The organism is Sphingorhabdus sp. (assembly GCF_044239665.1).
In the GTDB taxonomy this organism is placed as follows: domain Bacteria; phylum Pseudomonadota; class Alphaproteobacteria; order Sphingomonadales; family Sphingomonadaceae; genus Sphingorhabdus_B.
In genome coordinates this window covers 1-56,093 of sequence record NZ_JBIIBA010000010.1, presented here as the reverse complement: position 1 = coordinate 56,093, position 56,093 = coordinate 1, and the positions used below count along the sequence as shown (strand labels likewise).

General features: G+C 56.0%; 55 protein-coding genes and 2 tRNA genes (1 of these 57 running past the window's edge). 27 read left to right on the top strand and 30 right to left on the bottom strand.

Annotated elements, in window-relative coordinates; genetic code table 11:
- Window positions 1–1,007, bottom strand: partial view of a succinyl-diaminopimelate desuccinylase gene (dapE, locus tag ACILP3_RS04960; protein WP_395615556.1) — the 5' portion only. Its footprint begins 133 nt before the window's first position; the window shows 1,007 of its 1,140 coding nt (coding positions 1–1,007); it begins with the start codon at window positions 1,005–1,007; the stop codon falls past the left edge of the window.
- 279 nt (window positions 1,008–1,286) lie between these two features.
- Here dapE and ACILP3_RS04955 point away from each other — a divergent pair, with 279 nt between their 5' ends.
- The 3 genes from ACILP3_RS04955 to ACILP3_RS04945 all read left to right on the top strand — a co-directional run bounded on the left by ACILP3_RS04955 (window position 1,287) and on the right by ACILP3_RS04945 (window position 2,783).
- Complete coding sequence (locus ACILP3_RS04955) at window positions 1,287–1,793, top strand: 2'-5' RNA ligase family protein (protein WP_395615555.1); 507 nt, start codon at window positions 1,287–1,289, stop codon at window positions 1,791–1,793.
- 76 nt (window positions 1,794–1,869) lie between these two features.
- A tRNA-Met gene (locus ACILP3_RS04950) sits at window positions 1,870–1,946 on the top strand.
- A 135-nt stretch (window positions 1,947–2,081) separates the two neighbouring features.
- Window positions 2,082–2,783: a Crp/Fnr family transcriptional regulator gene (locus tag ACILP3_RS04945; protein WP_395615554.1), complete on the top strand. Its 702-nt coding sequence runs from the start codon at window positions 2,082–2,084 to the stop codon at window positions 2,781–2,783.
- A 30-nt stretch (window positions 2,784–2,813) separates the two neighbouring features.
- Here ACILP3_RS04945 and ACILP3_RS04940 read toward each other — a convergent pair whose 3' ends face one another.
- Window positions 2,814–3,008, bottom strand: coding sequence for a zinc-finger domain-containing protein (locus ACILP3_RS04940; RefSeq protein WP_395615553.1), 195 nt, complete (start codon window positions 3,006–3,008; stop codon window positions 2,814–2,816).
- Window positions 3,009–3,146: 138 nt separating this feature from the next.
- On the opposite strand from ACILP3_RS04940, the gene ACILP3_RS04935 reads away from it, so the two are divergent.
- The 3 genes from ACILP3_RS04935 to ACILP3_RS04925 all read left to right on the top strand — a co-directional run bounded on the left by ACILP3_RS04935 (window position 3,147) and on the right by ACILP3_RS04925 (window position 6,948).
- Window positions 3,147–4,064 (top strand): ABC transporter ATP-binding protein, encoded by a 918-nt coding sequence (locus tag ACILP3_RS04935; protein WP_395615552.1) that lies wholly within the window; start codon window positions 3,147–3,149, stop codon window positions 4,062–4,064.
- A complete protein-coding gene (gene nadB / locus ACILP3_RS04930; protein ID WP_395615551.1) occupies window positions 4,064–5,638 on the top strand; it encodes an L-aspartate oxidase in 1,575 nt (524 codons plus the stop codon). Before ACILP3_RS04935 ends, nadB begins: the two co-directional genes overlap by 1 nt.
- 68 nt (window positions 5,639–5,706) lie before the next feature.
- Window positions 5,707–6,948: a dipeptidase gene (locus ACILP3_RS04925; protein WP_395615550.1), complete on the top strand. Its 1,242-nt coding sequence runs from the start codon at window positions 5,707–5,709 to the stop codon at window positions 6,946–6,948.
- 1 nt (window position 6,949) lies between these two features.
- Here the strand turns inward: ACILP3_RS04925 and ACILP3_RS04920 are convergent, their stop codons facing one another.
- The 4 genes from ACILP3_RS04920 to hflK all read right to left on the bottom strand — a co-directional run bounded on the left by ACILP3_RS04920 (window position 6,950) and on the right by hflK (window position 11,761).
- Entirely contained in the window at window positions 6,950–8,155 is a 1,206-nt protein-coding gene (locus tag ACILP3_RS04920; RefSeq protein ID WP_395615549.1) for a M20 family metallopeptidase, read from the bottom strand.
- 39 nt (window positions 8,156–8,194) lie between these two features.
- A complete protein-coding gene (locus ACILP3_RS04915) occupies window positions 8,195–9,691 on the bottom strand; it encodes a trypsin-like peptidase domain-containing protein (RefSeq protein WP_395615548.1) in 1,497 nt (498 codons plus the stop codon).
- Window positions 9,692–9,809: 118 nt separating this feature from the next.
- Window positions 9,810–10,655, bottom strand: coding sequence for a protease modulator HflC (gene hflC, locus ACILP3_RS04910; RefSeq protein WP_395615547.1), 846 nt, complete (start codon window positions 10,653–10,655; stop codon window positions 9,810–9,812).
- The gene (gene hflK / locus ACILP3_RS04905; RefSeq protein ID WP_395615546.1) at window positions 10,652–11,761 is read right to left on the bottom strand and encodes a protease modulator HflK; all 1,110 of its coding nucleotides are present in this window, start codon (window positions 11,759–11,761) and stop codon (window positions 10,652–10,654) included. The genes hflC and hflK overlap by 4 nt, the downstream gene beginning before the upstream one ends.
- Before the next feature lie 71 nt (window positions 11,762–11,832).
- On the opposite strand from hflK, the gene ACILP3_RS04900 reads away from it, so the two are divergent.
- From ACILP3_RS04900 to ACILP3_RS04880, 5 genes are all read left to right on the top strand, one after another.
- Window positions 11,833–12,807 (top strand): Mrp/NBP35 family ATP-binding protein, encoded by a 975-nt coding sequence (locus ACILP3_RS04900; RefSeq protein ID WP_395615545.1) that lies wholly within the window; start codon window positions 11,833–11,835, stop codon window positions 12,805–12,807.
- Window positions 12,804–15,080 carry a molybdopterin cofactor-binding domain-containing protein gene (locus ACILP3_RS04895; RefSeq protein ID WP_395615544.1) on the top strand — a complete coding sequence of 759 codons (2,277 nt, stop codon included), beginning with the start codon at window positions 12,804–12,806 and terminating at the stop codon, window positions 15,078–15,080. The genes ACILP3_RS04900 and ACILP3_RS04895 overlap by 4 nt, the downstream gene beginning before the upstream one ends.
- Window positions 15,080–16,078 carry a ferrochelatase gene (gene hemH, locus ACILP3_RS04890; protein WP_395615581.1) on the top strand — a complete coding sequence of 333 codons (999 nt, stop codon included), beginning with the start codon at window positions 15,080–15,082 and terminating at the stop codon, window positions 16,076–16,078. The genes ACILP3_RS04895 and hemH overlap by 1 nt, the downstream gene beginning before the upstream one ends.
- A gap of 89 nt (window positions 16,079–16,167) precedes the next feature.
- The gene (phbB, locus tag ACILP3_RS04885) at window positions 16,168–16,890 is read left to right on the top strand and encodes an acetoacetyl-CoA reductase (RefSeq protein WP_395615543.1); all 723 of its coding nucleotides are present in this window, start codon (window positions 16,168–16,170) and stop codon (window positions 16,888–16,890) included.
- Entirely contained in the window at window positions 16,868–17,131 is a 264-nt protein-coding gene (locus ACILP3_RS04880) for a ribbon-helix-helix domain-containing protein (RefSeq protein ID WP_395615542.1), read from the top strand. The genes phbB and ACILP3_RS04880 overlap by 23 nt, the downstream gene beginning before the upstream one ends.
- Window positions 17,132–17,246: 115 nt before the next feature.
- On the opposite strand, the gene ACILP3_RS04875 is transcribed toward ACILP3_RS04880, so the two are convergent.
- The 9 genes from ACILP3_RS04875 to ACILP3_RS04835 all read right to left on the bottom strand — a co-directional run bounded on the left by ACILP3_RS04875 (window position 17,247) and on the right by ACILP3_RS04835 (window position 26,025).
- The gene (locus ACILP3_RS04875) at window positions 17,247–17,879 is read right to left on the bottom strand and encodes a LuxR C-terminal-related transcriptional regulator (protein WP_395615541.1); all 633 of its coding nucleotides are present in this window, start codon (window positions 17,877–17,879) and stop codon (window positions 17,247–17,249) included.
- A gap of 77 nt (window positions 17,880–17,956) precedes the next feature.
- On the bottom strand, window positions 17,957–19,237 hold the full coding sequence (gene murA / locus ACILP3_RS04870; protein ID WP_395615540.1) for a UDP-N-acetylglucosamine 1-carboxyvinyltransferase: 1,281 nt from the start codon (window positions 19,235–19,237) through the stop codon (window positions 17,957–17,959).
- A gap of 36 nt (window positions 19,238–19,273) precedes the next feature.
- Window positions 19,274–19,876, bottom strand: coding sequence for a 2-hydroxychromene-2-carboxylate isomerase (locus ACILP3_RS04865; protein WP_395615539.1), 603 nt, complete (start codon window positions 19,874–19,876; stop codon window positions 19,274–19,276).
- A complete protein-coding gene (locus tag ACILP3_RS04860; protein WP_395615538.1) occupies window positions 19,877–20,605 on the bottom strand; it encodes an SDR family NAD(P)-dependent oxidoreductase in 729 nt (242 codons plus the stop codon).
- Window positions 20,602–20,943, bottom strand: coding sequence for an ATP-dependent Clp protease adapter ClpS (clpS, locus tag ACILP3_RS04855; protein WP_395615537.1), 342 nt, complete (start codon window positions 20,941–20,943; stop codon window positions 20,602–20,604). The genes ACILP3_RS04860 and clpS overlap by 4 nt, the downstream gene beginning before the upstream one ends.
- A gap of 203 nt (window positions 20,944–21,146) precedes the next feature.
- A complete protein-coding gene (locus ACILP3_RS04850) occupies window positions 21,147–21,779 on the bottom strand; it encodes a phasin family protein (RefSeq protein ID WP_395615536.1) in 633 nt (210 codons plus the stop codon).
- A 98-nt stretch (window positions 21,780–21,877) separates the two neighbouring features.
- Complete coding sequence (locus ACILP3_RS04845) at window positions 21,878–23,017, bottom strand: acyl-CoA dehydrogenase family protein (RefSeq protein ID WP_395615535.1); 1,140 nt, start codon at window positions 23,015–23,017, stop codon at window positions 21,878–21,880.
- Window positions 23,018–23,128: 111 nt separating this feature from the next.
- Window positions 23,129–24,322 carry an acyl-CoA dehydrogenase family protein gene (locus ACILP3_RS04840; RefSeq protein ID WP_395615534.1) on the bottom strand — a complete coding sequence of 398 codons (1,194 nt, stop codon included), beginning with the start codon at window positions 24,320–24,322 and terminating at the stop codon, window positions 23,129–23,131.
- A 62-nt stretch (window positions 24,323–24,384) separates the two neighbouring features.
- On the bottom strand, window positions 24,385–26,025 hold the full coding sequence (locus ACILP3_RS04835; RefSeq protein ID WP_395615533.1) for a PHA/PHB synthase family protein: 1,641 nt from the start codon (window positions 26,023–26,025) through the stop codon (window positions 24,385–24,387).
- A gap of 99 nt (window positions 26,026–26,124) precedes the next feature.
- Here ACILP3_RS04835 and ACILP3_RS04830 point away from each other — a divergent pair, with 99 nt between their 5' ends.
- From ACILP3_RS04830 to ACILP3_RS04815, 4 genes are all read left to right on the top strand, one after another.
- On the top strand, window positions 26,125–27,951 hold the full coding sequence (locus ACILP3_RS04830; RefSeq protein WP_395615532.1) for a DEAD/DEAH box helicase: 1,827 nt from the start codon (window positions 26,125–26,127) through the stop codon (window positions 27,949–27,951).
- 86 nt (window positions 27,952–28,037) lie between these two features.
- A complete protein-coding gene (locus ACILP3_RS04825; RefSeq protein WP_295492891.1) occupies window positions 28,038–29,249 on the top strand; it encodes an LL-diaminopimelate aminotransferase in 1,212 nt (403 codons plus the stop codon).
- 1 nt (window position 29,250) lies between these two features.
- A complete protein-coding gene (locus ACILP3_RS04820) occupies window positions 29,251–29,715 on the top strand; it encodes an acyl-CoA thioesterase (RefSeq protein ID WP_395615531.1) in 465 nt (154 codons plus the stop codon).
- A gap of 27 nt (window positions 29,716–29,742) precedes the next feature.
- Entirely contained in the window at window positions 29,743–30,468 is a 726-nt protein-coding gene (locus ACILP3_RS04815) for a class I SAM-dependent methyltransferase (RefSeq protein WP_395615530.1), read from the top strand.
- 7 nt (window positions 30,469–30,475) lie between these two features.
- On the opposite strand, the gene ACILP3_RS04810 is transcribed toward ACILP3_RS04815, so the two are convergent.
- From ACILP3_RS04810 to ACILP3_RS04795, 4 genes are all read right to left on the bottom strand, one after another.
- Entirely contained in the window at window positions 30,476–31,012 is a 537-nt protein-coding gene (locus tag ACILP3_RS04810; protein WP_395615529.1) for an adenine phosphoribosyltransferase, read from the bottom strand.
- 268 nt (window positions 31,013–31,280) lie between these two features.
- A complete protein-coding gene (gene rplL, locus ACILP3_RS04805) occupies window positions 31,281–31,652 on the bottom strand; it encodes a 50S ribosomal protein L7/L12 (protein WP_395615528.1) in 372 nt (123 codons plus the stop codon).
- A gap of 74 nt (window positions 31,653–31,726) precedes the next feature.
- A complete protein-coding gene (gene rplJ / locus ACILP3_RS04800) occupies window positions 31,727–32,242 on the bottom strand; it encodes a 50S ribosomal protein L10 (RefSeq protein ID WP_395615527.1) in 516 nt (171 codons plus the stop codon).
- 363 nt (window positions 32,243–32,605) lie between these two features.
- On the bottom strand, window positions 32,606–33,526 hold the full coding sequence (locus ACILP3_RS04795) for a hypothetical protein (protein WP_395615526.1): 921 nt from the start codon (window positions 33,524–33,526) through the stop codon (window positions 32,606–32,608).
- A 218-nt stretch (window positions 33,527–33,744) separates the two neighbouring features.
- On the opposite strand from ACILP3_RS04795, the gene ACILP3_RS04790 reads away from it, so the two are divergent.
- The 3 genes from ACILP3_RS04790 to ACILP3_RS04780 are packed head-to-tail and all read left to right on the top strand — an operon-like array spanning window position 33,745 to window position 35,647.
- The gene (locus tag ACILP3_RS04790; RefSeq protein WP_395615525.1) at window positions 33,745–34,158 is read left to right on the top strand and encodes a ketosteroid isomerase-related protein; all 414 of its coding nucleotides are present in this window, start codon (window positions 33,745–33,747) and stop codon (window positions 34,156–34,158) included.
- Window positions 34,155–34,745 carry a GNAT family N-acetyltransferase gene (locus ACILP3_RS04785; protein ID WP_395615524.1) on the top strand — a complete coding sequence of 197 codons (591 nt, stop codon included), beginning with the start codon at window positions 34,155–34,157 and terminating at the stop codon, window positions 34,743–34,745. Before ACILP3_RS04790 ends, ACILP3_RS04785 begins: the two co-directional genes overlap by 4 nt.
- Window positions 34,742–35,647 carry a carbon-nitrogen hydrolase family protein gene (locus ACILP3_RS04780; protein ID WP_395615523.1) on the top strand — a complete coding sequence of 302 codons (906 nt, stop codon included), beginning with the start codon at window positions 34,742–34,744 and terminating at the stop codon, window positions 35,645–35,647. The genes ACILP3_RS04785 and ACILP3_RS04780 overlap by 4 nt, the downstream gene beginning before the upstream one ends.
- Window positions 35,648–35,676: 29 nt before the next feature.
- On the opposite strand, the gene ACILP3_RS04775 is transcribed toward ACILP3_RS04780, so the two are convergent.
- Complete coding sequence (locus ACILP3_RS04775) at window positions 35,677–36,141, bottom strand: DUF3237 domain-containing protein (protein ID WP_395615522.1); 465 nt, start codon at window positions 36,139–36,141, stop codon at window positions 35,677–35,679.
- 55 nt (window positions 36,142–36,196) lie between these two features.
- Between ACILP3_RS04775 and ACILP3_RS04770 the strand changes: the two genes are divergently transcribed.
- Complete coding sequence (locus ACILP3_RS04770; protein ID WP_395615521.1) at window positions 36,197–37,558, top strand: SRPBCC family protein; 1,362 nt, start codon at window positions 36,197–36,199, stop codon at window positions 37,556–37,558.
- Window positions 37,559–37,613: 55 nt separating this feature from the next.
- The gene (locus ACILP3_RS04765; protein ID WP_395615520.1) at window positions 37,614–39,176 is read left to right on the top strand and encodes a sodium:solute symporter; all 1,563 of its coding nucleotides are present in this window, start codon (window positions 37,614–37,616) and stop codon (window positions 39,174–39,176) included.
- On the opposite strand, the gene ACILP3_RS04760 is transcribed toward ACILP3_RS04765, so the two are convergent.
- From ACILP3_RS04760 to secE, 5 genes are all read right to left on the bottom strand, one after another.
- Complete coding sequence (locus ACILP3_RS04760) at window positions 39,139–40,407, bottom strand: exo-beta-N-acetylmuramidase NamZ domain-containing protein (protein ID WP_395615519.1); 1,269 nt, start codon at window positions 40,405–40,407, stop codon at window positions 39,139–39,141. The genes ACILP3_RS04765 and ACILP3_RS04760 overlap by 38 nt on opposite strands.
- A gap of 165 nt (window positions 40,408–40,572) precedes the next feature.
- The gene (gene rplA / locus ACILP3_RS04755) at window positions 40,573–41,268 is read right to left on the bottom strand and encodes a 50S ribosomal protein L1 (protein WP_395615518.1); all 696 of its coding nucleotides are present in this window, start codon (window positions 41,266–41,268) and stop codon (window positions 40,573–40,575) included.
- Between the two features lie 4 nt (window positions 41,269–41,272).
- Window positions 41,273–41,704, bottom strand: a complete 432-nt coding sequence (gene rplK, locus ACILP3_RS04750; protein ID WP_395615517.1) for a 50S ribosomal protein L11 — start codon at window positions 41,702–41,704, stop codon at window positions 41,273–41,275.
- A 483-nt stretch (window positions 41,705–42,187) separates the two neighbouring features.
- Entirely contained in the window at window positions 42,188–42,724 is a 537-nt protein-coding gene (gene nusG, locus ACILP3_RS04745) for a transcription termination/antitermination protein NusG (protein ID WP_395615516.1), read from the bottom strand.
- A gap of 40 nt (window positions 42,725–42,764) precedes the next feature.
- Complete coding sequence (gene secE / locus ACILP3_RS04740) at window positions 42,765–42,965, bottom strand: preprotein translocase subunit SecE (RefSeq protein WP_296199998.1); 201 nt, start codon at window positions 42,963–42,965, stop codon at window positions 42,765–42,767.
- Window positions 42,966–43,216: 251 nt separating this feature from the next.
- Between secE and ACILP3_RS04735 the strand changes: the two genes are divergently transcribed.
- Window positions 43,217–44,122 carry a DUF808 domain-containing protein gene (locus ACILP3_RS04735; RefSeq protein ID WP_395615515.1) on the top strand — a complete coding sequence of 302 codons (906 nt, stop codon included), beginning with the start codon at window positions 43,217–43,219 and terminating at the stop codon, window positions 44,120–44,122.
- Between the two features lie 539 nt (window positions 44,123–44,661).
- Here ACILP3_RS04735 and ACILP3_RS04730 read toward each other — a convergent pair.
- From ACILP3_RS04730 to ACILP3_RS04720, 3 genes are all read right to left on the bottom strand, one after another.
- Window positions 44,662–44,737: transfer RNA gene (locus tag ACILP3_RS04730), tRNA-Trp, on the bottom strand.
- 79 nt (window positions 44,738–44,816) lie between these two features.
- Window positions 44,817–46,190: a glutamate--cysteine ligase gene (locus tag ACILP3_RS04725; protein WP_395615514.1), complete on the bottom strand. Its 1,374-nt coding sequence runs from the start codon at window positions 46,188–46,190 to the stop codon at window positions 44,817–44,819.
- Between the two features lie 98 nt (window positions 46,191–46,288).
- Complete coding sequence (locus ACILP3_RS04720) at window positions 46,289–47,032, bottom strand: 16S rRNA (uracil(1498)-N(3))-methyltransferase (RefSeq protein ID WP_395615513.1); 744 nt, start codon at window positions 47,030–47,032, stop codon at window positions 46,289–46,291.
- Between the two features lie 101 nt (window positions 47,033–47,133).
- Between ACILP3_RS04720 and ubiA the strand changes: the two genes are divergently transcribed.
- Window positions 47,134–48,045, top strand: a complete 912-nt coding sequence (ubiA, locus tag ACILP3_RS04715; protein ID WP_395615512.1) for a 4-hydroxybenzoate octaprenyltransferase — start codon at window positions 47,134–47,136, stop codon at window positions 48,043–48,045.
- 10 nt (window positions 48,046–48,055) lie between these two features.
- Window positions 48,056–49,075 (top strand): aldo/keto reductase, encoded by a 1,020-nt coding sequence (locus tag ACILP3_RS04710; protein ID WP_395615511.1) that lies wholly within the window; start codon window positions 48,056–48,058, stop codon window positions 49,073–49,075.
- Between the two features lie 116 nt (window positions 49,076–49,191).
- Here ACILP3_RS04710 and ACILP3_RS04705 read toward each other — a convergent pair whose 3' ends face one another.
- Both ACILP3_RS04705 and ACILP3_RS04700 read right to left on the bottom strand, forming a co-directional pair.
- Window positions 49,192–50,646 carry a Ppx/GppA family phosphatase gene (locus tag ACILP3_RS04705; protein ID WP_395615510.1) on the bottom strand — a complete coding sequence of 485 codons (1,455 nt, stop codon included), beginning with the start codon at window positions 50,644–50,646 and terminating at the stop codon, window positions 49,192–49,194.
- Window positions 50,647–50,651: 5 nt separating this feature from the next.
- Window positions 50,652–52,775, bottom strand: coding sequence for an RNA degradosome polyphosphate kinase (locus tag ACILP3_RS04700; protein WP_395615509.1), 2,124 nt, complete (start codon window positions 52,773–52,775; stop codon window positions 50,652–50,654).
- Window positions 52,776–53,073: 298 nt separating this feature from the next.
- Here ACILP3_RS04700 and ACILP3_RS04695 point away from each other — a divergent pair, with 298 nt between their 5' ends.
- From ACILP3_RS04695 to ACILP3_RS04680, 4 genes are all read left to right on the top strand, one after another.
- On the top strand, window positions 53,074–53,508 hold the full coding sequence (locus ACILP3_RS04695; RefSeq protein ID WP_395615508.1) for a hotdog fold thioesterase: 435 nt from the start codon (window positions 53,074–53,076) through the stop codon (window positions 53,506–53,508).
- A 78-nt stretch (window positions 53,509–53,586) separates the two neighbouring features.
- On the top strand, window positions 53,587–54,822 hold the full coding sequence (locus ACILP3_RS04690) for an alpha/beta fold hydrolase (protein ID WP_395615507.1): 1,236 nt from the start codon (window positions 53,587–53,589) through the stop codon (window positions 54,820–54,822).
- A 79-nt stretch (window positions 54,823–54,901) separates the two neighbouring features.
- Complete coding sequence (hppD, locus tag ACILP3_RS04685) at window positions 54,902–55,987, top strand: 4-hydroxyphenylpyruvate dioxygenase (protein WP_395615506.1); 1,086 nt, start codon at window positions 54,902–54,904, stop codon at window positions 55,985–55,987.
- Window positions 55,984–56,093, top strand: a 110-nt coding sequence (locus ACILP3_RS04680) for a VOC family protein (protein ID WP_395615580.1), incomplete at its 3' end; no start/stop codon positions are given. The genes hppD and ACILP3_RS04680, both read left to right, overlap by 4 nt.

Here is a 56,093-nt window from a genome sequence, read left to right as displayed (position 1 = left end):
TTGGTCAGGAATCGGGCGTCCGAAGTACCCCCCGTCGTCGATGCTTCTGGGGCGATGCCGACGACTTCTTCCACCGCCGATGATATAGCCGCTGAGAACACGCCAGGAGGCGTCAGGAATGCCTCTCCGGAGATCATGGCTGTCAGTGTGCCGCCATGGCGCTCTACAAGCCCACGGAGCTTTAAAACAAGCGCATCGCCATTTTGCAGATCGTTGAACCGGATCGACAATCGCGCTTCGGCTGTGGCCGGAATGACATTGGTTGCCTTGTTGCCGACATGCAGGTCGGTGACCTCGATATTGCTCGCCTGGAACCAGTCAGTGCCTTCGTCGAGCGTGATCGCTTCAATCTCGGCCAGAATCGCGATGAGCCTTGGGATCGGGTTGTCTGCCAGATGTGGGTAAGCGACATGGCCTTGCGTGCCCGCGACCGAAATCCACATGTTCACCGAACCGCGACGGCCGATTTTCATCATGTCGCCCAAGCGGTTGACGCTGGTGGGTTCGCCGACGAGGCAATAATCAGGGATGCTGCCTTGTGCTTGCATATGCGTGATCAACGCCCGGGTGCCGTGGATAGCGGGTCCTTCTTCGTCGCCCGTGATGATCAGGCTGATTGTACCAGCATCCTTTGGGATGTCGTGCAGCGCAGCGACAAAGGCGGCGATGCTGCCCTTCATATCGACAGCGCCGCGTCCGTGCAGCAAATCGCCCTTAATCTCTGGCACAAATGGGTCGCTCGCCCAGCCATTTCCCGGCGGCACCACGTCCACATGACCGGCAAAGGCGAAATGCCTTCCGCTTGCCGCACGAATGGCAAAGAGATTTTCCACCGGCGCGCCATGGGCGGGGTTGTCGTCGTCTTCGCCCGACATAAAGCGTTCGACGGTAAAACCCAGCGGAACAAGCATATCTTCCAGCGCGTCAAACACCGCGCCACGGGCGGGCGTGACGCTTTCGCAAGCGATCAGTCGTTGGGCATAAGCCAGGGCGAGAGCATCATCCATTAATCCAAGTCGTTACGGATTAATGCGTGCCAAAACAAGTCAGACATCGGCGGGACAATAAGGTTAGGACCAACTAGGGTCAGAGCCACGTAAATGCACCTTCGCAATCAAAGCCATTTTGTCCATAAATGCTTTGTCAAAAGCTGATTTATAACGACTAAGCCCGCGTCTTGCTGTCTCTCGCTGAACAAAATGGCCTCAAATCGCGAAGGTGATTTTTAGGAGTTCTGGGCCTAATGTGCTGTTTCATTGCTGGGAACACGTGCTAGCACCCACCCCGTGACCGCACCCATCATCATCACCGCCGATTTGGGCAAATCGGATCAAGCATGGGCCAATGGCCTACGCCGCGCGCATTTTCCCCCGGAACGCAATTTTGTCGATGCGCATATTACGTTGTTCCACCATTTGCCGCCAAGCCATCTGCCAGAGATAAAATCGCGGCTGGCTGGGTTGGTTAAGGACTATCCTGCGCCAGTCGCTTATCTCAGTGATGTGATGCTGTTCGATAAAGCCGTGGCTTTCAGCGTCGATAGCTCTGAGTTGCTTGCCATGCGCGATCAACTGGCCAAAGCGTTTTATGGGCTATTGACCCCGCAAGATCAGGCAACGCCCAAATTGCATATAACGATCCAGAACAAGGTCGAGCCGCCAGTCGCCAAGGCGCTCCACGCGCATTTGTATGCGGCATTTCGACCCCGTCCGCTCGCCATTTCGGGTCTGTCTGCGCATTATTATCGCGGTGGGCCGTGGGAGCATATCGCAAGATGGTCATTTCGCGGCTGACAATGCTTGACCCTTATAACCCCCGCGCTTATAGGGCCGCGTGCTTCCCCGCAAATGCTGGGATTCACGCTTGGATGGCGAAGTAGCTCAGCTGGTTAGAGCGGTGGAATCATAATCCATAGGTCGGGGGTTCAAGTCCCTCCTTCGCTACCATCCTTCTTCTGTGCAATTAGGGCTAACGCTGGCGACGGCGCGATCCGCACATTCGATATCCGAGCAGCGGACCAACGTTATGCCGCCGCGCTTTGTGCGGTTGCCGCGATTTGCTGCATGGGCTATACCAATATCATGCAAGATTGCTCTCAATGCATTGTCCGCAACCGTGCAATTTGCGCCGGACTCGAAATGGACGAGCTTGAGCTGCTGAGTCGGCAAGGCCGAAAGCAAAAAGTTTCCAAGGGCCAGACCGTGTTTTGGGAGGGAGATGACGCTGTCGTTGTCGCCAATGTCATCGAAGGCGTGCTAAAGGTTTCGATGAGCTTGTCTGATGGCCGTGAGCAGATTGTCGGGATTGTTTTTGCGTCAGATTTTATTGGCCGGCCCTTTGGCCAGCAAAGCCCCTATAGCGTGACCGCGCTGACCGATGCTGAATTGTGCATATTTTCGCGATCCACCTTTGACAGCTTCGCGCGCCAGCATCCCGAGCTGGAACATAAGTTGCTGCGCCGGACATTGGATGAACTTGATCGTGCGCATGCATGGATGCTGCTGCTTGGCAAGAAAAGCGCGAGCGAGCGGATTGCGACTTTGTTGCTCGAAATGTCTGTTCGCCTCGGCGAAACGGGCTGTACGATTGGAAAAGGCGCACTGGACGCATTTGAATTGCCGCTTAATCGTCAACAAATTGGCGACGTTTTGGGGCTAACGATTGAAACCGTAAGCCGTCAGTTTTCTAAGTTAAAGGCCGATGGTGTCATCCATCTGCCAGACCGCCGGACCGTCGCCATACGCGACCGTGCGCGGCTTCAGGATCTTTCGGCTGCTGCCTGAACGGCGGTTTAGCAACGTCTTGGGTGGGGCTTAGCTTGGAATATTATCCGCCGAGCTGCCAATGAGCACAAAATGCCGGTCGCAATAGCCGCAGTCGACATAGCCCTTTTCATCAATTTGAAGCCAGACTCGGGGGTGACCCAATGCGGCAGGAATATCTCCACTGCCGTCGCAAGCGACACGCGGTTCGCGGACTCGGATTGTTTCGGGGGCGTTGTTGTTCATGACCGCCGCTTAGCAAAGCCGCAACGTGGCTGCAACGGCTGAGAAATAGTGACGTAACGATAATTGCGCGGCCACGAAAATCCGGCGGCAGGACTCCATGCGATTGCGCTGACACCATGCGTTCGCTATCGCAACAACATGTCCGAACAAGCTATCTCGATCCAAAACCTCTCCAAAAAATATGCAGGAGGGAAACAAGCGCTAAGCGATGTCAGTTTTGACGTCGCGCAAGGGTCAATTTTTGGCCTTCTTGGGCCCAATGGTGCGGGCAAATCCACGTTGATTAACATCCTGGCTGGGCTGGTGATGAAGACATCGGGCAGTGCGTCCATATGGGGATTCGATATCGACGCCCATCCGCGCAACGCGAAGGCATCCATCGGCATTGTGCCACAGGAAATCATGTTCGATCCCTTCTTTACGCCGAAAGAAGCGCTTGAGTTGCAAGCGGGCCTATATGGCGTGCCCAAGTCCAAACGCCGGACGATGGAATTGTTAAAGGCAGTTCGGCTGGAGGATAAGGCCGACGCTTATGCGCGGACCCTGTCGGGCGGGATGAAGCGTCGCTTGCTGGTGGCCAAAGCCATGGTGCACGCGCCGCCCGTCATCGTGCTCGATGAACCAACGGCTGGTGTCGATATCGAGCTGCGTCAGCAATTGTGGGATTATGTGCAGGAACTGAACCGCCAAGGCGTGACGGTCGTGCTCACCACGCATTATCTCGAAGAAGCCGAGCAGTTGTGCGACCGTATTGCGATCATCAACCATGGGCAGTTGATAGCAAACAAGCCTACGCGCGAATTGGTCGGTATGGCGCGCGAGAAGGCAGTCGTGTTAACGCTGGACCGCGATGTAACCAGTGCGCCAACGCATGAGGCCTTTGAAAAAACGGAGTTGGTTGGTGAGCGCACGGTTGAGATTACGTACAATAAAGACCGTATGAACGCAGGCGAGGTGCTTTTAGTGATCCAAGGGCTTGGGCTGGGCATCGTTGACGTAACCACCAAAGAGGCCGACCTTGAAGACGTCTTCCTCCGCCTGACAAGCGCCTCTTGATGAAAGCGGATGTTCTGATCATTGGGTCGGGCGCTGCGGGGTTGACGGCGGCGTTGCAATTGGCGGCGACGCGCAAGGTTGTGGTGCTGGCCAAGGGTTCCATTTCCGACGGCGCAACAGCATGGGCGCAGGGCGGGATTGCCGCCGTTCTTGAACCCGGCGACAATTTTGCGAACCATATCGAGGATACGATGGTCGCAGGCGCGGGGCTGAATAACTGCGCCACGGTTGAATTCGTCGTGGAGAACGCGCCGCTCGCGATTGAGCGGCTCGCAAAGCTTGGCGTGCCGTTCAATCTGGAGGGTAATGACTGGCATTTGACCCGCGAAGGCGGGCATAGCCACCGACGTATCGTCCATGTTGACGACGCCACGGGCTGGGCCGTGCAGCAAGCGTTGGAGGCAGCGGCCAGAGCGCATCCGAATATCAGCTTGGTTCCGGACATGGTCGCGGTCGACCTGATCCTGGGGCGGCATCAGGAACGCTTTTCGACATCAGGCCGCATCCATGGTGTCTACGCGCTCAACCGCAAAACAGGCCGGGTCGAGACCTTCACTGCGCGCGCGACTATTTTGGCCAGCGGCGGTGCTGGCCGGACCTATCTTTATTCAACGGCCCCGCGCGGTGCGACTGGTGATGGTATTGCCATGGCGTGGCGTGCTGGGTGCCGCGTGTCGAATATGGAATTCATGCAATTCCACCCGACCTGTCTTTACAATCTTGAGGTTAAAAATTTCCTGATAACTGAGGCAGTGCGTGGCGAGGGCGGAATCCTCAAAAACCCGAAAACTGGGCATCGTTATATGCCTGATTATGACGATCGTGCAGAGCTTGCGCCGCGTGACATTGTCGCCCGCGCCAATGACGCCGAAATCAAGCGCGATGGCCTAGATTATGTCCATCTCGATATCAGCCACAAGCCGCCGGAATTTGTGAAAGCGCATTTTCCGAACATTTATGAAAAGCTGCTTGGCCTTGGTATCGACATCACGCGCGAGCCCATTCCTGTGGTGCCAGCGCAGCATTATACCTGCGGCGGTGTGATTGTGGACTTGGACGGCCGAACCGACGCGCCGGGCCTATATGCCGCAGGCGAAGTGACGCAAAGCGGCCTGCATGGTGCCAACCGCCTAGCGTCGAATTCCTTGCTGGAATGCTTTGTTTTTGGCGATGCATGTGCGCGCCATATCGAGGCCAATTGGGATAGCCTGCCTCCACCGCCCAATATTCGACAATGGGATGAAAGCCGCGTCACTGACAGCGACGAGGAGGTTGTGATAGCCCAGTGCTGGCGTGAAATCCGGCAGTTCATGTGGAACTTTGTTGGCATTGTGCGCACCACGAAACGCCTTGAGCGCGCGCAGCACCGGATCGATTTGTTACGCAGCGAGGTTGCCGACTATTACAGCCATTTCCGCGTTACCCCTGACCTGATTGAACTGCGGAATTTAGTTGAGGTCGCTGCATTGATTATCCGGTCGGCACTGGCGCGGCATGAAAGTCGGGGGCTGCACTTTACGCTCGATTATCCCAATATGGCAGACGATGCGCGCGACACGATTTTGATGCCCTAATTACAAAACACTTTCTTACCGCTGGCAAACGCAGGCAGGGACCTGACCCTATTTATCTGGAGGCAATTATGGACGTTCGAAATCAAGTCGCGGCAGTTCACCTGCGTAAAGTTTTGCAACTGTCTGTCGTGGCACTGCTGGGGGCAATGGCTCTGCCCGCCGCCGCTGCGACGCCCGAAGAAACCGCGCGCGAAGTGCTTGCCAAAACGCCTATCATCGACGGCCATAATGACACGCCGCATCAAATTGCCGCATTGTTTGACCGCGACTTTTCTAAGTTCGACCTAGCGGCGTTGCCAGCAGAGTTGCTGGCCAAAACGCATACCGACATAAAAACTGCGCGCGCCGGATTTCTGGGCGGGCAATATTGGTCGGTTTATGTCGACGCCGCTTTGCCCAAGCATGAGGCGGTAACACGAACCATCCAGCAAATCGATGTCGTCCGGCAGATGATGACGCGCTATCCTGAAACATTCAGTTATGCAGAAACGGCGGCAGAGGTTGAGGCGGCGATGAAAAAGGGCCAAATCGCCTCACTTATTGGTATGGAGGGCGGGCATTCCATCGGCAGTTCGCTGGAAATACTGCGGCAGACTTATGCACTGGGCGCGCGTTACATGACCCTCACCCACAGCCTGACCACCGATTGGGCGGACAGCGCAACCGACGCGCCAAAGCATGACGGATTGTCGCCCTTTGGTTTTGAAGTGCTAGCCGAAATGAACCAATTGGGGATGATTGCGGACATCAGCCATGTGTCAGAGGCAACGATGCACGATGTTTTGGATAAGAGCACTGCGCCAGTTTTGTTCACGCACAGCAACGCCCGCACGATCACACCGCACCCGCGCAATGTGCCCGATTCGGTCCTCAAGCGCCTGCCGCAAAATGGCGGCGTGGTGATGGTCACCTTCGTGCCGGGCTTTACCTCAGCCACGCGGCGTCAGTGGGAATATGAACGCTCCGCCGTTGCAGGGAGGGCCAAGACCGAATTTTCCGGCAATCCCGCCGGCGAAAAGGCGACTGTTGACGCATGGATTGCCGCCAACCCTCAGCCAAAGGCCACGCTGGCGCAAGTTGCCGACCATATCGACCATATCCGCAAGGTTGCAGGGATCGACCATATCGGCATTGGCGGCGACTTTGGCGGCGTAGACGAACTGCCGGTTGGCTTGGAAAATGTCTCAACCTACCCCGCCTTATTCGCCGAACTCGTCCGTCGTGGCTATGCGAAGGCGGACCTCGCCAAAATCGCGCAAGGCAATGTCCTTCGCGTGATGCGCGGCGTGGAGAAGGCGGCGGGTAAGTAAATTAGGAAGCAAACCCCTCGGCCAGATAGCGTTCTGCGATGGCGGCGTGGAGGGCGGCGCCTTTGGCCATGACGCTGTCGTCTAAGACCATGCGGTTGGAGTGCAGGCCGCAGCAAGTACGCCAGTCGTCGCCTTCGTGTGACGCGCCCAAGAAGAACATCGCGCCGGGGACTTTTTCGAGTACATAGGCAAAATCCTCTGCGCCCATGATAGGCGTGTCGAGCGTGATCCAGCTTTCGGGGCCGAACATATCTTCTACAACCGATTTGCCAAATTGAACGGCGCGGTCGTCGCAGACGGTAACGGGGAAACCCTGTTCAATATGAACCTCGGCGCTGCAACCATGGGCAGCGGCGATGCCGGGGGCAAGGCGGTGCAGTTCCTCAGCCACGCGTGCGCGCGTTTGCGGAGACAAGGTGCGGATGGTGCCCAGCAAATGCGCAGTTTCGGGAATGATATTGTTGGTGGTGCCTGCGGAGATTTTCGCGATGGTGACAACGGCAGGATTGAATACCGAAATCTTGCGGGTCACCATTGTCTGGATGGCCGAAACGATTTCGCAAGCAACGGGGATGGGGTCTATGGCGTCATGCGGCATGGAGGCGTGGCCACCAGCGCCCTTGACGGCTATGGTCAGCACATCGGACGATGCCAGTAACGGACCACTTCGCCCGCTAAACACTGCGCGCGGCGCGTTGGGCATGATGTGCAAGGCAAAGGCGGCATCGGGTAGGGGGTCAATCAGGCCGTCGTCGAGCATGAAGCGTGCGCCATGATGGCCCTCTTCGCCGGGCTGGAACATGAACTGGACCGTGCCCGCCAATTGCTCGCGTTTGGCGCATAGCATTTTTGCTGCGCCAACGAGCATCGCGACATGGGTATCATGCCCGCACGCATGCATCGCACCGTCGGTTCGCGAACTATATTCAAGGCCTGTATCTTCATGGAGCGGCAAGGCATCCATATCGCCGCGCAGCAACACCGTGCGGCCATTGGCAGGTCCTTTGAGCGTCGCAATGAGGCCGGTGGTCGATGGCCCCTCTCGAAACTCAAGCGGAAGGCCAGCAAGCGCGGCCTTTATTTTTGCCAATGTCTTAGGATTTTGCAGACCTAATTCCGGCTCGGCGTGAATAGCCCGGCGCAGGTCAATAAGGTCGGGAAGGATATGTTCGGCGTCGGCGCGCCAGTCGGTGCTGATTAAGTCCATAGCTTAACTAGCACCAGCCTGACGCGACCGACAACAGTCTTAATCTTCCAAACGCACAGCTACATATTGCGTGGCCGCTCCACGCCGTTTTACGCCCAGCAGGATCGCGCTGCGACCGGCGGCCTTTGCATCCTTGACGGCGGCGGCGAGCCCGGCAGCGCTATTCAAGTCGCGATAATTTGCGGACACGATGACATCACCGCGCCGCAAACCAACTTGGGCACCGGTGCCGGTGCCGGGGACGTCGATGACCACGCCCTTGATATCGGCGGTCATACCCAAGGCCCGCGCAATTTCGGCATCCAACGGAATGACGCTGAGGCCAATCGCGTCACGAATGACCTTAGAATCGGGCGTATCGGTTTGCTTGTCGAAGTCTTTATTTTCTTCCGGGTTGAAGTTGCGTTGGGCCAGCTTCTCTTCGGGCGGACGTGCGCCAACCGTAGCGGTCAGCTTCATAGGCTTGCCTTCGCGCAAAATGTCGAGCGGAATACGCGTGCCTGGTTTGATGTTGGCGACAATGAAGGACAAGGTCACTTCGGGCGTGACTTCGCGGTCATTGACGCGAAGGACGATGTCACCTTCTTTCAGGCCGGCCTTGTCGGCTGCCTCACCGGCAACAATACGCGCAACAAACTCGCCACGGTTCTTTTCAAGACCAAGGGCGTCGGCAACTTCTTCGCTCACCGGTTGGATGCTGATGCCCAAATAGCCACGCTCTGGCCGAACGCCTTTTTTCAGCGATTCAATAACTGGAATGGCTTCTTCGGCTGGGATTGCAAAGCCAACGCCGATATTCGCGCCCACGGGCGAAATCAGGCGGTTGTTGATGCCGACAACTTCACCCTTCAGGTTGAATAATGGGCCACCCGAATTGCCTGGGTTAATTGCAGTGTCGGTTTGAATAAAGCGGTCATATGCTCCGCCTGCGCCGATGTTACGCTGAAGCGCCGAGATGATCCCTGCGGTTACCGTATTACCAAGGCCAAGCGGATTACCAATGGCGATTACCCAATCACCCACTCGGCTTTTCTGCGAATCTGCCATTTTGACAAAGGGCAAATTCGAGGCGCGGATCTTGAGCAAAGCAATGTCCGATGATGGGTCGCGGCCAACTATTTCGGCTTGATATTCTTTGCCATCGAAAAGGGTAACGGTCACGCGGTCCACCGCATCGCCAGCTGGGCCACCTGCAACGACATGGTTGTTGGTGACGATGTACCCGTCGCTTGAGATAAGAAAACCTGAGCCGCCACTCGCTTGTTCCTGTGTGACGGGTCGGCGTTCGCCGGTGAGCGGGTTGAAGCTGGTGGCTACCTGCACCTTTTGACGTGTGGCGATATTGACCACTGCTGGCTGCAATTGTGCGGCGAGATCCGCAAAGCTCGACGGCGCGCCGCCGGGGGCAAGATTGGCCTGTTCGGAGACAGCCAGTCCAGTTTGCGCGGTGACGGGGTTGTCGTTGACTAAAGCAACTGTGCCGCCAGCCATCAAAAGCGCGGTGGTAACTGCATAAGCGTAACGCACGAATTTCATTCCTCTCGTCTATTCAACTGGGCAAAGGGCCCAGAAAATCTGTTCATCTTTGGCGCGGTAAAGCTGAACGCCGATTGAATGGACGCCATTCAATCGGCCAGCATCATATGTTCGTCGATTAAATGCCTTTACGGAATTTTTCCAGATAGGCGTTTTGCGGCGACAGGATGATATTGCTTGCGCCTTCACCATTTTGGAACGTCTGACGATAGCTTTGCATCGCGCGGTAGAAATCATAGAAAGCCGGATCCTTACCATAGCTTATGGCGTAGATACGGGCGGCTTCGGCCTCAGCGTCAGCACGGATAATTTGCGCTTCCTTTTGGCCTTCGGCGTCAATGGCGATGGCTTCCTGATTTCGGGCACTGCGCATGCGGTTATACGCCGATTGCAAGGTTGCGGCTGGCAAGTCTGCACGCTTGATGCGTACGTCAATGACTTCGGCGCCATATTTGCGCGCCTCGCGGTTTAGTGCGGTCTGGATATTCTCCATGACTTCGCCGCGTTCCGCGCTCAGCAGTGCAGCAAAAGTCCGCTTGCCCAGCTCGTTACGCAGCGATGAACCCAAAATCGTCCGCAATTGGTCACGCAGACGATCTTCGGTGCGGATCGTTCGGTACATCACAGCGGGCTGAGTAATGCGGAAGCGAGCAAAGGCGTCCACCTGTAACCGCAACTGGTCGGTGGAAAGCACTTCTTGTTGTTCCATCTGCACGCTCAAAACGCGCTTGTCGATCATCTGAATTTGTTCGACAAAGGGTATGCGGAAGGTAAGTCCAGCACGTGTTTCGCCGAATTTTTCGCCCGATTTATAAGGGTTAACGATGCGATCAACCTTACCATAGCTGCTGATAATGGCCTGTTGCGTTTCGGGCACGACATTCACCGACATGCTCATCAATATGAGCGCACCGATCGCGCCAATCGCGAGATAAATCGGATTGCGAAGAAGGCTGCTGATCATTTCTTAGTCCCTGTAACGGTCACTGGTTCGGCCTTTGGAGCCGTTCTTTTCTGAAATTCGGGAATGGGAAGATAAGGCGTTACGCCGCCGGTTTCGACAATCGTCTTGTCAACCTTACCCAACACTTGCTCCATGGTTTCATAATAAAGCCGGCGCTTGGTCACCTCTGGCGCGGCACGATATTGCACATAGATTTTGTCAAACTCGGCGGTTTCACCCAATGCAAGCTCGGTCACGCGGCTGGCATAAGCGCGGGCATCGTTCAAATAACTTTCGCGCCGTTGTTGCGCCGCGTTCACTTCACGGAAGGCGTCATTCACCTCGGCTGGCGGGTCCGATTGGCGGATCGAGATGCTCTGGATCAGCACGCCAGCCCGATATTCATCGAGCACCTGCTGCATCCGGCGACGCACCTCAAGCTCGATAGCGCCACGGCCGGGGCCAATGGCTTGTGTCAGATCATAATTGGCGACCGCGGCGCGCATGGCGCTTTCGGCAACTTCTTTGACCGTTTCCTGCGGGCTGTCGAGTTGGAAAAGGTACAATTCTGGCTCTTTGATCGACCAGCGGACATCATAGGCCATGTCGATAATGCTTTGGTCCTTCGTCAGAACCAGATTCTCGCTGCTTGCCTTTGGCGAGCCTACCGATGTCGTCTGAATCTGTTGGGTGTCGATTTTCGTGATGCTTTGCAGTGGCGCAGGCAAAGTAAACTGTATGCCCGGCTGCACTGTGCGCGAATATTTGCCCAATTGCGTAACGACGCCTTCTTGTTCGGGGCCAATTCTGTGGATGCTCGTCCACACCAGCCACAGCGCTACCAAGGCGCCAATGATAAGTGGGAACCAGCTTTTACCATCGGGGCGTTGCGGCAAACCACCAAATCCACCGCCTTTTCTGCGCAGAAGATCCTCAAGCGATGGGCCGCGCGAACGGTTGCGTCCGGCGGGTTCGGGTGTTGGGTCCCACGGATTAACGGGATCGGGCTTCGAACCGCCTCCACGTCCGGTTGCGCTGCTTGGTTCCCCAGAATCGGGCGAATCCCAAGGTCCTTTGCCATCTGCTGCCAAAACTACGGGTCCTTGCTGGTCATTTTTTGTGCTCATAATCCCAGTATAGGGACGGTTTTTCAGAAAAACAGTGTCAATCCCGCAATTCTGAATCTATTCGGCATCTCATGTCCGATTTTTCGATAATTTCCGATGCTATCACCGCTGTCGTAGGAAGCCGCGCGAGCGGTTTAAAAGTCGCCGATGATAATGTCTCGCTGATGCTTGACGTGTCAGGCTTAAATGCAGAGCAGCGCGTGGAGATCGAAGCCGATGTACGCAATGCAGCCACGCAGGCCGGTGCGCAATCCGTGCGTGTCATGTTGACCGCCGAACGCATCACGCCGCGCTTGATTGCGGTGGCGAGTGGCAAAGGCGGCGTTGGAAAATCTACACTGTCGACAAATCTTGCCATTGCCATGGCACGCGCTGGCCGTTCGGTTGGTCTGGTGGACGCAGATATCTATGGCCCGTCGCAGCCAAGATTGATGGGTGTGGAGGGCGTGAAGCCCGAAGCGGAAGGCAAGATGATGATCCCCGTCATGGGTGCAGGCGGCGTACCGTTCCTGTCGATGGGGCAATTGGTCAATCCAGGGCAAGCCATTGCGTGGCGCGGGCCAATGGCTGGTAATGCGCTGTCGCAACTGGTTGATGGCAAATGGGGCAATGTCCGCGATATCGTCGTCGATATGCCGCCTGGCACTGGCGACATTCAATTGTCGATGATCCAGAAGCACAAGCCTATCGGCGCCGTGATCATCTCCACGCCGCAAGACCTTGCCCTGATTGACGCGATGCGCGCCATAAGCTTTTTCGACACGGCAAAAGTGCCGATCATTGGACTTGTTGAAAACATGGCCGGGTATTTGTGTCCACATTGCGGGGAAATGAGCGATCCGTTCGGCTCGGGTGGGGCAGAGGCGGCGGCGAAGGAATTGGGCATTCCGTTCTTGGGGCGGATACCGCTCGACATCAAAATTCGCGTCGAAAGCGACGCTGGCACGCCGCCTGCATTGGGTGAAGGCCCGATCAGCGACGCTTATGCCGCGATAGCGCGGCAGGTCGCTAGTTGGATCGACTCGCCGAAAGACACCGCCGCATGAATGAAGCGCCAGCGGCAAAGGACGGCATAACCCGACGGAAACTGCTGGTTGGCGGCGGCGCAGGCGTAGGACTTTTGGTGGCATGGGGCTTATGGCCGCGTCGCTATGCGCCAAATATGCGAGCCGCGGATGGTGAGCATCTTTTTGGCCCATGGCTGAAAATTGCGGAGGATGGCAAAGTCATCGTCGCCATCCCGCAGAGCGAGTCTGGCCAAGGCGTATATACCGCTTTGGCCCAGATCGTGGCTGGTGAATTGGGTGCGGATTGGCGTTCGGTTGCTGTGCAGCCGGTTTCTGCTAGCCCAATCTTTGCCAACACTTTGTTGGCGCGCGCATGGGCGACTGCATTCTTGCCAGAAAATATCGCGCTCGACGTGGATTTTGGTCCCGTTGCCAATAGCCTTAATGAAATCGCCCGCCGCGACATGTTTGTGGTGACGGGCGGGTCGTCCTCGATCCGGCAGTTTGAACGGCCCTGCCGCGAAGCTGGGGCTGCCGCGCGGACTTTATTATGTCAGGCAGCAGCAGCGCGATGGGGCATTGCGTGGGAGCAATGCCGGGCCGATCGTGGTTTCGTCATTGCCGGCCAGCGGCGCTTGTCCTTCGCAGAATTGGTGGTGGAAGCATCGGCACTTGATATGCCGTCGCCCATTCCGCTCAACCCGTCGGCGCGCAACCGCCTTTCTGGACGCGATGCACCGCGCCTTGACCTGTCGGCCAAGGTGGACGGCAGCGCAAGTTTTGCAGGCGATGTCCGTTTGCCCGACATGCTGTTTGCGTCGGTTCGCGCCGGGCCAGCAGGTAACACTCGCCTTTTGTCTTTGGATGAGAAGGCTGCGCTGAACATGCGGGGTGTCCTGCAGGTGGTGAAGACCGATAATTGGGTCGCGGCGGTGGCAAGCAATTGGTGGGCGGCAAACAATGCCCTTGATGCTATGGCGCCCGTGTTCCGCACTAAGGGCCGGATGGCAGACAGCACTGAAATTGTGCAGTCTTTGTCCAACGCAATTGCCAAAGGCCCCGGCTTTCGCGCCACCAAATTTGGAGATGTTGATGCCGCCATGGCGCAGGAAGCGGGCGCACGCATATTCAAGGCGGATTATACCGTCGGCGCTGCCGTCCACGCACCGATTGAGACACGATCGGCAACCGCAGATTTTCGGGATGGGCGATTACAATTATGGCTCGCGACCCAAGCGCCAGCAGTCGCGCGACTGGCGGCTGCTGAGGCCATTGGGATTAGTGTAGATGATGTTGTTCACCATCCCGTGATTGCCGGCGGCAGCTTTGATCGCAATTTCGACAACAGCATCGCCGCGCAAGTGGCGGTGATTGCCAAGGCAGTAGGTAGGCCCGTCCAATTGACTTGGTCCCGTCCAGAAGACTTCATCCGCGATCACGTCCGCAGTCCTGCTTTGGGCAGGCTTTCGGCGGCCATGAATGCGGAAGGGGCGGTGACGGGCCTAACGGTTCGTGTCGCCGCAGCGTCCACCATGCGGGAGCTCGCCTGCCGGATGGATGGACAGCAGGTGGACAAGGCGCGCAAGTCGGCATCCGGCCAATATGACGTGCTGGCGCTGGAAGGCGCGCAAATTCCTTACGCTATTCCAAATATCACCATCGACCATTTCCCTGTGTCCATGCCTATGCCGACGGGGCCATGGCGGGGCCTTGCCAACAGCTATAACTGCTTCTTCGTTGAAGGATTTATCGATGAACTGGCGCATAAGGCAGGGGTTGAACCATTGTCGTTCCGTATGCAGATGCTGATTGGCCAGACACGTTTGGCGCGATGCCTGACAGGTGTGGCGACTATGGCTGGCTGGGATGGCGGCATGTCGGGTAGCGGGCGCGGCATAGCTTGCCACAGTATGCGCGGCAGCCATATTGCCGTCATTGTGACTGCCCGCAATAGCGAGACTGGCGTGCGGGTTGACCGCGTGCACGCCATGGCCGATTGTGGCCGCTTGATTAACCCCGATCTCGCGCGCCAGCAGATTGAAGGCGGCATCGTGTTTGGATTGGCGCAAGCCTTGGGAGCTGCTACCGACTTTGAAAGCGGGTTTCCCACGGCACGGCGGTTGCGCGATATCGACTTGCCCAAATTGGCTGATGTGCCCGAAATCACGGTGGAACTTGCGCGCAGTGATGAAGCGCCGGGCGGTGTTTCCGAATTGGGCGTTCCCGCCGTGGCGCCCGCAATTGCCAATGCCCTTTTCTCCGCAGCCGGTATCAGGCTGCGAGAATTACCTTTATTGTCCAGAGGACTATGATGACATTACCGATTGATCACCCCTTTGTAGCAACGCCGAAAATTGGGGTGTTGCTTGTAAATTTGGGGACGCCGGACGCGCCAACAACGTCTGCTGTGAAACGCTACCTTAAGCAATTTTTATCCGACCGCCGCGTGGTCGAAATTCCGCCGATCATCTGGCAGCCGATCTTGCGCGGCATCATTTTGAATGCGCGTCCCCAGAAATCGGCCAAGGCTTATGCAAAAGTATGGACTGATAAGGGTTCTCCTTTGGCGTTTTTTACCGCTGGCCAGGCCGACGCGCTTCAGACGCGCATGGGGGATCGTGCCCATGTCCGCTATGCTATGCGCTATGGCAACCCGTCGGTCGCCGATCAGCTTGCCGCCATGAAGGCAGCCGGCTGCAACCGCATCTTGATCGCGCCAATGTATCCACAATATTCCGGCGCAACGACGGGAACAGTGTTGGATGAGGCTTATGCCGCATTGACGGCTATGCGCTGGCACCCGGCGATACGGACCTTGCCTGCTTATCATGATGACGCGGCCTATATTATGGCACTGAAAACGTCGATTGAGGCTTCGCTCGCGAGACTTGATTTTGAACCCGACGCTATCGTCATCAGCTTTCACGGCATGCCCGAACGCACATTGCAATTGGGGGATCCCTATCATTGTCATTGTCAGAAAACGGCGCGTTTGCTGTCTGAAGCTATGGGGCGCGCATTGGTCGTCAGCTTCCAGTCACGTTTCGGTCGTGCAAAATGGCTTGAACCGGCAACGGACGACACGCTGATGCGGTTGGCGCGCGAAGGCACCAAAAAGGTCGCAATTTTCGCGCCAGGTTTTTCCGTCGATTGCCTCGAAACGCTCGAAGAATTGGCTATGCAGGGCCATGAACAGTTCGAAGAAGCAGGCGGTACGCATTACGCTTACATGCCATGCCTGAATGACGGTGATGTCGGCATGGACATGGTAGAACACATCATCCGTCGTGAACTCGCTGGCTGGCTTTAGGCCGTGGACCCACGACTAACGTCAACGGCAACTTGCGCTTAGGGACGTGCGCGGTAATTATCGTCTAAATTGAACGAGGAGTCCGGCATATGACAAGAGTGGCAGTGGTTACCGGGGGGACCAGAGGCATTGGGGAGGCGATTAGCCTAAAGCTGCAAGAAAAGGGTCGTCTCGTCATCGCCAATTATGGCGGCAATGATGCTGCAGCCATGGCCTTTTCAGAGCGTACCGGCATTGCCGTTCGAAAATGGGACGTAGGCGACCATAAAAGTTGCATTGATGCCTGCGCCGCTATTGAGGCCGAATATGGCCAGATCGACATCATGGTCAACAATGCGGGCATTACGCGGGACGCGACAATGATTAAGATGACGTTTGAACAATGGGATGAGGTTATCCGCGTTGACCTTACGGGCTGCTTCAACATGGCCAAGGCTGTGTTTGCGGGCATGCGTGAACGCAAATGGGGGCGCATTGTCAACATCGGCTCGGTCAATGGCCAGGGCGGGCAAATCGGGCAGGTGAACTATGCCGCGGCCAAATCAGGCATTCATGGCTTTACAAAATCGCTTGCGGCGGAGGGCGCACGACATGGCGTGACTGCCAATGCCATCGCGCCGGGATATATTGGCACCGAAATGCTGTCGACGATTCCTGATAATGTGATGGAGAAGATTGTCGCGCAAATTCCTGTTGGCCGCCTTGGGCAGCCCGAAGAAATTGCACGTGGCGTCGAATTTCTCACCAGCGACAATGCAGGGTTCATCACCGGTTCGACCTTGTCGATCAATGGTGGTCAGCACATGTATTAATGGCCATTCGAGCTTGAGCGAGTTGTATCATCCACCTGTCAAACGCAGCATGACCGTAGCCGGGCATCAGACGTCAATCAGTCTTGAGCCATTGTTTTGGGATCGGCTTCGGGCGGCTGCGGAGGCGGATGGCCTGCCGATCAATGCGCTGGTGGCGCAGATTGATGTTGCGCGGCTTGAAGCGCGAACGCCTTGTGGTCTTGCCAGCGCGATCCGACTGTGGCTTTTGGCGCGGGTATAACGAACTGCCACACAAGTGATGTGACGGGATGAAAACACAACGTCTTCAAGGCTGCTCTTTGGGCCTGTATATATGAAAGGCCGAAAATGGACGTAGCTTGCGGCCATGAGGCCGTTCAAAGACCTGCTTCGACGGCAATTCTCACCGCATCTGCGGCGTTTGAAGTTGAAAGCTTTTTAAACATCAACATGCGGTGCATTTGAACCGTTTTTTCGCTCAGCGAAAGACGATAGGCTATTTGTTTTGTGCGGAAACCGCGTGCCATTTGCTGCAATATTTCGCGCTGGCGTGGCGACAGGCGATCGACAATCTGTGCCGCTTTTTGTTGCCGCACGAGGCCAATGCTTTCTTCTTCCGGCAGTACCTCAATTTGCGACCCGACGAAAAGCTCCAGCTTTCCTTCGTCATCAAATAATGGCGCAATCATCACCGCGTTGCGAAAGGGTGAGCCGTCTTTGCGATAATTGATAAGTTCAGCCAAGGCAGGGTGTTGTCCATAAACCGCTGAACGCAATTTCTCTGTCTGACCGTTTTCGGTATCGGGACCACGCAAAAACCGGCAATTTCGTCCAATCACTTCTGCCTCTGTATATCCGGTCATCGCACAGAAGGCGGCGTTCACAGCAATCAGGGGATTGTCCGTTTGAGTAGGGTCGCTGACGACCGTTGCAATCGGGCTAAAGCGGATCGAATCCAAAACTGGATGGCTGCTGGCTTTGCGTGCCTTCGAGAAAAGTTCGGATTTCACTTGGCGTCAGGATGCAATAAAAATCGACAACTGGCAACTATTCCTTCGTTACATGCGCCAAGATGTAAGGACCACTTTCACTCCGCGCCGACGCGTTCGACGTCCGCGCCGACCAACTGAAGCTTTTCTTCAAGCCGTTCATAACCACGGTCAAGATGATAGAGTCGGCTGACATGCGTTTCGCCCTCCGCCACCAATCCAGCGATTACAAGGCTCATTGACGCCCGCAGGTCGGTTGCCATTACCGGGGCCCCTGTGAGTTTCTTTACGCCATGGACAATTGCTGTGCGGCCCTTGGTCTCGATATGCGCGCCCATTCGATTAAGTTCGGGCACATGCATATAGCGGTTCTCAAATATAGTCTCGGTGAGCACGCTAGCGCCGTCTGCCATGCAGAGCATTGCCATGAACTGCGCCTGCATATCGGTGGCAAAGCCCGGATAGGGCGCGGTGGAAATGGTAAGCGGCTTAAGTTTGCCATCTGAAGATACACGAATACCAGTTCCCGTATCTTCGACCTTCACACCGGCTTGCCGCAAGGCATCCAACGTCGCGTCCATCTCGCTGGCCTTTGCACCAACAAGCTCGACATCCCCGCCAGTCATGGCGGCGGCGCAGGCATAGCTACCTGCCTCGATACGGTCGCTCATCACGCGGTAAGTTGCGCCATGTAGGCGGTCTCTGCCTTGAATGATCAAATCGGAAGTGCCGATGCCTTCAATTTGTGCGCCCATGGCAACGAGCAAATTGCACAGGTCGACAATTTCTGGCTCACGCGCAGCGTTGTGAAGCACACATGTGCCCTTGGCGAGACTGGCCGCCATCAGGGCGTTTTCGGTCGCGCCAACCGATACGACTGGAAAGGTGTAGGTTCCGCCGGGAATACCCTTTTTGGCAATGGCTTTGACGTAGCCGGCGGCCACTTCAATCTCGACGCCAAAGGCCTCCAGCGCCTTGAGGTGAAGGTCAATCGGTCGGTTCCCGATAGCGCATCCGCCCGGCAGCGAAACGGTCGCTTCCCCCGCGCGCGCCAGCATTGGGCCAAGCACTAGGATAGAGGCGCGCATTTTGCGGACAAGGTCGTAAGGCGCTATGTTGCTGGTAATACGCGTAGCTTCTAACGTCATAACGCGGCCGAAATCTTCGGGGCGTGACCCAGCAACCGTCGTCGAAATGCCAAACTGGTTCATCAAATGCTGAAACCCGTCAATGTCGGCCAAGCGCGGCAAGTTGCGCAAAGTCAGCGGTTCATCGGTCAGCAGCGCGCACGGGATCAGCGTCAATGCACTGTTCTTCGCACCTGAAATGGGAATCTTGCCTTTTAGGGCGTTGCCGCCACGTACGATTATTTTATCCATCGCACAGTATTTAGCGGGAATTGGATAAGGCGCAACTTAGGATTTGGTGAGCGCTGCCTCAACCTGCCCAAGCCGCTCCTTTCCCCAGAACATCTCTTCACCCACAAAGAAGGTCGGCACGCCAAATGCGCCGCGTTTTGCGGCGGATTCTGTGTTGGCAATCAGTTCTGCCTTCACCTCTGGGTCATCGGCCAGAGCCAGCAAGGCGGCGCTGTCGAGGCCAGCCTTGTCGAGAATATCGCGCACAACATCCAGATCGCCCAAGTTCGCCCCGTCATGCCACATCGCCGCCATGACCGCGTCCACATAAGGCGCAAAGCAGCCAATCCGTTGGGCCGCAACTGCACCGCGCATTGCGTGGAGCGTGTTGAGAGGAAAACGGGGATTCATTTTAAACGGGATTTCATGCGCTTTAACGAAGCGCTGAAATTCCAGCATCTCATATTTCTGTTTGGCAGGCGTTTCGGCATAGCGCATCATCGGCGCCTGATTGTTTGTAAGTTTGAACAAGCCACCGAGCAGGATAGGCACATACACAACTTCCGCGCCGGTTCGGGCGCACAGCTCTGGCAACATCTTATATGCCAAATAGCTATTTGGTCCGCCAATATCGAAGAGAAATTCTAAATTTTTGGCCATTTAAAAACTCTCCGTCCAGGGGCGCAAATCCATCTCATGCGTCCATGCGCTGCGGTGTTGCTTGTGCAAGGCAACATATTGCAGCGCAATCGCGTCGGGCGACAATATGCCGTCTGCTGCTTTTGCGGCCTCGAAATCCGGGCGGATACCGCGGATGAAGGCCGTATCAATGCCGCCATCGATGATCACATGCGCCACATGGATATTCTGCGGCCCAAGCTCCCGCGCCATGGACTGCGCCAGCATACGCAGCGCGCCCTTCGCGCCGGAGAAGGCTGAGAAGCCTTTGCCGCCGCGGATGCTAGCTGTTGCGCCTGTAAAGATGATGGTGCCCGACTGTCGTTCGACCATCCGCCGTGCAGCCTCACGCCCCATCAGGAAGCCAGCAAATGCCGCCATTTCCCATACCTTGCGGTACACTTGCGCGGTCATATCGAGTATGGAAAAATTGACGTTCGCGCCGATGTTAAAAACTGCGACCTCTATTGGTCCAACGTCGCGTTCAATGGCATCGACCATCGCAACGACTTCGTCTTCGATACGGGCGTCCCCAGGGTAAGCACGGGCTTCATATCCCTCATCGCGGATCGATTGCGCGAGCGCCTCCAACTGATGGGTATTGCGCGCGCGGCGGTTGACGCAGGCGACATAGCCTTCGCGCGCAAATGCCTTGGCGATTGCCCCGCCTGTAGCGTCACCGGCGCCGACGATCAGGGCTGCCTTAGTCAATCTTTCTCCAGCGTGCATTGCAACGGATGCTGGTTCTTCTGCGCGAAGTCCATCACCTGCGTGACCTTGGTTTCGGCCACTTCATAAGTGAAAATGCCGCAAACGCCGACGCCCTTTTGATGAACATGAATCATAACCCGCGTAGCCTGATCCGTATCCATCTGAAAAAACGCCTTGAGCACGTGTACGACAAATTCCATCGGCGTGTAATCGTCGTTCAGCAGCAGCACTTTATACAGGCTTGGCTTTTTGGTTTTCGGGCGCGTGCGCGTGGCAAGGCCGACCCCAGGTCTGCCGCCATTTTTATCGTCATCATCTTGCGCCATCAAAATCAGCATTCGTGCAAAATAGAGCAGAGGAGGGGGTCTCTGCAAGCCCCGTTCGCCATCTATTCTCTTACACCAAAAAGAAACCGCCCTTTCCTTACCGGAAAGGACGGTTGCTTTGTGGAATTGCACCGGTTGATCTCGACGTCCTGCCACCAAAAGGAGGAGAGAGGGTGGCAGGTGGATGACCCACCGGCGCAATATCTTGCAAGAGCTTATGCAGCTTTCTTGAAAAGTTCGGTTGTCGCCGCAATGCGGTTCGAGATTGGCTGGAACATTTCGCTGACCAACTTGACCATCGCTTCGGTGTTCTTCGAACCCTGCGCTACAGCAGTATCGAAACCCTTACGCGCTAATTCACCCTGGAGCTTGACGAAGTCAGTTGGTGACTTGACCGAAGTCAATTCCTTGACGGCAACTTGCGCTTCTTCGAAATTGTTCTTGGCGAATTCCATGTTGGTCTTGCCGATTTCCTGAGCGCCCTTGGCAACGATCTTACCGGCTTCAACGACGGCTTCGACATTTGCTTTGTTGAATGCAACGGCTTCCGCAGCAAACTTCTTGCCCTTTTCGGCAGCTTCAGTTGCCTTTCCACGGACGTCAGCGAAAAATTCTGTGGCCTTTTCGGCGGTTTTTTCTGCAGCGGCTTTAACAGTGTCAGTCATATTGGATACTCCTTGAGCAAAGGGTGTTGTTTCAACAGACACGGATTTGGGAGGCGAAGAAGCAGCAGGTGTTTCCACCTTAGTCTTCGCAACGGTGCTGGGAGCAGTTTTAACATTCACGTTCTTTGGCGCTGCAACTTTTGCAGTTTTTGCCGGAACGTTGGTTTGTGTTTTGCTGGCCATGTGAAAGCACCATTTCTGTTGTGTTGCACTGCACAATAAAGCAAATGCAAACTATGTCAACAAAAAATGGTGCAGTGCACAAAAAATGCTTAAGCGCGTTAATCCGCCAAAGTTAGCCGTTCAAAGCGTTCATAATGGTGATCCGCAGACCCAAATTGATTCTCAATCATCGTCGCGCGCTTGAAGAAGTGACCGATGGCCAATTCTTGCGTGATGCCAATGCCGCCATGCGTTTGGATAGCGCTCTGCCCGACAAACTTGGCTGAACGTGACACCTTCGCCTTGCATGCCGATACTGCGGCCATACGTTCCGCCGCCGGTAAATTGAGCTTGAGCGTCGCCATTGTGGTCATGGACTTTGATTGCTCAACTTCCATAAACATGTCGACCATGCGGTGCTGAAGCACTTGGAAGCGCGAGATCGGTTGACCAAATTGGTTACGCTGACGGGCATATTCCAATGTTCCCTGATGCAGCTTGGCAGTCACGCCGCAGGATTCAGCGCAAACCGCAACGGTCGCTTCATCAACGATGCGTTCAATCAGCGGCAGGCCCGCGCCTTCATCACCCAACAAAGCGTCGGCAGGAATGGAGGCGTTTTCGAAATAAATTTCGGATGCTTGAAACCCGTCAACAGTCGGGTAATCGCGGCGAACAATGCCCTTTGCGTTGGCGTCAATGAGGAACAAAGATACGCCGTTTACATCGGTGTTAGCGCCGCCTGTGCGCGCGGTGACGAGCAAATGCGTAGCCCATGGCGCGGCGTATACTACGCCTTTATGGCCGTTTAATACATAACCCGCGCCGTCCTTTTTCGCGGTCGTGCGGATATTGGCGAGGTTATAGCGGCCCTGTGGTTCAGCATATGCAAAGGCGATGATCACATTGCCATTGATGATTTCCGGGATCACCGCATCCGCCACTGCGCCGCCGACCGCCTTCAACGCGCCACCGCCCAGAACGACAGTCTGGAGATACGGTTCAATCGCGATAACTTTGCCCAATTCTTCCATGATCAAGGCGTTTTCGAGATGACCACCGCCAAGACCGCCATGGTCTTCGCTGAACGAGGCACCCAACATGCCGAGATCCTGCGCCAAAGCTTTCCAGATGCCAGAGTCACGTCCCGTGCTGCTGGCAATCATCTTGCCGCGGCTATCGAAGTCATAGGTGTCCGTCAAAAAACGGCTCAATGTTTCGCGGATCATGTCCTGCGTTTCGGTGTAGCTGAAATCCATTGTAATTATCCCGTCCAGTGGTCCGTCATGCTGAACTTGTTTCAGCCTCTTAATTTCAACGTTGCGAATTAAGACCCTGAAACGTGTTCAGGGTGACGGCAAAATGTTAGTTTAAATTCCCAGCACCATCTTGGCGATGATGTTGCGCTGGATCTCGTTTGATCCACCATAAATCGTCGTCTTGCGCGTGTTGAAATAGGTCGGTGCCGCACGATGCGCATAGTCCGGACCAATCGGGTGTTCATTGTCGCCTTCGCCAAAGCCACGGAAATATGGCGCGCCATAATGGCCGACCGCTTCGAGCGCGAGTTCGGTAATCCGTTGCTGGATTTCTGAACCCTTGATTTTCAACAGGCTCGATTCAGGGCCGGGACCCTTGCCTGCTGCCTCGCCTGCAAGGCTGCGCAATTCCGTGAATTCAAGAGCCGTGAGGTCAATTTCAAGCTCCGAAATCTTGCGCTTAAAGAATGGATTAGCGATCAATGGGCGGTCGCCGTCTTGTTCGGTGCGGGCAATCGCCTTGATCTTCTCCACGCCACGCTTTGAACGGGCAACGGCAGCAATGCCGGTGCGTTCATGCGCCAACAGGAACTTGGCACAGGTCCAACCTTTATTCTCTTCATATACGCGGTTTGCGACGGGTACGCGGACGTCTTCTAACCATACTTCGTTGACTTCATGCTCTCCGCCCAAGGTGATGATTGGACGGACGGTGACGCCCGGCGACTTCATGTCGATCAATAAGAAGCTGATGCCCTCTTGCGCCTTGGCATCGGCATCGGTGCGAACAAGGAAAAAGCCCCAGTCTGCATGTTGAGCCATGGTGGTCCAGGTTTTTTGACCATTTACGATGTAATCGTCGCCGTCACGAACAGCCTTGGTGCGTAGCGATGCAAGGTCCGAACCTGCGCCAGGCTCCGAATAACCCTGACACCACCAATCATCGCCCGACAAGATACCGGGTAGGAATTTGGCTTTCTGCTCAGGCGTGCCGAATGTGTAGATCACTGGACCAACCATCGACAGGCCAAATGGCATCGTTCCCACGCAATCTGCTGCGGCGAGTTCTTCGGACCAGATGAAACGCTCGGTCGCTGTCCAGCCGGTGCCGCCATATTCCACGGGCCATGCAGGTGCGATCCAGCCCTTCTTGGCGAGAATGCGATGCCATGACAGAAAATCTTCCTTCGAAAGATCATGCCCTTCGTCTTGAACAGAGCGGAGATTCTCGGGGTAATTTTCGGCGATGAAATTGCGCACTTCCTTCTGGAAGGCGATTTCTGCGGGGCTGAATTCCAGTTGCATCACGATTCTCCTAAAAAGCTGAGATGGAACTAGTCGACGTTTACGTAAACGTCAATTGAATCTCACCGCGCCTTCACATAACTTCCTGGAGCCGATTCTAGCGTCTTCAGAATGCCTTGCCCCGGTTGCCGCGGCCCAGTTGCTGATACGCGTGCGTCACCTTTGTCTGTTAACCAGACGAGCCAATCGGGCCACCAGCTGCCCTTGGTTTCCGTTGCGCCTTCAATGAATGCCGCGAGCGAAGGTGGCGCGGCGTCATTGGTCCAATATTGATATTTCATCTGCGTAGGCGGATTGACCACACCTGCAATATGGCCGCTGCCCGCCAGCACGAATTTGGTCGGTCCAGCAAAATGCTCCTGCAATTTCCAGACGCTTTCGGCGGGCGCAATATGGTCCTCACGCCCGGCCTGAATATAGGTCGGCGTTTTCACCCGGCGTAGGTCAATTGGGGTGCCGAGTGCCGACATGTCATTTGGCTTTACCAGCCGGTTGTCGCGATAGAGGTCGACGACATAGTTGCGGTGCCATTTAGCGGGCAGGTTGGTGACGTCGCCATTCCAGTGCAGCAAATCAAACGCGGGATAGTCCTCCCCCAGCAAATAGTTTTTGACCACGGTGGACCAGATCAGGTCCTTGCCGCGAAGCATGTTAAAGGTCAGCGCCAGGAAACGCCCATCCATATATCCTTGCGGCGCGCTCAAGGCCTCCATCATCGCGATTTGCTGATCATCGATGAAGTGCAGTAGCTCGCCGCCTGAACTGAAATCGACTTGTGCGGTAAAAAATGTCGCGCTGCGCACCTTGTCGGCTGCGTCAGTAGCATCAAGGATTGAGAGCGTTGCCGCCAAGGTTGTGCCGGCGACACAATAACCGATTGCATGGACATCAGGCACATCAAGGCCTGAGCGCACCGTATCAATCGCGTCGATCTGCGCCGCGATATAATCGTCCCAAATAATGTCCTTCATCGAAGCGTCTGCCGATTTCCACGATACAACAAAAACCGTAATGCCTTGGTCGACGCAATATTTGATAAAGCTTTTTTCCGCTGTGAGATCGAGAATATAAAAGCGGTTGATCCATGGCGGAAAAATGATGAGCGGTGTTTCCAGCACATTTTCCGTTGTCGGGTCATATTGGATGAGCTGGTATAAAGGCGTTTGATGCACGACTTTGCCCGGCGTTGCGGCGATGTTTTCGCCAAGGATAAACGCGCTTGAATCGGTATGGGTCAACTGCCCGCGCTGCATATCCTGCATCAAATGCTGCATCCCCGACATCAGGCTCGCGCCCTTCGTGTCCAAGGCGCGTTCCAGTGCAACCGGATTGGTAAAGGGTGAATTTGCCGGGCTCATCGCCTCGATAATGCTGCGCAGAGCAAAGCCCATTTTGGCTTTATCATTTTCGGACAAGCCATCCAATTGGTCAGCGGCGGCCAACATATGTTCGGACATGACCTGATAGCTTTGCCGGACCAAGTCGAATATGGGATGCTCCCATTGCGGCGCGGCAAAACGCCGGTCTGTCGTATCGACCTTGTCCCGACCAGCTTTGGCCAGCGGCTCCAACACTGTTCCCCAGGCATCCAACGCAGCGCGATAGGCCTTTGCTGGGTCGGTCGTGGCCACGGCGGTTTGTTCAAAAAACTTCATGAACTGCTTAGGGTCCATAAAAGGCGGGATTTCGGATGAGTCGGCCATATTGACAGGCATATCAAAGCAAATGAAATTGTCGAAGATTGTTTTGTTGTGCGGCGCAGCATGGACATTGTGTAAAAAAGAGCGCAAAGGCGCCGAATAATGACATTTGAAAATATTCCTCCGCTTCTCGATGAAGCGCTCACCGTGCGTGGTTATACTACGCTGACCCCCGTTCAAAACGCTGTTATCGCGCAGGAGGCTGTCGGACGCGACCTCGTCGTATCGGCACAAACTGGCTCTGGCAAAACCGTGGCCTTTGGCCTCGCTATGGCACCCCAAATCCTTGACGGCGGGCTAGTTAGCCTTGCACGTGAGCCTGCTGCACTCATCATCGCCCCGACCCGCGAGCTTGCCTTGCAGGTGAGCCGCGAATTGATGTGGCTTTATGGTAAAGCAGGCGTGCGCATTGCGACATGTGTTGGTGGGATGGACGCTTCGAAAGAACGCCGCACCTTAAACCAAGGCGCGCAGATTGTTGTCGGCACCCCAGGACGGTTGCGTGACCATTTGGAGCGTGGCGCGCTTGACCTGTCGGCTTTGAAAGTTGCGATCCTAGACGAAGCGGACGAAATGCTCGACATGGGCTTTCGTGAAGAGCTTGAGGAAATATTGAACGCGACGCCGGAAGGTCGGCGGACATTGCTGTTCTCGGCCACCATGCCGAAACCGATTGTTTCGCTGGCAAAACGGTATCAGCGCGATGCTTTGCGAATCTCTACCGTTGGCGAAGACCGCGGTCATGGCGACATCAGCTATCAAGTGGTTACGGTCGCTCCACCGGACATTGAAAACGCAGTGGTCAATTTGCTGCGTTTGCACGAAGCCGAAACCGCAATCTTGTTTTGCGCGACACGTGAAAATGTCCGCCGCTTGCACGCCAGTCTGACCGAGCGCGGCTTTAACGTCGTTGCCTTGTCGGGCGAGCATTCGCAGTCCGAGCGGAACCAAGCGCTTCAGGCTTTGCGTGACCAGCGGGCGCGCGTTTGCGTTGCAACCGATGTTGCCGCACGCGGGATCGATTTGCCGAACCTATCGTTGGTTGTGCATGTCGAACTGCCGCGTGATGCAGAAGGGCTTCAGCATAGGTCTGGACGGACTGGCCGTGCAGGCCGCAAGGGTACCGCTGTGTTGATCGTGCCCTATCAGCGCCGCAAGCGTGTTGAATCCATGCTGCGCGGCGCAAAGATCGAGGCGGATTGGATTAAGGTACCAACCGCTGCAGATATCCGCGCTAAGGACCATGATCGTCTGCTTGAAACGCTTTTGACCCCAGTTGAGGTTGAGGAAGAAGACCGCGCTCTGGGTGCAAAATTACTTGAGACGATGTCTGCTGAAGATATTGCTGCGGCGTTGGTGCGCGTGCATCGTGCCAAGATGCCGCAAGCCGAAGACCTGCTGGATGACGGCAGCCGTGAACGCCCACGCGACGACCATCGTGCAGGATTCGACGATTCCGTTTGGTTCAAACTGAATGTTGGTCGCCGTAACAATGCTGACCCCAAATGGATATTGCCATTATTGTGCCGTCGTGGCGGCGTGACCAAGAACGACATTGGCGCCATCCGCATTGCCGCGAATGAAACGCATGTCGGCATTGCGGCGGCAGCTGTGGCCAAGTTCACCAAAGCCATTGCCCAACCAGGGCATGATGAAGACAATGACGTCGAAATCGTTCAAGCCAATGGCCCACCGCGTGAAGCAGCGCGCGAAAACAAGCGTATGGGCCGCGATGGCGACCGTCCACAGCGTTCGCAACTGGGCGTAAATCCACGCGGCGATGGGCCACCACGCGGCGGTAACTTCCGCGGGGACGGACCTCGTGGTGGTGGTGGAAACCGCGATGGCGCGCGTCCTTTCCGTAAGGATGGACCACCCCCATCAAAGCATGGCGTCAAACACAAGGCCAAAGGCAACCGCCCGCGTTAACGGATGCGAATATAGTTTTTCTGGAAATGCGGTAAAACTTCGCGCATGAGGGCGGTCTTGAATTAACCAAGCCGAAACGGGAACTTATGTCCGAAGAATTCTATCGCATGAAACGCTTGCCGCCTTATGTCATCGCTGAAGTCAATGCGATGCGTGCGGCGGCGCGCGGCGCGGGTGAGGACATTATCGATCTCGGCATGGGCAATCCCGATTTGCCGCCGCCGCCGCATGTGATCGAAAAACTGTGCGAAGTGGCTCAGAAGCCAGATGCCCACGGCTATTCGGCTTCCAAGGGTATTCCAGGGCTTCGCAAAGCACAGGCAAATTATTACGGGCGGCGTTTCGGGGTTGATGTTGATCCCGAACATGAAGTTGTCGTGACGATGGGTTCTAAAGAAGGCTTGGCAAGCCTTGCCACCGCCATCACTGCGCCGGGCGACGTTGTTCTGGCACCGAACCCAAGCTACCCCATTCACACCTTTGGGTTCATCATTGCCGGCGCGACAATCCGTTCGGTGCCAACCACGCCCGACGAAAATTACTTCCGCTCGCTTGAGCGTGCCATGGCCTTCACTGTTCCACGTCCGTCGATATTGGTGGTCAATTATCCATCCAACCCGACGGCCGAGACCGTTGATTTGGCGTTTTACGAACGGCTGGTCGCATGGGCGAAGGAGAATAAGGTCTGGATATTGTCCGACCTTGCATATTCCGAACTTTATTTTGACGGCAACCCAACACCGTCGATTTTGCAGGTGAAGGGTGGCAAGGATGTTGCCGTCGAATTCACCTCCTTGTCCAAAACTTATTCCATGGCCGGATGGCGCGTTGGTTTTGCCGTTGGTAACCGCGACCTGATTGCGGCGATGACGCGGGTGAAAAGCTATCTCGATTATGGGGCCTTTACCCCCATTCAGGCAGCAGCCTGCGCCGCGCTCAACGGGCCGCAGGACATTGTTGAACAAAACCGCCAGCTTTACCACAAACGTCGGGACATCCTTGTCGAGGCGTTCGGGCGGGCCGGTTGGGATATTCCGCCGCCAAAGGCATCGATGTTTGCATGGGCCCCCTTGCCACCCGCGCTCGCGCATTTGGGCAGCCTTGAATTTTCCAAGCAGTTGCTGACCGAGGCGAAGGTCGCGGTCGCGCCTGGCGTTGGCTATGGCGAAGATGGCGAAGGCTATGTCCGCATCGCCATGGTCGAGAATGAGCACCGGCTTCGGCAGGCTGCGCGCAATGTGAAACGCTATTTGCAATCCATGGGCGTAAACACCCCTGCGCAGTCCAAGGCGATCTGACATGGCACGTGGCGACTTTGCTTTTCATCATAGCTTTCGCGTGCGCTGGTCGGAAACCGACGCGCAAGGCGTAGTTTTTAACGCCCGTTATCTCGATTATGCGGATGTCGCGGTTACCGAATATTGGCGCGCGGTGCAGTTTCGCAAATATGCCGATGGCGCACCGATGGAATTTCATGTGAAGAAAGCCACCGTCACCTGGTTTGCCCCCATCAAGCCCGATGAGATGATTGAAGTCATGGCGCGGACCATCGCAACGGGGCGCACAAGCATGACTCAGATCGTTGAAATTCATGGTCTCACCGAAGATGGCTCGGACGATTTGCGTGCGACGGTGGATTTGGTGAGCGTGCATGTGGATCTCGACACGCATCGTCCCATTCCATTGCCCGATTGGGTGAAGGACGTTTTTACAGCGTTTGATAGCCAAGCAGCCAATCCGCCGTCTGCGTTGGCCGAAGCCTGAGGCGCGGCGGCGATGCTAGCGCGCGTCATGCCCCCTAAATTAGCAGCCCTAATGCTTGGGCTTTTGCTGTTGGGCGCTTGTACCGAAAGCCCCAGTGGCGAGCAAAGCGCAACTGCATTAGATTTCCCCCGCGCCGACAGGACAGTATCGGCGATTGGCGATACCGAGTTTTCGACCGAAGCTGCCCGCGACGAAGCAGGCGAAGCCGAATATGTCATGGATTGGGCGGGCATTCAGTTGGGAACCACGGTTGCCGACATTGGCGCAGGCGAGGGCTATTACACTATCCGCCTTGCCGAGCGCGTTGGCCCCAAAGGCCGCGTCTTGGCGCAGGATATTAACCGCGGCGCGCTAAATCGTTTAGGTGAGCGCGTCACCCGTGAGCAGCTCGACAATGTCGCGATCAAAGAAGGGGCGGTCGACGATCCCCGTCTGCCACAGAACAGCTTTGACCGGATATTCATGGTGCATATGTATCATGAAATTGAAGAGCCTTATGCCTTCCTCTGGCGGATGCGCCCGGCGCTGGCAAAAGGCGGGCAAGTGATTGTCGTCGACCGTGATCAGGCCACGCACCGGCACGGTATTCCACCAAAGCTGTTATTTTGTGAATTTGACGCGGTAGGCTACCGCCTGACGGGCTTTACCGAGCAATTGAAACTTGGCGGCTATATCGCCCGGTTTGAAGTCAGCGGCGAGCGGCCCGAACCATCGGCCATAAAGACCTGCGCCAGCCGCTATCCGCAATCTTAACCACTCGTCAGTCGCCGTCAAAACCGATGAGGGCGTCCACGCGGATATTTTGCGCCCGCAATTTCTCTGCGCCGCCAAGGTCGGGCAAATCGACAATGAACAAGGCCTGTTCGACATGGCCGCCACCCTGACGGATGAGGTCAAGGCCAGCCAAAGCCGTGCCACCTGTGGCAATCAGATCATCGACCAACAGCACTTTTTGGTCTGGCTGGACATGGCCGACATGCATTTCGATGCGGTCCGTGCCATATTCCAACGTGTAATCGATGCCAATTTTGTCGCCGGGTAACTTACCTGGCTTGCGCAGCATCAATTGCCCAAGGCCAAGTGCATAAGCCAAGGCCGACGCCACAATGAACCCGCGCGCCTCAATCCCGGCCACCAGCTCTGTATCGGGGTCAACTAAGGCCGCGAGCCGATCAATCGTTCGGCGATAGCCGCTTGCATCAAGCAAAAGGCTCGACACGTCGCGGAACATGATGCCGGGCTTGGGATAATCCGGAATGTTGCGGATCAGGGCCGCGAGGTCTGCGTTATCATGCATGTCGCATGACTGCCTGTTGCAGCGCAGGATTTCAAGCCATTCCGGCGCGGCGGTTTCCTTCACCTCAGGCTAAGGGAGTCTCGGTCCCCAACTCTTTTTCGTCATCCTGAACTTGTTTCAGGATAACAAGCGGCGGTACGGTATCCTGAAACAAGTTCAGGATGACGAGAATACGGCAGTAAAAACGCGGCAGTTAAAAAACGCGGCAACAAAAAGGGCGGCCTATCGCTAGGCCGCCCCATTTGCATATCCCCAAAGGGAGACTGAATTACTTCAGTTCGATGGTTCCGCCAGCAGCAAGGATCTTCGCCTTGATGTCTTCGGCTTCTGCCTTGTTTACGCCTTCCTTGATCGCCTTTGGCGCGGACTCAACAAGAGCCTTTGCTTCAGTCAGACCGAGGTTGGTGATCGCGCGGACTTCCTTGATGACGGCAATCTTGTTTCCGCCGTCGCCGGTCAGGATAACGTCAAATTCAGTCTGCTCTTCAGCAGCAGGTGCAGCAGCGGCAGCAGGGCCAGCAACAGCAACAGCAGCAGCGGCGCTTACGCCCCATTTTTCTTCCAAAGCCTTTGCAAGGTCAGCCGCTTCAAGAACGGTCAACGCCGAAAGTTGGTCTACAAGCTTTTCAATATCAGCCATTTAAATAACACTCCGATTTTCTGTCATATCTGTAGGGCTCGCCCAAATGGACGCAGCCGGTTTCATGTAAAAAGTTACGCTGCCTTTTGGTCAGCATAGGCACCAAATACCCGTGCCAATTTCGCAGCCGGTGCGGTCGATAGCTGAGCGATTTTCGTTGCCGGTGCTTGTACAAGCCCGATAAGCGTCGCGCGCAGTTGATCGAGCGATGGCAATGAAGCCAGCGCCTTTACACCATTTACATCAAGGAAAGTGTCACCCATCGCACCGCCGACAATTTCTAATTTGTCATTGGTCTTGGCGAACTCGACCGCAATCTTTGCAGCGGCGACCGGGTCCGACGATGTGGCGAGCGCCGTAGGTCCTGTTAGCAAATCTGCTAACGCACCATAAGACGTTCCCTCAAGGGCGATTTTGGCAAGACGGTTCTTGGCAACCTTATAGCTTGCGCCCGCATCGCGCATCTTCAAACGAAGGTCGGTCGATTGTGCAACTGTCAACCCGAGATTACGGGTAACAACAACAACCGCCGCTTCATTAAAAGTGGCGTTCAGCGATGCAACTGTTTCGGTCTTTTCAGAACGGTTCATGCATTACTCCTTATTCGGGCCGTCCCGGCGAACCGGGCAAGCCCAACACGAAAAGCGAAGCACCCGGATGGGCACTAACGCTGACTTGGTCCGTGGGGAAGTTTCATGCCGAACGCACACGACAGTTTGTCGGAGCAGTGGCGAAGGATGGCAAAGCCAATCCTGAAATCTCTATCCCCGTCTAGGCTGGACATTAAGAACGGCAAATTCCGTTCACCAACTGTCTCGGACGGTTGCCGGTGAAGCCGTCGCTCCACCGAACAGGGGTGCAACTAGCAGGGTTGGGCGCAGAGTCAAGCACTGGTGCCGAAATCTGCGCGGGCAGATGCGCTGGTCGTGCCCGCAAAACGCTCTCCAATAAGTTCATGCTGCTGACCTTTCGCCAAACCACGCGTCGCGCGCCTTGGCCGCGGCGTCGATCCATGGCTGTCGCTTGCGCTGCAATGCCTCCAAATGCGCGACTTCTTCGGCCTCGGTGAGCGTGCGTTCATAATCCGCATCGCCAAAAAAGCCCGTTTCGGTCAAAAACTCTGCGCCACGCCCATCAGGCTTGGGGTAATTCGTCCGCCATCCACGCACATCCTCGTCAAACCATATGCCAAGCCGGTCGGCGACGATATCAGGCTCGTCGTCCAAAATATCTGGCACGGCCCTGTCACTGGCGGAAATCCGGCTAAGTTCACACCCAATTGCAGGATTATGCGCGCGCGCAACTTCAGGAGCGGGACCATCGTCCTGCGCCGCGCAAAACAATGCGGCCTGCGCCCCCGTGCCGCCTTCTTCGATTAGGTCGAGAAAGCTTTCAAAATCCTGCACAATCCATTGTATCTGCGCGTTTCGGCTGCCCCTCACCGCCTGCGCGTCGGCCAAACGGTCCAGCCGGTCGAGCAGGCTTTTGCTCAACCGGTTGTCGAACCGGCCGCGCAATGTGGTGCCATCGTCTTGCTTGGTCAAAATTTCCTCATAGCCGTTCACGGCGCGGTCCATGAGCATGTTTTGCAAGGCATAACGCGACACCAAAATCGCCGCGTCCCAACCCAAAGCAAAAGCCGCGCCATCCCGCCGAAAGCGCAAACCATAGGCCGAGCGGGGTGATTTACAGACAGCCTTAGCCGCGCGCAGGACGCTGCCGCCAAAGGCCAGCGCCTCCAAAAAAGCGCGCTGACACTGCGGGGTCCAGCGATAATCATTGCGGATTTCGGTCATGTCGGGGTCGTGTTCAATATGATCCTCAATCTCGCACACCCCGTTATTCGTTTGTATTTGTAGCCATTCATTATTCATGTCATTTCACCTCATGCGACAAAATATGAATAATAAATCACCATATAGGTTGTAGGAAAGCAGTTTTTGGGGATGGGGGCCGGGACAAGTGGACGGGCCGAAGGGCTGGGCCTGCCCGAAAACTTGTGTGGCTTTGGATAATTTATCTTACTGGACAAGCTTTGCCGGGGTGACTTAATCAGGTCGCTTGAATGACCCAAGGCAAGATAGGAGCAAATATGCCGGATGTCCGTGAAGATACTATGGCCCTGATTGCGCGTTATTATGCCGCGTTTAACGCCATGGACATTGAGGCGATCTTGGCCTGTCTGACCAAGGATGTGGCGCATGACATCAATCAAGGCGCACGCGAAACCGGCAAGGATGCGTTTCGTGCGTTTCTGGGGCGGATGGACCATGCCTATAGCGAGCAATTACGCGACATCGTTATAATGACCAGCACGGACGGCACGCGCGCTGCCGCCGAATTCATGGTGCATGGCGTGTATAAGGTCGCCGATGATGGTTTCCCGCCGGCGCATGGCCAAAGCTATGTTTTGCCTGCTGGCGGCTTTTTTGACATCACCGATGGAAAGATTGCGCGCGTGTCGGTCTATTATAATTTAACCGATTGGATTGCACAGGTTTCATGACAATCCGCGTTCGCAGTTTGACAGACACGCAGGAACGCCACGCGGCGATACCGGCTCTGTCGGACCTGCGGATCCGCATCTTTCGGGGCTGGCCTTATCTATATGATGGGACGGCGGACTATGAAGCGGCATATCTTGCGGAATATATGTCCGAGCCCAATGCGGTGTTGATCGTCGCAACGGATGATGACGTGGTTATCGGTGCGGCAACCGCCTCACCCATGGCGGGGCAAAAGGCCGAATTTCAATTACCCTTGCTAGATTATGGCTTGGATGTTGCGCGAATTTTCTATTTCGGGGAGTCGGTTTTGCTGCCCGATTATCACGGGCAGGGCATCGGCCATCAATTTTTTGACGCGCGTGAGGCGGCGGCGCGGGCGGCGGGTGCAGACCAAGCCGCCTTTTGTGCCGTGGTCCGTCCACCCGACCATCCGATGCGTCCCGATGCGCCCCGCGATTTGGCGCCCTTTTGGCGCGCGCGCGGCTATGCACCACTGGAGGGATTAACAACCATGCTGAAATGGCAGGACCTTGGCGATGCTGTCGAAAGCCCGCATCAGATGCAATTTTGGATGCGGGACCTATGACCGCGCCTGTGCGCATCGCCGCTGCCCAATATCCCATCGGGCAGCCGGGCAGCTTTGTCGAATGGCAAGACAAAGTCGCGGCTTGGGCGGCCGATGCGTTAATGCATCGCGCGCAGCTTTTGGTATTTCCTGAATATGCGGCGATGGAACTGGCGGCGATTGACACAGCCACCGCCAGCGACCTGCACGCATCCTTGCGCGCGGTGGTGGCGCTAGGGCCACAGATTGATGCCCATTATATCGATATGGCCCGGCTTTTCGGGGTTGCGGTGCTGGGCGGGACACGCCCTTATGCTTTGGATGACGGACGGGTTGTGAACCGCGCCAGCCTCTATTTTCCCGACGGGCAGAGCGGACATCAGGATAAGATCATGATGACACGCTTTGAACGGGAATCTTGGGACATTAAAAGCGGGACAGATTTGCGCGTTTTCCGCACGCCTTTGGGTATGATGGGTATTTCGACCTGCTATGATGTCGAATTCCCGATGATCGCGCGGACGCAGGCTGCTGCGGGCGCGCAGGTCATTCTCTGCCCGTCCTGCACCGACAGTTTGCAAGGCTATCATCGGGTCCGGATCGGGGCGCAGGCACGGGCCTTGGAAAATCAGATTTTCGTGGTCCAAGCGCCCACGGTCGGCATGGCGCCTTGGTCCCCTGCGCTTGATGAAAGTTACGGCGCAGCGGGCGTTTTTGTACCACCCGATGGCGATAGTCCGGATGACGGCGTGCTGGCCATAGGGACCGAAGGGCAGGGGGAATGGGTCTTTGCCGATGTCGATCTGGCCCGCGTTGACCGCTGGCGCAGTGCAGGGGCGGTGCGTCCGTTTGCGCATTGGCCCGAACAATATTGCGGGGCAAAGGTCGATGATCTGCCCGTGGAAATCATTCCGTTGGATTAGGTCTTAGGGGCAGGGCCTGACCCTGAGTTTCAACCTATTTCGAAAATCGAATATACTGGCCCGCTGGCCGTGCGTTCGCCGGTACCGACCGCCACCACATTGTTCAGCCAGCTATAACGCGCATCACCACATTCAAACTTTGCCGAAATGGCCAAAGAATATTCTGCGGCGTCCAGCGGTTCACCTTTGGCAAAGCGCGCCATGGCGTCGGCATTTGCAAGGAAGCGTCCTTGATATGTCAGATAGATAAGCGCGCCGTCATCGGTTTGAAGCGTCAGGCGAACGTCGATGACCATGACGCCGTCAGTCCGGTTGACGACCCAATCATGCCCGCCGGGCAGCACTGTACCGTTTAACCGTTCGCCGGTGAAATGGCCGCCCGTGACGGGCGCGATGCGGCGCAGGCCGGCTGGAGTTTGGCCAATGCTGACCATTCCGGCAAAATCAACGGTCAAGGTCATCTCTATGAGGTGGCGATGTTGTAAAATCTTCATTGCAGTGTCGCTACCATGTCGGCAGGAAGGCGCAAGACATATTGAGGAGAGTGAGTTGGACAATATAATTGCGCGCCGTCCAGGGCCATCGGTGCAGGAGATATTGAATAGCGATACCAACGCCGCGCCAGACATCATGCGCGTGGAATCTCCTGCCACCGGACAAAGCAGCGCAGATGTGTCGATAGAGCGGTATTTTTCCAAAGACTGGCATGACCGGGAAGTGGAACAGGTTTGGCGCAAGACATGGCAACTTGCGTGCCGGTTGGAGCATATCCCAAATGTCGGCGATCATGTCGTCTATGACATCGTCCATGATTCCTTGATTGTCGTGCGCACCGGCCCTGACGAGATCAAAGCCTATATCAATTCGTGCCTGCATCGCGGGACGATGCTGCGCACCGAAGGCGGATGTGTGAAACAATTTCGGTGCCCATTCCACGGTTGGACGTGGAAGTTAGACGGCGCATTATCGGTCATTCCGGGGCAATGGGATTTCCCCCATGTCGAAAAGGACAAGATGAGCCTTCCTGAAGCCCGGGTTGGAATATGGGGTGGTTTTGTATTCATCAACTTTGATGCTGATGCCGAGCCATTGGAAACATATCTCGAAAATCTGCCCGAACATTTTGCGCCCTTCAATCTGGAGGATCGCTATGTCGCGGCACATGTCGCCAAGATTATGCCCTGTAATTGGAAGCTGGCGATGGAGGCATTTGTCGAAGCTTATCATGTGCCCTTCGCGCATCCGCAGGTGCTCGGCTATTATGGCGATAGTAACACCCAATATGATGTCTGGCCCGGCGTGCGTCATGTGAGCCGTATGATCAGCGTACAAGGCGTCGCCAGTCCATCAAAGCCAGCAACCACGCCCGAACAGACCATAGACGAAATGCGCCGCGACGTGCCCTTTTTCGCAGGCAAGCCTATTGAGGTACATGAAGGCGAAACGGCGCGCGGCAAGCTTGCCGAACGCGCGCGCGAGAAGATTTCGCGCTCAATTGGCCGCGATATGTCCGCACTTTCGGATTCAGAATCGCTCGACCTGATCGAATATATGCTGTTCCCCAATATGGTGCCCTGGGGCGGTCAGGCGTTACCGATTACGTACCGCTTTCGTCCGAATGGCGATGATCCGGAAAGCTCGATCATGGAAATCATGTTCCTGTTTTCCAAAGCGCCCGATGGTTCGCATCCGGAGCCTGCAAAAATGACGATGCTGGGACTGGATCAGAAATGGGCAGATGCCCCTGAACTGGGCTCTGCGGCTATGGTCGCGGATCAGGATACAGATAATCTGATGCGTATTCAGCGCGGCCTGCGGGCCTCGAAAAAACCTGGTGTGACCCTTGCGCGCTATCAAGAAAGCCGCATTCGTCATTATCACGAAACGCTGGATGCCTATATGGCGCGGTAGCGCATTTGAACAAACAGGCATGTTCCGCTAATGGCTGCGCCTTGGGGGAGCATTGGTGTCATTAGCATTTACCATTTATGACTGGGGCATATTGTTTGCCTATGTCGCATTGCTGGCATTTGCTGGCTATCAGGCGACACGGCGGAACAAAACGACGGATGACTATTTTCTCGCCGGTCATCATGCGCCGGTCTGGCTGGTTGCGGTGTCGGTTCTATCGACAATGCAGTCAGCGGCAACATTTCTCGGCGCGCCCGATAACAGCTATCGCGGCGATTACAGCTATCTCACCAGCAACTTTGCCGCAATCATCGCTGCCTTTCTCGTTGCCCGTTTCCTAATCCCGCGATTCTACGCAATTGGTGCGACGACGGTATATGAATTGCTGGAAACTCGTTTCGACGCAACGGCCAGACGCGCCGCGGCGGGGATGTATCTCGTCGGTCGGATCTTGGCGAGCGGCGCGCGTCTGTATCTTGCCGCTATTGCAGTCTCGATGATCATCTTTCTCGATGTTCAGCCCCAACAAATCGTCATCGCATCGGCGGTGCTCGTTGTCTTCGGTGTTGCCTTCACGCTGTTTGGCGGGCTGAATGCTGTTATCTGGAGCGACTTGGTCCAGGTCGTGCTCTACCTTGGCGGTGCGGTGCTGGTGCTTGTCTTTTTGCTGGCGAAAATTCCCGCACCCATGCCCGAAATCTGGGACGCGCTTCAATCTGCGCCGGGCGGCGTGGACAAGCTTCGTTTGTTTGACTGGTCGCTCGACTTTACCAAGCCCTTTACCATTTGGGCAATCCTGACTGGGCTGGTGCTGCTCAATATCGGCAATGCGGGACTTGATCAGGATACGACGCAGCGCTTCTTGGCATGCGAAAACGCCCAATCGGGCAAACGCGCTTTATATGCGAGCATGTGGGCGGCAATCCCTGTGGTGGCTTTATTCATGGCGATAGGATCGCTGCTCCACATCTTCTATAACCGCCCCGACCTGATGGGCGTGAGCGTTGGCGCGACCAACGCGTTCGCCGGCGAAAAAATCACGGTATTCATGTCGTTCATCCTGTCCGAAATCCCGCCCGGCTTGCGCGGGCTGGTAACAGTAGGCGTTATCGCCGCGGCGGCGATCAATTCGGGGCTTATTTCGATGTCGGCGGTGGTGGTGAATGATTTTTACCGGCCGTGGCAGGAACAACGCGGCGCAGCGTCAAGCGATCAGCATTATGTCAACGCCGGACGATTGGCGATGATATTGCTCGCATGTGCGCTGTTCGCCATGTCGATACTGTGTTTCTACTGGCAGCATTATAGCGATACGCCTTTGCTCGAATTTGTCCTCGGCGTCATGGTCTTTGCCTATTCGGGCTTGCTGGGCGTTTATGGCACTGTGGTGTTTACAAAGCGTGGGGCGACATGGTCGGTGATTGCTGCTCTGCTGGCTGGCTTTGTCACAATCCTGATGCAACAGCATTATGTTGTGGACAGCCTTGGTCTGCCAACCGCGTGGAAGGCTTTGGCCTTTCCCTGGCAATTATGCATCGGGACGGCGGTCGCATTTGGGGTTTGCTGCCTTGGTCGTAATATCAAGGATATATCAGATAGCGGGCGCGTGATTGCCTAAAAGCGTCAAGCCCTTGTTGCCATTGACGTTCGATATCGCTGATAGATTGTCCGTCCAAAATGCCTTTACGGACGCTGTCGGTTCCTGCCAGCTGGTCGAAAAACTGGGGCGTGCCGGGGCTGAATTCAAATTTGTTCGGATATAATTTATGGACCGTCTGCACCAAAGCGATGCCGGTGCGGAATGGCTGGAATATTTCAGTGTTGGTGGGGATGACCCACACGCCATGACATGGCTGTCCGGCATATTTGGAAAAATTCGGTGTAAAGGAAACTGGCTTAAATTCGACACCGGGCAATGCCATCGCATTTAATCGTTCCGCCAGTGCCGCGCCATCGATGAAAGGTGCGCCGATATATTCGAAAGGTTTGTCGCTGCCCCGCCCTTCGGAGATGTTGGTACCTTCGAACAACGCCGTGCCGGGATACACTGCTGCGGTTCGGGGTGCGCGCATATTGGGCGAGGGCGGTACCCACGGCAGATCCCAACCGACATAGGGCGCCAAGTTGCGATGCCAGCCGCGCATGGGAATGATATGAAGGCGGGTACGCAGTTGATCTTCGCCGACGAACATCTGCGCTAACTCGCCAAAGGTCATACCGTGACGTACCGGCATGGCAAAGCTTCCGACGAAAGAGGTAAATGCAGGTTCGAGCATTGGCCCTTCGATCATCACACCGCCCAGCGGATTGGGGCGATCCAGCACGATGACCTCAGCCCCCGATGTCTCTGCAGCGCGCAGCATGTACAGCAGCGTCGAGGAATAGGTGTAAAAACGCGTGCCGACATCCTGCAGATCGACCAGCATGATATCAATGCCCTGCATCATCTTTGCAGTCGGCATTTTGGTTTCACCGTAGAGGCTGTGGACAGGCAATCCGGATTTGGGATCGATCTCCGACGCCACTTTTTCCCCCGCTTGCGCCGCGCCGCGTACACCATGTTCCGGGCTAAAAAGCGCGACAAGATTGATAGCGGGGTGCGCGCGCAGCAGATCGACGTTGCGGACGCCTTTGCGATCAACGCCGGTCTGGTTGGTCAATAATGCGACCCGTTTTCCCTTCAGCCATTCCAGTTGGCCAGAAAGCAAGACTTCGATCCCGGGGGTGATAGGCCGGATAAGAGCGGCTTGCGATGTGGTGGGTTCGGGGGCTTTTGGCTGGACTGGTTCAGCCGCAACAGCGGTGATGGGAAGCAGCGCAATAAAAAAGGCCAAAATTAATCGCATCATCAAATTCTATTGGATAATGGCACGCGCCGCAAAGAAAAAGGGCCGGAGGTTTCCCTCCAGCCCCTTGATCCGTCACCCTGAACTTGTTTCAGGGTCTTACTTTTCCTCACCCGCCTGAATTAAGACCCTGAAACAAGTTCAGGGTGACGGGTGTGATAGAGAGTCTTATGCGCCAGCGACGTCTGCCAGATCAATCTTAAGGCCTGGGCCCATGGACGAGCTGATCGCCACGCGGCGGACATATTTGCCCTTTGATCCGCTTGGCTTGTTCTTGATGACGGCGTCGACCAATGCGTCGAAATTCTTGCGCAGGTCGGAATCGGAGAAGCTTTTCTTACCGATGCCGCTGTGGATGATGCCTTGCTTTTCAACGCGGAATTCAACCTGACCGGCCTTTGCCGCCTTCACGGCTTCGGCAACGTCCATGGTGACGGTTCCAAGCTTCGGGTTTGGCATCAGGCCCTTTGGACCCAAGGTCTTACCCAAGCGGCCAACGATGCCCATCATGTCCGGCGTTGCAATAACGCGGTCATAATCGAGATTGCCAGCCAGCATGTCTTCCATCAGGTCTTCTGCGCCAACCTTGTCCGCACCAGCGGCTGTTGCTGCAGTGGCCTTGTCGCCACGGGCGAATACGGCAACCTTCATTTCCTTACCGGTACCGGCTGGAAGCGAAACCATGCCGCGGACCATTTGGTCGGCATGACGTGGATCAACGCCCAAGTTCATCGCGACTTCAATGGTCTCGTCGAACTTTGCAGTCGCCATTTCCTTGATCGCCTTCAACGCTTCATCAACGCCGTATAATTTGTCAGCATCCAGATGCGCGAGCGACTTTGCTTTTTTGGTTAGCTTGGCCATGTTCTTAACCCTCCACGACTTCGAGGCCCATGGCGATAGCCGAGCCTGCGATGATTTTTACGGCCGCGTCCATGTCGTTCGCGTTGAGGTCAGCCATCTTAAGCGTGGCGACTTCTTCCAGTTGCTTGCGGGTAATCTTACCAGCCGACAGCTTGCCAGGTTCTTTCGAACCGGCCTTCAAACCCAAAACCTTTTTAATCAAATAGGTTGCGGGCGGTGCCTTCATGATGAAGGTAAAGCTCTTGTCGGCAAAAACCGTAATCTTCGTTGGAATCGGCGTGCCTTTTTCCATGTCGGCGGTCGCCGCATTGAACTGCTTGCAGAATTCCATGATGTTTACGCCGCGTTGACCCAAAGCAGGGCCGATTGGCGGGGATGGTGTGGCTGAACCTGCAGGTACTTGCAGGCCGATATAGCCGTCAATTTTCTTTGCCATTATGGCGTCCTTTCATTCTTTCCCCACCACAGCTTGCGCGGCGGCGGGTCAAATTAAGCGGTCAAACAGTCGTCCCCAAATCTCTTTGGTAACAACCTCCCGCACGGGCTCTGCTGATTCTCATCAGAAGAGGGGGGCGAATAGTCTAATCCGACACTTAAATCAACACACTCGTCATGCTGGGGTGGCGGGAATTTTCATCCATAGACCCCAATGTCCCAAAATTGTCATTCCCGCGAAAGCGGGAACCCATGGTCCGATATTGCCGCACGTGATACGTTTTTAGTTCGCACGAAGACACGAAGACAGGGAGTAACTTCTTTATGCCTTTGTGCCTTTGTGCGAACCTTTTTTCCGATAGTTCGGCCCATGGGTTCCCGCTTTCGCGGGAATGACAAATCAAGGAGTTCACGCAGAGGCGCGGAGGACGCCGAGACAATAAACGGTCCCTCTATGTCCTCTGCACCGCTGCGTGCACCAAAATCACTTCATCAATTCGACTTCTTCAAAGTCCAGCTCGACCGGGGTTGCGCGGCCAAAGATGCTGACCGATACCTTGACGCGGTTCTTGTCGAAGTCGAGTTCTTCGACCAAACCGTTGAAGCTTGCAAATGGTCCGCCCAGCACCTTGACCTGATCGCCAATTTCATAGTCGACGGAAACGCGCTTCTTAGGCGCGGCTTCGAGTTCCTGCTTGGTGTTGAGGATGCGGGCGGCTTCGGCCTCGGTGATTGGCTGCGGCTTGTTGCCCGCGCCTAGAAATCCAGTGACCTTTGCTGTGTTCTTGACCAAATGGTACACATCATCGTTCATGTTCAGCTTTGCCAGAACATAGCCGGGGAAGAATTTGCGTTCGGCCTTGATCTTCTTACCGCGGCGCACTTCGGTAACCTGTTCGGTCGGAACCTCTATGGCTTCGACCAATTGCGAGAGGCCAATGCGCTCTGCCTCGGCCAGAATCTGGTCGCGGACCTTGTTTTCAAAGCCCGAATAAGCGTGAATGATATACCAGCGTGCCATAATATTTTCTTATCCCCAAAACTCTCTATAGGGGCTGCGCTTAGCCTTCGGCCAGCGCGAGCAGTCCCTTTACGATTGCGGCAAACACCGCGTCGACGCCTAAAAAGAAGATGGCGAGGATGATCGTCATGATCAACACCATGATCGCGGTCTGCACGGTTTCTTGACGCGAGGGCCATACCACCTTGCCGATTTCGGTCCGTACCTGACGGATGAATTCACCGGGGCTATTTTTTGCCATATCGTTTCTTCCTGTTCGATCCCGAGGATAGCCGCCAGCGCTCCGACCAGCGGGTCGAGAGCGATATAGGTTCCTATTTCGGAAAGACTAGGCCTTTAACAAGGGATTCGCCGCAACGCAAGATGGCAAACAAAACTGGGCAAGCGGGTTCGGGAAGGCGCATTGGCCGCATAAGCGATATCGAAGTGCCTTGAACTATTAAGCTTTTGGGTTATTTCCTCTTACCCAACCTTGCCAAGGAAACGCCCCAAATGCCATCTGGTCTTGCAGCTTTACTCGACGATATCGCCACCATTACAAAAGTTGCGGCCGCGTCCGTCGATGATGTTGCCGCCGCTGCGGGTAAGGCGGGCAGCAAGGCCGCAGGTGTTGTTATCGACGATACGGCGGTGACACCGCAATATGTCACGGGCTTTACCCCTGACCGCGAATTGCCGATCATCTGGCGCATTGCCAAGGGGTCATTTTTTAACAAGCTGGTCATCATCTTGCCCGTGGCGTTGTTGTTGAGCCTGTTCCTGCCATGGGCGATCACCCCGATCTTGATGCTGGGCGGGGCATATCTATGTTTCGAAGGCGCGGAGAAAGTGTGGGAAAAAATCGCCCCACATGAAGAAGTCAGCTTAGCCGAAGAGCTTGCAGAACTGACCAGCAGCGAACATGAAACCGCGATGGTCAAAGGCGCGGTGCGCACCGATTTCATCCTGTCCGCCGAAATCATGGCGATTGCCCTTAATGAAGTGAAAGGCCTTGCCGAAACATCCATCTGGTTGGAGGCAGGGACATTGGCCTTTGTCGCTATTGCCGTCACCATCGGGGTTTATGGCGTGGTTGGCCTGATCGTCAAAATGGACGATATCGGATTGAAGTTGGCCGGACGCGAAAATGCCGGTTCGCAAGCCATTGGCCGCACGCTTGTAAAAGGCATGCCCAAATTGCTCGCCGCCTTGTCCACCATCGGCACCGCCGCAATGCTATGGGTGGGCGGGCAGATTATCGTCCACGGCTTTGGCATCCATCCAGCGGAGTTTTTGGGCCTATATGAAGGGGCGCTGGCCTGGGTCGCAGATGCGGCAATGAGCGGCGTTGTTGGCCTCGCCATCGGCGCGGTGATTGTGTTGGTTTACCATCAGGTTGCGAAACGCAAGGCGGGTTGAGGGAGTAACCAGATTGCGGTGTGCGTGGGGGGCTGCGTTGTGCCGGTTATTTTATCGCACAAAGCCGTAAAGAAGAAGAGGCGCATTCCCTCCAAAAACACCGTCGCTCCAGCGCAGGCTGGAGCCTAGCGCGTCTCGCCGGATAGCGCCGCGCTCGACCGATAGACGGGATAGGCCCCAGCCTGCGCTGGGGCGACGAAAAAAAGGGTTCACGCAGAGGCGCGGAGATCGCGGAGCGGTATTCCTCCCAAGCGTCATACTGAACTTGTTTCAGCATCCATCGTGCCACACAGACCGAAGTTTTTGGCTGATAAATGGACCCTGAACCAAGTTGTGCTCTGCACGCCGGTGGCTCCAGGGTGACGGCTTCGGGGGAGGTGACGGTGTGGTTCACGCAGAGGCGCAAAGGCACGAAGGAAAGGAAAAAGACAATTTCCTTCCCTTCTTCTTTGCGGCTTCGCGGCTTTGTGTGATAAAAATGTGTGACAAAATTGGCTGCGCCGGGGCGCGCAGTGACCATTTCTAAATATGTAAGAAAATGGCAGGAGTTGGGGGACTCGAACCCACGACCCTCGGTTTTGGAGACCGATGCTCTACCAACTGAGCTAAACTCCTGCACTCCGCTTTTCAGCGAAGAAGGGTGCCCTTAACGCCGATATGCGCAAGGGGCAAGTCTGCTTTCAACAATAACGCGCTAGAAGCTCATCTCGTCATAGACGCGCGACACATCGCCGCCCCATTCGCCGTGATATTTCTCCAGCAACACTTCTGCGACGGTTTTGCCGCTGGCGACGATTTCGCGCAGCGGGTCAAGATAGCCGGTTTCATTGTCACCGCTGCTGTTCAGGCAATTGCGCGCTGCAAGGCCAGAGGAGGATATGTCGAGAATGCGTCCCGCCAAATCCAGCAGCTTGCCACCGCCGGGTATCGCGGCGTTCAGGCCTTGTGCTGGCACCGCACTGCGCAGGGCCTCGCGCTCTTCCATCGTCCAATGCTTCACTTCGTCCCATGCGGCATCCAAAGCGCCTTGATCGTACAGCAAGCCGACCCAGAAAGCGGGGAGCGCGCAGATACGGTTCCACGGTCCACCATCGGCACCGCGCATTTCGAGGAAGCTTTTCAACCGCACTTCGGGAAAGGCGGTGGACATATGGTCTTCCCAGTCGCTGACCGTCGGCTTCTCGCCCGGTAGCACTGACAATTCGCCCTTTAAGAAGTCGCGGAAATCAAGGCCCGACGCATCGATATATTTGCCGTCGCGATAAACGAAATACATCGGCACTTTGAGCATATAATCGACATATTGTTCATAGCCGAAATTGGCGTCGAACACGAACGGCAACATGCCCGTGCGTTGGGGGTCGGTGTCGGACCAGATATGGCTGCGATAGGATAAAAACCCGTTTGGCTTGCCTTCCAAAAATGGCGAATTGGCGAACAAAGCGGTGGCAAGCGGTTGCAGCGCGAGCGATGTCCGGAATTTATGCGCCATGTCGGCTTCGCTGGCATAATCAAGATTGACCTGAATCGTGCACGTGCGCAGCATCATGTCGAGGCCCATGCTGCCGACGCGCGGCATATGGCGCAGCATGATGTCATACCGGCCCTTGGGCATGATCGGCAGTTCCGCGCGCGTCTTGTCGGGCCACAGCCCAAGGCCCAAAAAGCTGGTGTTCGTCTTGTCACCAATGGCTTTCACTTGCTTCAAATGACGTCCGGTTTCGGCGCAGGTTTGATGCAGATTTTCCAGCGGCGCGCCCGACAACTCCAGCTGGCCGGCAGGCTCAAGACTGACGGCGCCGTCGCTGCCGCTCATCGCGATAACTTTGCCGTTTTCGTAGATCGGTTCCCAACCAAATTCGGTCATCGCCATTAACAAATCGCGAATACCGCCCGGTTCGTCATAAGATGGCGCATGATGGTCGCTGCGATTATACACGAATTTTTCATGCTCGGTGCCAATACGCCAGCGATCCTTGGGCTTTTCACCCTTGGCAATGGCGGCGACCAATTGATCGCGTGATTCGATGACGGGATCGACGCGGTTGGAAACGGTTTTTGTGCTCATGGCGGCGGTTTAGAAATGTCGCGGCGATATTGCCAGTAGATTAATGTTATCGCGTTATGACCCAGTTCTCAGGCGGATTATAAATACCGCAGAGAGACTTAAGCCGCCCAGTCGCCATTTTTTGCCATCCAAACCGATATTGCCGCAACCGCAGCCGTGTCCGCCCGCAATATACGCGGGCCAAGCGATATGGGCCGCGCATTGGCATGCGCGCGAATTAAGGCATTTTCGCTATCGGTAAAGCCGCCCTCCGGCCCGATCAATAGGGCCGCTGGTCCGGCGCTTATCGCCTCCAACATAGGTGCGCCGCCGCGTTCGTCGCAGAAATATAATATCCGGTCGCTGGGCCAATCCTTCAGCACCGCGTCCAGTTTCGTCAGCGGCGCAATGTGCGGCAAGGCGGTGCGCTCGCATTGCTCGGCTGCCTCAATCATATGCGCGCGCAGGCGGTCATCCTTCACCTTATCGACCACGCAGCGTGCGGTTAGCACAGGCACAAAGCGCGCGACGCCCAATTCGCACGCCTTTTCGGCAATCCAGTCAAAGCGATCCTTTTTGATCAAAGCTTGGACAAGCCACAGATCAGGCGTCGTTTCGCGTTCGCGCAATTTTTCCGTGACGGTCAGGTCAAGGTCGCGTTTGTGTATATGCGTGACGGTGGCAAGATATTCGCCCGAAATATCATCGAACAATTTGACCAGCGCACCTTCTTTTAGGCGCATCACACCGATCAGATAATGCGCGCTATTGCCCGAAATGTTCAGGGTCGCTCCAAGCGTCAGCACTTGTTCCACAAACAAGCGCGGCGTTGATTTTGGGGGCCAGGCGGGTGTTGCGGGCATGGCTTGCCTCTACCTGCAAAAGCGCGTGCCGTCATCTGCGAACTTACGCGCGTTCAACTTCGCAGATGACGCGCCGCGTAAATTTTGGCAGGGCTGACCATATGACGTCTAAACTTGTTCCCGACAGCGAATATACTGGCATCATTGCCCTGTTGCCGGTGAAGCTGCGCGCTTTGGTGCTTTTGGGGCGGTTCGACCGTCCGATTGGCTGGTGGCTGTTATTCTGGCCCTGTATATTCGGGCTAGCGCTTGCAGGTGGGCTTGTCCCGCGCTGGGACCTTGCGTTGTGGATGCTGCTGGGCGCGATGGTGATGCGCGGGGCAGGGTGCGTATATAATGATATTGTCGACCGCGATCTGGACGCACAAGTCGCGCGCACCGCGTCGCGGCCCTTGCCCAGCGGTGATATCAGCCTGCGCGGCGCTTGGGCGTTTCTGCTTGGCTTATGCGCTTTTGGCCTGCTGGTGCTGGTGCAGCTTCGGTGGGAGGCGCAGATTGTCGCGGTGAGCAGCATCCTTCTGGTTGCGGCCTATCCCTTTATGAAACGCATCACATATTGGCCGCAAGTCTGGCTTGGTCTGGTATTTAGCTGGGGCGCGTTGGTCGGCTGGGTCGCGATCATGGGGCAAGCCAATGCGGCGATGCTCTGGCTCTATGTGGGCACGATATTCTGGGTCGTGGGCTATGACACCATCTACGCCATGCAAGACCGCGAAGATGACGCCTTGGTTGGGATTAAATCGAGCGCCCTGCGGCTGGGCGGCAGCGTCCGGCTGGGCGTGGCGGCATTCTATGTTTTGACGATTCTGGGATGGGGCATGGCGATTTGGAGCGTTCGGCCCGAAAAGCAGGCGTTGGTCGCGCTCCTGCCCGTTGCCTTTCATTTGGGCATGCAAGTCGTATCGCTGAAATCCGACGGCAGCAACGCGCTTGGCCATTTCCGTTCAAACCGCGTGGCAGGGTTGCTTGCCGCGCTTGCCTTTTTGGTCGTTGGCGCGGCGGGACAATATTAAGGAGAGAATTATGGAACATCGTCGCATCGGCAAAAGCGCCATTTACGTATCCGACATTTGCATGGGTACCATGACCTTTGGGTCGCAAACCGATGAGGCGGAGGCGCATCGCATTCTCGACAAATGTCTGGATGCGGGCATCAACTTTTTCGACACTGCCGAAGGCTATCCCGTGCCGCCCGACATTAAATGGGTTGGCCGGACCGAGGATATTGTCGGTCGCTGGATGAAGGGGAAGAACCGCGACGCCATCATCATGGCAACCAAGGTTTCCGGCCCCAGCCACACTTGGTTCAAATCCCCCAAGCGCGGCGGCATGACCACGCTGGATCGCCACAATATCATCACCGCAGTCGAAGAAAGCCTGCGCCGTTTGCAGACCGATTATATCGACCTCTATCAAACACATTGGCCCGACCATGGCCTTGCTTATGACGAAACGATGGAGGTGCTTGACGAGCTGGTGCGGTCGGGCAAGGTCCGCGTGCTGGGTTGTTCGAATGAGACAAGCTATGGCCTGATGAAGTCGTTGGCGACGTCCGAGCGGCTGGGCGTGGCCCGTTACGAGAGCATTCAGAATAATTTTTCGATCAACAACCGCCGGTTTGAGGATGAGCTGAAACAAGTCTGCCGTCTGGAGGGCGTATCGTTGCTGCCTTACTCGCCCTTGGCTGGCGGCGTGTTGTCGGGCAAATATCTGGACGGTGCCCGCCCCGAAGGCGCGCGGTTCTCCCGCTATCTCGAAATGGCCGGATCGCGCCAAATCGAAATGGCACAACGTTTTGCCGGCCCCCGCGCATTGGAAAGCACGATGCGGATTGTCGCGATTGCGCAAGAGGCAGGCATGTCACCCGTGACGCTGGCAACGGCTTGGTCGAAGCAGCATGACTTTGTGGCATCGACGATGGTGGGCGTGAGCAAGGAAGATCAACTCGACGACATCTTTGCGGCGATTGACCTGAAACTGAGCGATGAGGTGATGACCGCGGTGCACAAGGTGACGAAAGAGATATTATACCCGATGGGGTGAGGGTGACGATGGGGTGAGGGGGGAGACTCAAGTTGCTTAAAAGCTTTGTCATTCCCTACCAAGCATTGTCATTCCCGCCTGCGCGGGAAGACAAAGCGTCGCATTTACACCCCACTCTAACCCAAAATCTCCGCCTGCGCGTAGCCCAGTGCTTCGCCCAAAGCCTGCAAACGCCGCTGGACGCTGTTTGACTGCAACCGCACGGCCGAGCCGCTTAAGTGCAGCCGTAACGTCGCGCCGTCGCCGTCTATACGGCTGTCGGGCAATGCGCCGCCGGTGCCGCCGTCGAGGCGGTGGGCCAAGCGGATGGCGAGGCCCCAGATGACCGCTTGGGCCAGCGCGCCGGGCGTGGCCAAGGCGGCCAGCATTTCGGGCAAGGTCCGCTTTCCGGCGTGCACGGTCCATAAGGCGGCGGCGATGACCGCGCGGTCGCTGGCGCTGACGCCGGGCCAACTGCCGTCCAATGCAAGGTCAAGTGCATGGTCTGCACGATATTCGGGGTTCACGTTCCACACGCTGTCGGACAGCAAGCACGCCGCGCGGCACAGGCGGGCGTCATGCGCGCTTTGCCCCGCAAAGACGGGCGCAATCCATTCGGCCAGCGCATCACCGTGAAAGGGGAAACGGCCCAGCCGCCCGCCTTCAAAGCGGGCTGCCGCGATCAACGGGTCTTGGCTGCGCTCGGCGGGTGGCAGTTGTTCATACAACAACCCCTCACGCAGGCCGTAAATGCTCGTCACAAGCTTGTTGGGCTTTAACAGCCCGATTATGCCACTCAACAACGCCGTCGCCCCGGGTAGTTCCGAAATACGGCCCGTAGCGATCACATTTGATCGGGTCAGGGCGTCGCGGTCTCGCGCCAGCGGCGTGAGCAATTCAGGTGCCTCGGGCGGCATTTCATAATTGGCGAGGATAGTCAGCGGATAGCCGCTTGCATGCATGTGCAGCCGGGCAAAGCTGCGCCACGAACCGCCGATCATATAAAAGGGCAGGCCAGCCTCTATCGGAAAGGCGTTTTTGCCCATCGCCTTGGCAATATCATCGCGCAGCATTTGCGTGATTTGCTTGGCCGATTTGGCCATTAATATGTCATGCCGCAATGTGCCCAGTGGCAGCGACACCCGCGCGCCCAATTTGCCATCGGCTATGCGGATAAGTTCAAGGCTGCCGCCGCCCAGATCGCCGACATAGCCATTGGCAAGAGGATTGTCGCTGAGCACGCCATGGCCCGCCGCTGTGGCCTCAGCATCGCCGTCCAGCAAATCGACGCGGATGCCCAAAGCGGCGGCCTTATTGACCAATTCTTGACCGTTTTTCGCTTCACGCGTTGCGGCGGTGGCGACCACGCGCATGCTGTCGACCTTCATCGCGCGGGCCAGCGTTTCAAAGCGGGCCAAGGCGGCCAGCGCCTTTTTCATCGTCGCTTTGTCAATCTCGCCATCGCCTGCGAGGCACGCACCCAGTTTTACCCGGCTTTTTTCATTGTAAATGGGCAAGGGCGCGCGCGGCGCGCCTGCATATACCACGAGCCGGACAGTGTTGGAGCCAATATCAATGACGGCCTGACGCACCGCCTTCATCTTTGTCGGACGAGGCTCAAAGTTGGAACCTTCTTGTCATCCGCGAGCGCGCCTCCGCGTCCCGAAAGCGACGCATTGGTCATGAAATAATGATGCAGATTAAATGGCATGCTACCCGCTTTTACCCTTTCATAGCGTCCGTCCGAACGCAGCATCCAGCTTTGCTGGTTGTCGAGCAGGTTTGCAACCATAACCTGATCAAGAATCTGGTCATGCACCGTAGGGTTCTCAATTGGCAGCATATATTCGACGCGGCGGTCGAAATTGCGCGACATCCAATCCGCCGAGGAGATGAAGACTTTTGCGTCCCGATTGGGCAGATCAGCGCCATTACCCATCGCCCAGATGCGGCTATGTTCAAGGAAACGGCCAACCACAGACTTGACGCGGATGCGCGATGACATGCCCTTGACCCCCGGGCGCAGGCAACAAATGCCGCGCACCACAAGGTCGATTTCAACCCCGGCTTCGCTTGCCTCATATAATTTGTCGATCACGGCCTTATCGACCAGCGAGTTGAGCTTTGCCCAAACCGCGCCGGGTCGCCCTGCGGCAACATGGGCGATTTCATCGTCGATCAACGACATCACTTTTTCCCGCAAGCCAAGCGGGCTCATGGTCAACAGCTTCAACTCGGTTGGCGGGATGTAGCCGGTGATATAGTTGAAAATCTGCCCCGCATCATGGCCGACGCGCGGGTCGGCGGTGAAGAAGCTGATGTCGGTATACACTTTGGCGGTGATCGGGTGATAATTGCCCGTGCCCAAATGGCAATAGGTCCGGAAACCATCCGCCTCTCGCCGGACAACCAACGAAATTTTGGCATGCGTTTTCATATCGACAAAGCCGTAGACCACTTGAACGCCGGAATTTTCCAACTGCGACGCCCAATGCAGATTTTGCTCTTCGTCAAACCGGGCTTTTAACTCGACAATCGCGGTGACCGATTTTCCGGCCTCGGCGGCCTCGCACAAGGCGCGGATGACGCCCGATTGCTTGCCAGCGCGATACAATGTCTGTTTAATGGCGACAACGTCGGGGTCCAGTGCAGCCTGTTGCAGGAAGGCGAGCACCACGTCGAAGCTTTCATACGGGTGGTGAATGACGATGTCTTTTTGGCTGATCGCCGAAAAACAATCGCCATCATGTTCCAATATGCGTTCGGGAAAGCGCGGAGAATAAGGCGGGAATTTCAGCGTTGGGCGGTCTTCGTCCACCAATTGGTTCAAATCCCCAATCCCCAAGAAACCGACGGTTTCGACCACGATAGACGCGCCTGCGCCAAGTTCGGTGCGGATCAACGTCGCCAATTCGCTCGGTAGGCCTTTTTCCAGCTTCAGCCGGATAATCCGCCCGCGACGGCGGCGCTTGATGGCGCTACGGAAATAGCGGACGAGGTCTTCGGCCTCTTCCTCCACTTCAATATCGCTGTCGCGGATAATGCGAAAGGCGCCAGCGGCGATCAGCCGATAATCGGGAAACATCTGGCCGACAAAATGCTTGATGAGCGCCTCAATGGTTACAAAACGCGTGCCCGGGCCAGGCAGCCGAACAAAGCGGGCGAGCGATTGCGGGATCAAGACCAATTGCCTTACGACTTCATTATCGTCCTTGCGGCGCATATCGAATATCAGGCTCAGGCCCTGATTGGGGATGAAGGGAAATGGGTGGGCGGGGTCCAACGCCTGCGGGGTGAGAACCGGCAAGATTTGTTCGCGAAAATATTTACCTACTTGCGCTTGCAAGCTTTTGCCCATCGCGGATGGTTGAACGATTTTAATCCCCGCTCTGGCCAACTCCCCCATCAGCTTGCGCCACAGCTTCTGTTGCTGGATCATCAACCGGTCAGCCGCAGCAACGGTGTCGGCAAGCTGCTCGGATGGCGTGCGGCCATCGATCGACAGCTCTACGATCTGCCTTTGCTGCTGCCCGCGCAGACCCGCCACGCGGACCATGAAAAACTCATCAAGATTTGTGCCCGAAATCGATAAAAAGCGCAGGCGCTCCAGCAATGGGTGCGCTGGGTTCGACGCTTCTTCCAACACGCGCTCGTTAAATTTCAACCATGACAGCTCGCGGTTAAAATAGCGCGCATCGGTTGGCGTTTTATGGGCTTTCAATCTGCTTGGACCTGGCACGACCTTCACCAAAATATTCCTTTTTCATCAATTAAGGCGCGATGCCATGGAAACATTGCATATTTACGGCAGCCATAATGTGAACTGTAACAGCTTTGTCGCGAATAGTTTATGCTGTTGTGCGGATAAGTTTCAGTCCCTGTCAACCAAGAGCAACTTGCCTTGGGGTAAGGGCCACGTAAATCCACCTTCGCGGCTTGAGACGATTTTGTCGCCGCAAAGGTGAATTTAACTGGTCCACGGCCTAGACAGTGCGCACCGCTTCGCGCATGGAGATACTATGTCTATATGGTTTCACGAAAAGCTTGATCTTGCCGCGCTAACTGCCGGAAGCGCGCATTGCATGCCCGGTTTTGTCGGGATCGAATTCGTCGAATATGGGGACAATTGGATAAAGGCGCGCATGCCCGTCGATGCACGCACGAAGCAGCCTTATGGGCGGCTTCATGGCGGCGCATCGGTGGTCTTGGCCGAAACGGTGGGTTCGACGGCGGCGGCGATGACGGTTGACCCCAGCAAGTTTGCGACCGTGGGCATGGAAATCAACGCCAACCATATTCGCCCCGTGAAGGACGGCTTTGTTTTTGCCACGGCCACGGCGGAATCGATTGGCCGCACGACGCAAATTTGGTCAATCCGGATAGAGGATGAAGCCGGAAAGCTGGTCTGCATCTCACGCATTACGATGGCGGTTATTTCCACCGACCGCGCATAAATTATTGCGTAAAACATAGTAAGCGTGCACGGATAGGCAAGCTATGACACCGTTAGACAGAATTTGGGGTTTAGGCGCATGTCGCTTCGTTATGTAAGAGAATTTAAGGGCTTTGCAGGCATCAGGATTGAGGCCGACGATATTGGGTCTGCCGATGATCCGTCCATTGTCCTGCTGCATGGCTTTGGCCAGACCCGCAAATTGTGGGAAGAAGTGGCGATTGGTTTGGAACAGGCCGGACGCCATGTCATCAATGTTGACCTGCGCGGCCATGGCGGTAGCGAATGGCCATCTGACGGTCGTTATGACTTCAACGCATATGTCGAAGATTTGCGCGCCGTTTTGGGCCAAATGCGGACGCGTCCCGTCGTTGTTGCAGCGTCCCATAGTGCGTGGATTGCGACCATGGCCTTGGCTGAAGATGCCGCGACCTTGGCATCAGGCTTGATATTTGTCGATCCGCCGGCGGACCATGACGCAAAGGCGGTGCGCGCGGCGGCAGACCGCATGTCCGCGGCGCTTGGGCAGGGTTTGAATCGTGCCGATTATGACAATGCAATATTTGCGGCATTCGACACCCAAGGCGTGGGCGAAGCACTTTGCGAGGCTGCGTCCCATGTTGGCTTGCCGTCGCTCGTCATTCGCGGTGCCTTGGGCCAAGTTGACCCAGATAGTGCGCAACCTGCTTTTGTGGACAGCCTACTGAATGTAGAGGCCATTGACGTTGATGGTGGCGGCTTGTTGATTATGGCGGAACGGGCGGAGGCCTTTAACGGCCTGCTCATCGACTTTTTGGAGCGTAAGCAACCGCGCTTCATTCCGGAATATCGTTCCGGTTCCGACGCGCGGACATTGCGGGATGCGATGGGGTGTTTTGCGACAGGTGTGACGATCATCACTGCGCATGGCCCAGATGGAAAGCCCGTCGGCTTGACCGCCAACAGCTTCACCAGCGTGTCGCTCGACCCGCCTTTGTTGTTGGTGTGCATCGCCAATAATTCCGGCAGCGCAGAGGTTTTGCGCGGCATTGACGATTTCGCCGTCAACGTGCTGCAGATTGGGCAGCAACCCGTTTCCAACCTGTTCGCCGGGAAAAGCGAGGATCGCTTTGCCGGAACGCGGTGGGAAGTCGGCGAATATGGCGCGCCGATCTTGCCAAGCTCGCTGGGCATGTTCGAATGCAAACGCCATGCCTTGCATGAAGCTGGCGACCATTTCATCTTGGTCGGTCGCGTCGAAAAAGCGAGCTTTGAGCCGCGCCGTGACCCATTGCTGTATTTCCGGGGCAAATACCGCCGCTTGCACTTTACCTGAACCGTCACGCGCATTGACGCGCGGCCGCTGATGCCGTAAACTGGTTGCAATTGTTACCAGTTTTTGCAGGAGCGCGTGTATGACCGATTTGTTCGAAAACCCGTTGGGTCTCGATGGGTTTGAATTCATCGAATTTTCCGCGCCGGAAAAAGGCCTGCTGGAACCTGTGTTTGAACGCATGGGCTTTAGCCGCATCGCGCGGCATCGGTCGAAGGATGTCGACCTCTGGCGGCAAGGCGAAATCAACCTAATCGCCAATTATGAACCCAAAAGCCCTGCGGCGTATTTTGCGGCGGAGCATGGCCCGTCGGCGTGCGGCATGGCGTTTCGGGTGAAGAATGCGCGTATTGCCTATGACGAGGCGATTGCGCGTGGGGCGGAACCGGTTGAAACGCGCACGGGCCCTATGGAACTGCGCTTACCCGCCATTCGCGGTATTGGCGGCGCGATGATCTATCTTGTGGATCGGTATGGCGACGCCTTGTCGATTTATGACATCGACTTTGATTATCTGCCCGGTGTGGACCGCAATCCGGTGGGCGCTGGTTTTAAGATCATCGATCATCTGACGCATAATGTCTATGGCGGACGCATGGCGCATTGGGGCGGTTTTTACGAACGCGTCTTCAACTTCCGCGAAATCCGCTATTTCGACATTAAGGGCGAATATACTGGCCTGACCAGCCGCGCGATGACCGCGCCAGATGGCAAAATCCGCATTCCGTTGAATGAAGAGGGCAAGGCCGGCGGCGGGCAGATTGAGGAATATCTGCGCGCTTATAATGGCGAAGGCATTCAGCATATCGCCTTTTCCTGTGATGATTTACCGGCGTGCTGGGACCGGTTAAAGGCGCTGGGCACGCCCTTCGCACCGCCACCGCCCAAGGCTTATTATGACATGCTCGAGGAACGCTTGCCCGGCCATGGCGAGCCAGTCGACGCGCTGCAGTCGCGCGGTATCTTGCTTGATGGCTCCACACAAGATGGCGACCCTCGGCTCTTGTTGCAGATATTCTCGCAAACCATGATTGGCCCTGTGTTCTTCGAATTCATCCAGCGTAAGAAGGATGAGGGCTTTGGCGAAGGCAATTTCACCGCCTTGTTCAAAAGCATTGAGCGCGACCAGATTGAACGCGGCGCGTTGCAAGTCGAGCCTGTCGCATGACCGCGCCCGTAAAGCTGAACCGCATTCACCACGTCGCCTATCGCTGCAAGGACGCAAAGGCGACGGCGGATTGGTATGCGCATGTGCTGGGCATGGAATTCACCAC

What these genes read in the sequence shown, in the direction of transcription:
- ACILP3_RS04945 (WP_395615554.1), top strand. Translation starts at nt 2,082, where the DNA reads ATGCAAGATTGCTCTCAATGCATTGTCCGCAACCGTGCAATTTGCGCC.
- ACILP3_RS04940 (WP_395615553.1), bottom strand. Translation starts at nt 3,008, where the DNA reads ATGAACAACAACGCCCCCGAAACAATCCGAGTCCGCGAACCGCGTGTC.
- ACILP3_RS04935 (WP_395615552.1), top strand. Translation starts at nt 3,147, where the DNA reads ATGTCCGAACAAGCTATCTCGATCCAAAACCTCTCCAAAAAATATGCA.
- nadB (WP_395615551.1), top strand. Translation starts at nt 4,064, where the DNA reads ATGAAAGCGGATGTTCTGATCATTGGGTCGGGCGCTGCGGGGTTGACG.
- ACILP3_RS04925 (WP_395615550.1), top strand. Translation starts at nt 5,707, where the DNA reads ATGGACGTTCGAAATCAAGTCGCGGCAGTTCACCTGCGTAAAGTTTTG.
- ACILP3_RS04920 (WP_395615549.1), bottom strand. Translation starts at nt 8,155, where the DNA reads ATGGACTTAATCAGCACCGACTGGCGCGCCGACGCCGAACATATCCTT.
- ACILP3_RS04915 (WP_395615548.1), bottom strand. Translation starts at nt 9,691, where the DNA reads ATGAAATTCGTGCGTTACGCTTATGCAGTTACCACCGCGCTTTTGATG.
- hflC (WP_395615547.1), bottom strand. Translation starts at nt 10,655, where the DNA reads ATGATCAGCAGCCTTCTTCGCAATCCGATTTATCTCGCGATTGGCGCG.
- hflK (WP_395615546.1), bottom strand. Translation starts at nt 11,761, where the DNA reads ATGAGCACAAAAAATGACCAGCAAGGACCCGTAGTTTTGGCAGCAGAT.
- ACILP3_RS04900 (WP_395615545.1), top strand. Translation starts at nt 11,833, where the DNA reads ATGTCCGATTTTTCGATAATTTCCGATGCTATCACCGCTGTCGTAGGA.
- ACILP3_RS04895 (WP_395615544.1), top strand. Translation starts at nt 12,804, where the DNA reads ATGAATGAAGCGCCAGCGGCAAAGGACGGCATAACCCGACGGAAACTG.
- hemH (WP_395615581.1), top strand. Translation starts at nt 15,080, where the DNA reads ATGACATTACCGATTGATCACCCCTTTGTAGCAACGCCGAAAATTGGG.
- phbB (WP_395615543.1), top strand. Translation starts at nt 16,168, where the DNA reads ATGACAAGAGTGGCAGTGGTTACCGGGGGGACCAGAGGCATTGGGGAG.
- ACILP3_RS04880 (WP_395615542.1), top strand. Translation starts at nt 16,868, where the DNA reads ATGGTGGTCAGCACATGTATTAATGGCCATTCGAGCTTGAGCGAGTTG.
- murA (WP_395615540.1), bottom strand. Translation starts at nt 19,237, where the DNA reads ATGGATAAAATAATCGTACGTGGCGGCAACGCCCTAAAAGGCAAGATT.
- ACILP3_RS04865 (WP_395615539.1), bottom strand. Translation starts at nt 19,876, where the DNA reads ATGGCCAAAAATTTAGAATTTCTCTTCGATATTGGCGGACCAAATAGC.
- clpS (WP_395615537.1), bottom strand. Translation starts at nt 20,943, where the DNA reads ATGCTGATTTTGATGGCGCAAGATGATGACGATAAAAATGGCGGCAGA.
- ACILP3_RS04850 (WP_395615536.1), bottom strand. Translation starts at nt 21,779, where the DNA reads ATGGCCAGCAAAACACAAACCAACGTTCCGGCAAAAACTGCAAAAGTT.
- ACILP3_RS04845 (WP_395615535.1), bottom strand. Translation starts at nt 23,017, where the DNA reads ATGGATTTCAGCTACACCGAAACGCAGGACATGATCCGCGAAACATTG.
- ACILP3_RS04840 (WP_395615534.1), bottom strand. Translation starts at nt 24,322, where the DNA reads ATGCAACTGGAATTCAGCCCCGCAGAAATCGCCTTCCAGAAGGAAGTG.
- ACILP3_RS04835 (WP_395615533.1), bottom strand. Translation starts at nt 26,025, where the DNA reads ATGGCCGACTCATCCGAAATCCCGCCTTTTATGGACCCTAAGCAGTTC.
- ACILP3_RS04830 (WP_395615532.1), top strand. Translation starts at nt 26,125, where the DNA reads ATGACATTTGAAAATATTCCTCCGCTTCTCGATGAAGCGCTCACCGTG.
- ACILP3_RS04825 (WP_295492891.1), top strand. Translation starts at nt 28,038, where the DNA reads ATGTCCGAAGAATTCTATCGCATGAAACGCTTGCCGCCTTATGTCATC.
- ACILP3_RS04820 (WP_395615531.1), top strand. Translation starts at nt 29,251, where the DNA reads ATGGCACGTGGCGACTTTGCTTTTCATCATAGCTTTCGCGTGCGCTGG.
- ACILP3_RS04815 (WP_395615530.1), top strand. Translation starts at nt 29,743, where the DNA reads ATGCCCCCTAAATTAGCAGCCCTAATGCTTGGGCTTTTGCTGTTGGGC.
- ACILP3_RS04810 (WP_395615529.1), bottom strand. Translation starts at nt 31,012, where the DNA reads ATGCATGATAACGCAGACCTCGCGGCCCTGATCCGCAACATTCCGGAT.
- rplL (WP_395615528.1), bottom strand. Translation starts at nt 31,652, where the DNA reads ATGGCTGATATTGAAAAGCTTGTAGACCAACTTTCGGCGTTGACCGTT.
- rplJ (WP_395615527.1), bottom strand. Translation starts at nt 32,242, where the DNA reads ATGAACCGTTCTGAAAAGACCGAAACAGTTGCATCGCTGAACGCCACT.
- ACILP3_RS04795 (WP_395615526.1), bottom strand. Translation starts at nt 33,526, where the DNA reads ATGAATAATGAATGGCTACAAATACAAACGAATAACGGGGTGTGCGAG.
- ACILP3_RS04790 (WP_395615525.1), top strand. Translation starts at nt 33,745, where the DNA reads ATGCCGGATGTCCGTGAAGATACTATGGCCCTGATTGCGCGTTATTAT.
- ACILP3_RS04785 (WP_395615524.1), top strand. Translation starts at nt 34,155, where the DNA reads ATGACAATCCGCGTTCGCAGTTTGACAGACACGCAGGAACGCCACGCG.
- ACILP3_RS04780 (WP_395615523.1), top strand. Translation starts at nt 34,742, where the DNA reads ATGACCGCGCCTGTGCGCATCGCCGCTGCCCAATATCCCATCGGGCAG.
- ACILP3_RS04775 (WP_395615522.1), bottom strand. Translation starts at nt 36,141, where the DNA reads ATGAAGATTTTACAACATCGCCACCTCATAGAGATGACCTTGACCGTT.
- ACILP3_RS04760 (WP_395615519.1), bottom strand. Translation starts at nt 40,407, where the DNA reads ATGATGCGATTAATTTTGGCCTTTTTTATTGCGCTGCTTCCCATCACC.
- rplA (WP_395615518.1), bottom strand. Translation starts at nt 41,268, where the DNA reads ATGGCCAAGCTAACCAAAAAAGCAAAGTCGCTCGCGCATCTGGATGCT.
- rplK (WP_395615517.1), bottom strand. Translation starts at nt 41,704, where the DNA reads ATGGCAAAGAAAATTGACGGCTATATCGGCCTGCAAGTACCTGCAGGT.
- nusG (WP_395615516.1), bottom strand. Translation starts at nt 42,724, where the DNA reads ATGGCACGCTGGTATATCATTCACGCTTATTCGGGCTTTGAAAACAAG.
- secE (WP_296199998.1), bottom strand. Translation starts at nt 42,965, where the DNA reads ATGGCAAAAAATAGCCCCGGTGAATTCATCCGTCAGGTACGGACCGAA.
- ACILP3_RS04735 (WP_395615515.1), top strand. Translation starts at nt 43,217, where the DNA reads ATGCCATCTGGTCTTGCAGCTTTACTCGACGATATCGCCACCATTACA.
- ACILP3_RS04725 (WP_395615514.1), bottom strand. Translation starts at nt 46,190, where the DNA reads ATGAGCACAAAAACCGTTTCCAACCGCGTCGATCCCGTCATCGAATCA.
- ACILP3_RS04720 (WP_395615513.1), bottom strand. Translation starts at nt 47,032, where the DNA reads ATGCCCGCAACACCCGCCTGGCCCCCAAAATCAACGCCGCGCTTGTTT.
- ubiA (WP_395615512.1), top strand. Translation starts at nt 47,134, where the DNA reads ATGACGTCTAAACTTGTTCCCGACAGCGAATATACTGGCATCATTGCC.
- ACILP3_RS04710 (WP_395615511.1), top strand. Translation starts at nt 48,056, where the DNA reads ATGGAACATCGTCGCATCGGCAAAAGCGCCATTTACGTATCCGACATT.
- ACILP3_RS04695 (WP_395615508.1), top strand. Translation starts at nt 53,074, where the DNA reads ATGTCTATATGGTTTCACGAAAAGCTTGATCTTGCCGCGCTAACTGCC.
- ACILP3_RS04690 (WP_395615507.1), top strand. Translation starts at nt 53,587, where the DNA reads ATGTCGCTTCGTTATGTAAGAGAATTTAAGGGCTTTGCAGGCATCAGG.
- hppD (WP_395615506.1), top strand. Translation starts at nt 54,902, where the DNA reads ATGACCGATTTGTTCGAAAACCCGTTGGGTCTCGATGGGTTTGAATTC.